The 57,144-nt window shown below is 66.5% G+C and carries 49 protein-coding genes and 1 tRNA gene (2 of these 50 cut by a window edge); 30 read left to right on the forward strand and 20 right to left on the reverse strand.

What is annotated here, in order from left to right; genetic code table 11:
- Both ACQKOE_RS09315 and ACQKOE_RS09320 read left to right on the forward strand, forming a co-directional pair.
- A protein-coding gene (locus ACQKOE_RS09315) for a cystathionine gamma-synthase family protein (RefSeq protein ID WP_427512539.1) crosses the window boundary here: on the forward strand, positions 1-754 show its 3' portion. It extends 539 nt beyond the left edge of the window; only the last 754 of its 1,293 coding nucleotides appear in the window; its start codon lies off the left edge, out of view; its stop codon occupies positions 752-754.
- Between the two features lie 101 nt (positions 755-855).
- Positions 856-1,359, forward strand: a complete 504-nt coding sequence (locus tag ACQKOE_RS09320) for a PaaI family thioesterase (RefSeq protein WP_427512540.1) — start codon at positions 856-858, stop codon at positions 1,357-1,359.
- 169 nt (positions 1,360-1,528) lie between these two features.
- On the opposite strand, the gene ACQKOE_RS09325 is transcribed toward ACQKOE_RS09320, so the two are convergent.
- A complete protein-coding gene (locus tag ACQKOE_RS09325; protein WP_374589825.1) occupies positions 1,529-2,062 on the reverse strand; it encodes a J domain-containing protein in 534 nt (177 codons plus the stop codon).
- A 125-nt stretch (positions 2,063-2,187) separates the two neighbouring features.
- On the opposite strand from ACQKOE_RS09325, the gene ACQKOE_RS09330 reads away from it, so the two are divergent.
- The 5 genes from ACQKOE_RS09330 (at position 2,188) to lptG (ending at position 6,235) form a co-directional block, all read left to right on the forward strand.
- On the forward strand, positions 2,188-2,364 hold the full coding sequence (locus ACQKOE_RS09330; RefSeq protein ID WP_374589824.1) for a hypothetical protein: 177 nt from the start codon (positions 2,188-2,190) through the stop codon (positions 2,362-2,364).
- A gap of 207 nt (positions 2,365-2,571) precedes the next feature.
- Entirely contained in the window at positions 2,572-3,300 is a 729-nt protein-coding gene (locus ACQKOE_RS09335; RefSeq protein ID WP_427512541.1) for a phasin family protein, read from the forward strand.
- Between the two features lie 153 nt (positions 3,301-3,453).
- Positions 3,454-3,828, forward strand: coding sequence for an ATP-dependent Clp protease adapter ClpS (gene clpS, locus ACQKOE_RS09340; protein ID WP_374588780.1), 375 nt, complete (start codon positions 3,454-3,456; stop codon positions 3,826-3,828).
- A 101-nt stretch (positions 3,829-3,929) separates the two neighbouring features.
- Positions 3,930-5,138 carry an LPS export ABC transporter permease LptF gene (lptF, locus tag ACQKOE_RS09345; protein WP_427512542.1) on the forward strand — a complete coding sequence of 403 codons (1,209 nt, stop codon included), beginning with the start codon at positions 3,930-3,932 and terminating at the stop codon, positions 5,136-5,138.
- Positions 5,138-6,235 (forward strand): LPS export ABC transporter permease LptG, encoded by a 1,098-nt coding sequence (gene lptG, locus ACQKOE_RS09350; RefSeq protein WP_427512543.1) that lies wholly within the window; start codon positions 5,138-5,140, stop codon positions 6,233-6,235. The genes lptF and lptG overlap by 1 nt, the downstream gene beginning before the upstream one ends.
- A 3-nt stretch (positions 6,236-6,238) precedes the next feature.
- Here the strand turns inward: lptG and ACQKOE_RS09355 are convergent, their stop codons facing one another.
- A complete protein-coding gene (locus ACQKOE_RS09355; RefSeq protein ID WP_427512544.1) occupies positions 6,239-7,297 on the reverse strand; it encodes a fatty acid desaturase family protein in 1,059 nt (352 codons plus the stop codon).
- 98 nt (positions 7,298-7,395) lie between these two features.
- On the opposite strand from ACQKOE_RS09355, the gene ACQKOE_RS09360 reads away from it, so the two are divergent.
- The gene (locus ACQKOE_RS09360) at positions 7,396-8,553 is read left to right on the forward strand and encodes an N-acetyltransferase (RefSeq protein WP_427512545.1); all 1,158 of its coding nucleotides are present in this window, start codon (positions 7,396-7,398) and stop codon (positions 8,551-8,553) included.
- 709 nt (positions 8,554-9,262) lie between these two features.
- On the opposite strand, the gene ACQKOE_RS09365 is transcribed toward ACQKOE_RS09360, so the two are convergent.
- Positions 9,263-10,585: a dicarboxylate/amino acid:cation symporter gene (locus tag ACQKOE_RS09365; protein WP_427512546.1), complete on the reverse strand. Its 1,323-nt coding sequence runs from the start codon at positions 10,583-10,585 to the stop codon at positions 9,263-9,265.
- A gap of 90 nt (positions 10,586-10,675) precedes the next feature.
- Between ACQKOE_RS09365 and glmM the strand changes: the two genes are divergently transcribed.
- Genes glmM through thiD form a run of 3 tightly spaced genes read left to right on the forward strand, consistent with a single transcriptional unit; the run spans position 10,676 to position 12,999 of the window.
- Positions 10,676-12,019, forward strand: a complete 1,344-nt coding sequence (gene glmM / locus ACQKOE_RS09370; protein WP_427512547.1) for a phosphoglucosamine mutase — start codon at positions 10,676-10,678, stop codon at positions 12,017-12,019.
- Positions 12,012-12,236 (forward strand): DUF1272 domain-containing protein, encoded by a 225-nt coding sequence (locus ACQKOE_RS09375; protein WP_374588788.1) that lies wholly within the window; start codon positions 12,012-12,014, stop codon positions 12,234-12,236. The genes glmM and ACQKOE_RS09375 overlap by 8 nt, the downstream gene beginning before the upstream one ends.
- Positions 12,237-12,246: 10 nt before the next feature.
- Positions 12,247-12,999 carry a bifunctional hydroxymethylpyrimidine kinase/phosphomethylpyrimidine kinase gene (gene thiD / locus ACQKOE_RS09380; RefSeq protein WP_427512548.1) on the forward strand — a complete coding sequence of 251 codons (753 nt, stop codon included), beginning with the start codon at positions 12,247-12,249 and terminating at the stop codon, positions 12,997-12,999.
- Here thiD and ACQKOE_RS09385 read toward each other — a convergent pair.
- A complete protein-coding gene (locus tag ACQKOE_RS09385) occupies positions 12,996-13,868 on the reverse strand; it encodes a TIGR00730 family Rossman fold protein (protein ID WP_427512549.1) in 873 nt (290 codons plus the stop codon). The two genes, thiD and ACQKOE_RS09385, sit on opposite strands and share 4 nt — an antisense overlap.
- Positions 13,869-13,973: 105 nt before the next feature.
- Positions 13,974-14,047 (reverse strand) — tRNA-Gln (locus tag ACQKOE_RS09390).
- A gap of 147 nt (positions 14,048-14,194) precedes the next feature.
- Here ACQKOE_RS09390 and ACQKOE_RS09395 point away from each other — a divergent pair.
- From ACQKOE_RS09395 to ACQKOE_RS09405, 3 genes are read left to right on the forward strand one after another with little or no spacing between them, the layout of a single operon-like run.
- The gene (locus ACQKOE_RS09395; RefSeq protein WP_427512550.1) at positions 14,195-15,385 is read left to right on the forward strand and encodes a Ppx/GppA phosphatase family protein; all 1,191 of its coding nucleotides are present in this window, start codon (positions 14,195-14,197) and stop codon (positions 15,383-15,385) included.
- Positions 15,382-16,041: an RlmE family RNA methyltransferase gene (locus ACQKOE_RS09400; RefSeq protein WP_374588796.1), complete on the forward strand. Its 660-nt coding sequence runs from the start codon at positions 15,382-15,384 to the stop codon at positions 16,039-16,041. The genes ACQKOE_RS09395 and ACQKOE_RS09400 overlap by 4 nt, the downstream gene beginning before the upstream one ends.
- 42 nt (positions 16,042-16,083) lie before the next feature.
- Positions 16,084-16,452, forward strand: a complete 369-nt coding sequence (locus ACQKOE_RS09405) for a DUF1622 domain-containing protein (RefSeq protein WP_427512551.1) — start codon at positions 16,084-16,086, stop codon at positions 16,450-16,452.
- An 82-nt stretch (positions 16,453-16,534) separates the two neighbouring features.
- Here ACQKOE_RS09405 and ACQKOE_RS09410 read toward each other — a convergent pair whose 3' ends face one another.
- Positions 16,535-17,422, reverse strand: a complete 888-nt coding sequence (locus ACQKOE_RS09410) for a c-type cytochrome (protein ID WP_427512552.1) — start codon at positions 17,420-17,422, stop codon at positions 16,535-16,537.
- Between the two features lie 162 nt (positions 17,423-17,584).
- Between ACQKOE_RS09410 and ACQKOE_RS09415 the strand changes: the two genes are divergently transcribed.
- Entirely contained in the window at positions 17,585-19,111 is a 1,527-nt protein-coding gene (locus tag ACQKOE_RS09415) for an acyl-CoA carboxylase subunit beta (RefSeq protein ID WP_427512553.1), read from the forward strand.
- 72 nt (positions 19,112-19,183) lie between these two features.
- Here the strand turns inward: ACQKOE_RS09415 and ACQKOE_RS09420 are convergent, their stop codons facing one another.
- Positions 19,184-31,627, reverse strand: coding sequence for a hypothetical protein (locus ACQKOE_RS09420; RefSeq protein ID WP_427512554.1), 12,444 nt, complete (start codon positions 31,625-31,627; stop codon positions 19,184-19,186).
- 379 nt (positions 31,628-32,006) lie between these two features.
- On the opposite strand from ACQKOE_RS09420, the gene ACQKOE_RS09425 reads away from it, so the two are divergent.
- From ACQKOE_RS09425 to ACQKOE_RS09470, 10 genes are all read left to right on the forward strand, one after another.
- The gene (locus tag ACQKOE_RS09425; RefSeq protein WP_427512555.1) at positions 32,007-33,044 is read left to right on the forward strand and encodes a substrate-binding domain-containing protein; all 1,038 of its coding nucleotides are present in this window, start codon (positions 32,007-32,009) and stop codon (positions 33,042-33,044) included.
- A gap of 7 nt (positions 33,045-33,051) precedes the next feature.
- Positions 33,052-34,431, forward strand: a complete 1,380-nt coding sequence (gene pstC, locus ACQKOE_RS09430; protein ID WP_427512556.1) for a phosphate ABC transporter permease subunit PstC — start codon at positions 33,052-33,054, stop codon at positions 34,429-34,431.
- Complete coding sequence (gene pstA / locus ACQKOE_RS09435; protein WP_427512557.1) at positions 34,424-35,317, forward strand: phosphate ABC transporter permease PstA; 894 nt, start codon at positions 34,424-34,426, stop codon at positions 35,315-35,317. The genes pstC and pstA overlap by 8 nt, the downstream gene beginning before the upstream one ends.
- Positions 35,318-35,321: 4 nt before the next feature.
- Positions 35,322-36,086: a phosphate ABC transporter ATP-binding protein PstB gene (pstB, locus tag ACQKOE_RS09440; protein WP_427512558.1), complete on the forward strand. Its 765-nt coding sequence runs from the start codon at positions 35,322-35,324 to the stop codon at positions 36,084-36,086.
- Positions 36,087-36,096: 10 nt separating this feature from the next.
- Positions 36,097-36,789, forward strand: coding sequence for a phosphate signaling complex protein PhoU (gene phoU / locus ACQKOE_RS09445; protein WP_427512559.1), 693 nt, complete (start codon positions 36,097-36,099; stop codon positions 36,787-36,789).
- Positions 36,789-37,478, forward strand: coding sequence for a phosphate regulon transcriptional regulator PhoB (gene phoB / locus ACQKOE_RS09450; protein ID WP_427512560.1), 690 nt, complete (start codon positions 36,789-36,791; stop codon positions 37,476-37,478). Before phoU ends, phoB begins: the two co-directional genes overlap by 1 nt.
- A gap of 46 nt (positions 37,479-37,524) precedes the next feature.
- Positions 37,525-38,058 carry a hypothetical protein gene (locus ACQKOE_RS09455; RefSeq protein ID WP_427512561.1) on the forward strand — a complete coding sequence of 178 codons (534 nt, stop codon included), beginning with the start codon at positions 37,525-37,527 and terminating at the stop codon, positions 38,056-38,058.
- A gap of 89 nt (positions 38,059-38,147) precedes the next feature.
- Complete coding sequence (locus ACQKOE_RS09460) at positions 38,148-38,603, forward strand: Dps family protein (RefSeq protein WP_374588814.1); 456 nt, start codon at positions 38,148-38,150, stop codon at positions 38,601-38,603.
- Positions 38,604-38,670: 67 nt separating this feature from the next.
- Positions 38,671-39,291 (forward strand): 6-phosphogluconolactonase, encoded by a 621-nt coding sequence (locus ACQKOE_RS09465; RefSeq protein WP_427512562.1) that lies wholly within the window; start codon positions 38,671-38,673, stop codon positions 39,289-39,291.
- Positions 39,279-39,758 (forward strand): NUDIX domain-containing protein, encoded by a 480-nt coding sequence (locus ACQKOE_RS09470; protein WP_427512563.1) that lies wholly within the window; start codon positions 39,279-39,281, stop codon positions 39,756-39,758. Before ACQKOE_RS09465 ends, ACQKOE_RS09470 begins: the two co-directional genes overlap by 13 nt.
- Before the next feature lie 6 nt (positions 39,759-39,764).
- On the opposite strand, the gene ACQKOE_RS09475 is transcribed toward ACQKOE_RS09470, so the two are convergent.
- Entirely contained in the window at positions 39,765-40,181 is a 417-nt protein-coding gene (locus ACQKOE_RS09475; RefSeq protein ID WP_427512564.1) for a hypothetical protein, read from the reverse strand.
- Between the two features lie 139 nt (positions 40,182-40,320).
- A complete protein-coding gene (dinB, locus tag ACQKOE_RS09480) occupies positions 40,321-41,448 on the reverse strand; it encodes a DNA polymerase IV (RefSeq protein WP_427512565.1) in 1,128 nt (375 codons plus the stop codon).
- An 87-nt stretch (positions 41,449-41,535) separates the two neighbouring features.
- On the opposite strand from dinB, the gene ACQKOE_RS09485 reads away from it, so the two are divergent.
- Entirely contained in the window at positions 41,536-42,804 is a 1,269-nt protein-coding gene (locus ACQKOE_RS09485; protein WP_427512566.1) for a multidrug effflux MFS transporter, read from the forward strand.
- A 5-nt stretch (positions 42,805-42,809) separates the two neighbouring features.
- Entirely contained in the window at positions 42,810-44,267 is a 1,458-nt protein-coding gene (locus ACQKOE_RS09490; RefSeq protein WP_427512567.1) for a glycerol-3-phosphate dehydrogenase, read from the forward strand.
- Here ACQKOE_RS09490 and ACQKOE_RS09495 read toward each other — a convergent pair whose 3' ends face one another.
- Genes ACQKOE_RS09495 through ACQKOE_RS09540 form a run of 10 tightly spaced genes read right to left on the reverse strand, consistent with a single transcriptional unit; the run spans position 44,268 to position 52,531 of the window.
- Complete coding sequence (locus ACQKOE_RS09495) at positions 44,268-45,254, reverse strand: sensor histidine kinase (protein WP_374588829.1); 987 nt, start codon at positions 45,252-45,254, stop codon at positions 44,268-44,270.
- Positions 45,255-45,297: 43 nt separating this feature from the next.
- Positions 45,298-46,071: an alpha/beta fold hydrolase gene (locus ACQKOE_RS09500; protein ID WP_427512568.1), complete on the reverse strand. Its 774-nt coding sequence runs from the start codon at positions 46,069-46,071 to the stop codon at positions 45,298-45,300.
- 9 nt (positions 46,072-46,080) lie between these two features.
- Entirely contained in the window at positions 46,081-46,743 is a 663-nt protein-coding gene (locus ACQKOE_RS09505) for a 3-oxoacid CoA-transferase subunit B (protein WP_427512569.1), read from the reverse strand.
- The gene (locus tag ACQKOE_RS09510) at positions 46,743-47,450 is read right to left on the reverse strand and encodes a CoA transferase subunit A (protein ID WP_374588835.1); all 708 of its coding nucleotides are present in this window, start codon (positions 47,448-47,450) and stop codon (positions 46,743-46,745) included. Before ACQKOE_RS09510 ends, ACQKOE_RS09505 begins: the two co-directional genes overlap by 1 nt.
- A 9-nt stretch (positions 47,451-47,459) precedes the next feature.
- The gene (gene benD / locus ACQKOE_RS09515; RefSeq protein WP_427512570.1) at positions 47,460-48,245 is read right to left on the reverse strand and encodes a benzoate diol dehydrogenase BenD; all 786 of its coding nucleotides are present in this window, start codon (positions 48,243-48,245) and stop codon (positions 47,460-47,462) included.
- 10 nt (positions 48,246-48,255) lie between these two features.
- The gene (gene benB, locus ACQKOE_RS09520; RefSeq protein WP_427512571.1) at positions 48,256-48,771 is read right to left on the reverse strand and encodes a benzoate 1,2-dioxygenase small subunit; all 516 of its coding nucleotides are present in this window, start codon (positions 48,769-48,771) and stop codon (positions 48,256-48,258) included.
- Positions 48,768-50,123, reverse strand: a complete 1,356-nt coding sequence (locus ACQKOE_RS09525) for a Rieske 2Fe-2S domain-containing protein (protein WP_427512572.1) — start codon at positions 50,121-50,123, stop codon at positions 48,768-48,770. Before ACQKOE_RS09525 ends, benB begins: the two co-directional genes overlap by 4 nt.
- 26 nt (positions 50,124-50,149) lie before the next feature.
- Positions 50,150-51,052, reverse strand: a complete 903-nt coding sequence (locus ACQKOE_RS09530) for a dioxygenase (protein ID WP_427512573.1) — start codon at positions 51,050-51,052, stop codon at positions 50,150-50,152.
- A gap of 29 nt (positions 51,053-51,081) precedes the next feature.
- Positions 51,082-51,372 carry a muconolactone Delta-isomerase gene (gene catC / locus ACQKOE_RS09535; RefSeq protein WP_427512574.1) on the reverse strand — a complete coding sequence of 97 codons (291 nt, stop codon included), beginning with the start codon at positions 51,370-51,372 and terminating at the stop codon, positions 51,082-51,084.
- Between the two features lies 1 nt (position 51,373).
- Positions 51,374-52,531: a muconate cycloisomerase family protein gene (locus ACQKOE_RS09540; RefSeq protein WP_427512575.1), complete on the reverse strand. Its 1,158-nt coding sequence runs from the start codon at positions 52,529-52,531 to the stop codon at positions 51,374-51,376.
- A 110-nt stretch (positions 52,532-52,641) separates the two neighbouring features.
- Between ACQKOE_RS09540 and ACQKOE_RS09545 the strand changes: the two genes are divergently transcribed.
- From ACQKOE_RS09545 to ACQKOE_RS09555, 3 genes are all read left to right on the forward strand, one after another.
- The gene (locus ACQKOE_RS09545) at positions 52,642-53,565 is read left to right on the forward strand and encodes a LysR family transcriptional regulator (protein WP_427512933.1); all 924 of its coding nucleotides are present in this window, start codon (positions 52,642-52,644) and stop codon (positions 53,563-53,565) included.
- Positions 53,566-53,713: 148 nt separating this feature from the next.
- Positions 53,714-55,015 (forward strand): MFS transporter, encoded by a 1,302-nt coding sequence (locus ACQKOE_RS09550; RefSeq protein ID WP_427512576.1) that lies wholly within the window; start codon positions 53,714-53,716, stop codon positions 55,013-55,015.
- A 137-nt stretch (positions 55,016-55,152) separates the two neighbouring features.
- On the forward strand, positions 55,153-56,568 hold the full coding sequence (locus ACQKOE_RS09555) for an alginate export family protein (RefSeq protein WP_427512577.1): 1,416 nt from the start codon (positions 55,153-55,155) through the stop codon (positions 56,566-56,568).
- A 25-nt stretch (positions 56,569-56,593) separates the two neighbouring features.
- Here the strand turns inward: ACQKOE_RS09555 and ACQKOE_RS09560 are convergent, their stop codons facing one another.
- Positions 56,594-57,144 carry the 3' portion of an HlyD family type I secretion periplasmic adaptor subunit gene (locus ACQKOE_RS09560; RefSeq protein WP_427512578.1) on the reverse strand. It continues 598 nt past the right edge of the window, so 551 of the gene's 1,149 nt are visible here — the last part of the coding sequence; its start codon lies off the right edge, out of view; the stop codon is at positions 56,594-56,596.

Below are 57,144 nucleotides of genomic sequence, written 5' to 3' on the forward strand. Positions count from 1 at the left end.
CAAGGTGGCCATGATCTATCTGGAAAGCCCCGGCAACCCGACCAATGCCCTGGTCGATGTCGAGGCGGTGCGCGCGGCGCGCGATGCGGCGCTGGGGACCGATTGCCCGATTGCCATCGACAATACCTTCCTTGGCCCGCTGTGGTCGCGCCCGCTGGATCACGGCGCGGACGTGGTGGTCTATTCGCTGACCAAATATGTCGGCGGGCATTCCGACCTGGTCGCGGGCAGCATTGCCGGGGCCCGGCGCTGGATCGATCCGGTGCGGATGCTGCGCAACACCATGGGCGGGATTGCCGACCCGCACACCGCCTGGATGCTGCTGCGCAGCCTGGAAACGGTCGAGCTGCGGATGAGCCGCGCGGGCGAGAACGCGGCCAAGGTCTGCGCCTGGCTGGCCCGGCACCCAAAGGTCGAAGGGCTGGGCTACCTGGGCATGATCGACGATCCGCGCCAGCAGGACATCTTTGACCGCCACTGCACCGGCGCGGGCAGCACTTTCAGCCTGTTCGTCAAGGGCGGAGAGGCGGAAAGCTTCCGCTTCCTCGACGCGCTCAAGATCGCCAAGCTGGCGGTCAGCCTGGGCGGAACGGAAACGCTGGCCAGCCATCCCGCCAGCATGACCCACCTGTCCGTGCCGGACGAGCGCAAGGCCATGCTGGGGATCACCGACAACCTGGTGCGCATTTCCATCGGGATCGAGAATGCGGACGACCTGATCGCCGACTTCGAACAGGCGTTCGCTGCGGTTTGATCGCTTCCCCGGCGGCGCGAGGGGCACGCTTAGGTGTTGCCCCTAGCGCCGCTTTCTGCTCTTGCCCCGGCTGAGTCTGGGAATATCGGGAGCAATGGGCCATGTCCGAAGAACCGCACGACAAGCTGCTGCCTGAAGGGCTGGAGGACGAACCCACCCGCGCGGGCCTGAAGAAGGTGACCGAGGGGCAGTGGGCCGGCTGGTATCACTACGAACCCTCCGACGCGTTCGAGGACTATGCCGGGCCGTTCTATTGCAAGCCCGAACGCAAGAAGATGATCTGCGGCTTCATGCCGGATGAGAAGAACTGCAATGCCGGGGGCAATATCCACGGCGGGTCGCTGATGACTTTCGCCGACTATGCCCTGTTCATGATCGCGGGCGGCATGAACAACGAAGTCCACGGCGTGACCGTGACCTGCAATTGCGAATTCGTGAACGCCGCCGTTCCGGGCAAGCTGCTGGTCGCGCGCGGGGAAGTGGTCCGTGCTGGCCTGTCGATGGTCTTCGTGCGCGGGATCATCTACGATTCCGAGGATGGCGACCGCCCGGTCCTGGCCTTCTCCGGTTCGATCAAACGCCTGCCTGCGCGGGACCGGGGCTGAGGATCAACCTTCGACCCGCCCGCTGTGCTTCGAGACAGGCCCTCAATCTGCGATTTCGGCCCTTCCTCAGCACGAACGGCTGAACGGCCATTGATCGCCACCACCCGTTCGCCCTGAGGAGCCTTGAAGCCGCAGGCTGAAAGGCGTCTCGAAGGGCCGGAACCGCAAACTACCCCCGCCACTCCCGCCGTTCTTCGGCGGCGCGCAGGACTTCGTAGGCGAGTTGCAGGGCCTGGAACGCTTTGGCGGCGTCCTCGTCGCCCGGGCGCACGTCGGGGTGGACCAGCTTGGCCTTGGTCCGCCAGGCCTTTTTCACCTCGTCAAAGTCCGCATCCGGGTCGAGGCCAAGTACTTCCAGCGCGCGCAACTCGTCACGGCTGCGGGTGCCATCGCCCGAGGTGGCCCAGCCGTAATGGGCGCTTTCCTTGAACCCCTCGCTTTGCTGGCGTTCCTCGTTCTCGCGCGCGGCGGCTTCCTCGGCATCGAGGCCCGCGAAGTAGTCCCACCCGGCATTATATTCAGCGGCATGCTTCTGGCAGAACATCCAGCGGTCCGGGCTGTTCGGGCTTTTCGGCGCGGGGCAATTCCCGGGTTCGTTGCAGCCGTGCCGGTCGCACAGGCGGACCTGCGCGGCTTCACGGCTGCCGCCGTAGCCACCCCAGCGGGGAAAGCCCCAATTGTTGGATCGCGTCGCTCGGCCCATGGCTTTCGCGATAGGCGCAAGGCCCCCGCTTTCGCAAGGCTGCAAAAGCATTGGCCAGCGTGTCCCAACTGACGTATTGAACGCTCCGTGGCGCGCAACCATATCGCGGCCAAAGGATTTCCTCGATGAGCAAGCAACTTGCCCTGTCGATTGCCGTATCGGTCCTGGCCATGGTCAGCTTCGTGCTGCTGGGCCAGCAGGCCGGCGTGCAGCTTGCCCGCGATGCCCGCGCGCAGATCCCGATGAGCGCCGACTTCGCGCCGATCCCCACCCTGCCGCGGTTCTTCCCGATTTCGAATTGAAGGTTCGACAAGCTCAGCCTGGGCGGGATTGAACGCCGGGTTGCGCCGCGCGCCTCTGCGTTCCCGGCGATCTCTGCGCGGACGATTCCGCGCCCATGTTGCACTGCACAAAAATCGCTTGACTTCGCAGGTGCAGCACCTATTTTGTGCACTGCAACATGAACCGTATAGGCGTGCCGCCTGCGGAACTTGTGAAGGAATGGAACGATGGCTCAAGCCAGTGAAGCCAAGATTGATGCCGCCAAGGCTGAAGCCGTGGCCGAAAAGGCCTATGCCGAAGCCGCTGCCGCCACTCCGGTGAAGGCAGACGAAAAGACCGAAGCTGCCCAGCCTGCTCCGGTCACCGCGAAGCGGGCGGCAAAGCCTGCCGCGAAGAAGACCGTGAAGAAGGCTGCTGCCGCCAAGCCGGTGGCGCCCAAGAAGATTGCCAAGCCGGCCGCGCGCAAGCCCGCCGCTGCCGCGCCCGCTCCCACTTTCAAGGATACCATCATGGCCAAGACCCAGAACGTGACCGAAGACTTCACCGCCAAGGTGAAGGAAGCGATGACCCAGGCGCAGGACCGCGCCAAGCAGGCTTTTGAAAAGAGCCAGGCCCTGGCCGGTGAAGCCGGTGAATTCACCAAGGGCAACGTCGAAGCCCTGGTCGAATCCGGCAAGGTGCTGGCCGCTGGCGTCCAGGACCTGGGCAAGGACTATGTGGCCGAAGCCAAGTCGGCTTTCGAAACCGTCCAGGCCGATTTCAAGGCCCTGGCTGCGGTGAAGAGCCCGGCTGACTTCTTCCAGCTGCAGGGTGAAATCCTGCGCCGCAACTTTGACGCTGCCGTCGTGACCGGTTCGAAGAATTCGGAAAAGATGGTCAAGATCGCCAACGAAGCTTTCGCGCCGATCCAGAACCGCGTCAGCCTGGCGATGGAAAAGGTCAAGCAGGCCGCCTGACGGCAGCCTACCCTCGCGGCCCGGCTCCTCCTCTCCAGGCCGGACCGCGAGACCTGATGCCAAAGGCCGGATGGCGCATTTCGCGTCGTCCGGCCTTTCGCTTTATCGCGTCGGCTCTTGTCCTTACCCCCCGCAATGCGATATTTGATGGCCATGCATTCATCCCCTGCCCTTGAACTGGATTTGATCCGCAGTGCCGACGATGCCGATGGCAGCGGCAATTCCGATGGCCAGGGGCAAATCGGCATTGCCACCAAGACTCGCGCCAAGCCGAAGAAGCCCAGCCAGTTCAAGGTGCTGATGCTGAACGACGATTACACGCCGATGGAATTCGTCGTCATGGTGCTGAAGCGGTTCTTCAACATGGACCTGGAACAGGCGACCCGGGTGATGCTGCACGTCCACCAGCGCGGCGTCGGCGTTTGCGGCATCTTCCCCTATGAAATCGCCGAAACCAAGGTGAACCAGGTGATGGATTTCGCCCGCCAGAACCAGCACCCGCTGCAATGCACGCTGGAAAAGGCCTGAGCTGAGCCGGCTGGGCGGCGCGTGCCCGCATTTGCGCTTTGCCGCCGCCTGCTTGCTGGCTATGGATCGGGCATGAGGCAATTCCGGGCACCAGGACCCCAGTGAAGGCGATCCCCGCCATCGACCGCTATATCTTCCGGCTGGTGCTTGGCCCCATGCTGGCGGTTTTCGTCGTGGCCGCGTCGCTGCTGGTGCTCGACAAGATGCTCAAGCTGTTCGAATTCGTCGGCAACGAGGGCGGGCCGATCTCGGTCGTGTTCCGCATGCTCGCGAACCTCATGCCGGAATATGCCAGCCTGGCGATCCCGCTGGGCCTGATGCTGGGCATCCTGATGGCCTTCCGCAAGCTTGCCACGACCAGCGAACTGGACGTAATGCGCGCCGTCGGCCTCAGCTACACCCGGCTGCTGCGGGTGCCTTATGCGATCACCATCGTGCTGGCCGCGCTGAACCTGCTGATCGTGGGCTATCTCCAGCCGCTGTCGCGGTACTGGTACGAACAGCTCGATTTCGAACTGCGCTCAGGTGCGCTGGGCGCTTCGATTAAGGTGGGCGAGTTTACCACGCTGCAAGACCGGGTCGCGCTGCGGATCGAGCAGAGCAAGGACAATGGCCGGCAGCTCAGCGGCATCTTCGCCCGCTTCTCCTCGCCCCAGGGCCAGGTGCTGACGATCTCCGCGCGCGAAGGGCAGTTCCTGGCGCTGAAGGGCAGCCCGGACACGATCATCCTGCGCCTGACCGATGGGCAGATCATCCAGGACGAACCCGGCGCCAGCCCCCGCGTGCTCAGCTTCTCGCGCCATGACCTGCCGATCGACCTGCCCGCGATCCAACGCTTCCGCGAACGCGGCGGGAAAGAGCGCGAATATATCCTGCCCGAACTGCTCCGCATCGGCTGGAGCGATGCGGCGACCCGGCAATTGCGCAACGAAACCAGGGCCAGCCTGAACTTTCGCCTGGTCGAAGTGGTGATGATGCTGCTGCTGCCGCTGCTGGCCGTGGCGCTGGCCGTTCCGCCGAAGCGGTCCACCTCGCCGCTGGGGGTGTTCGTGTCGATCGTGCTGGTTGTCGCCTATCACAAGGTCAACGAATACGGTCAGGCGGCCGGGGCGCAGGGCCGCTTCCCGCCAGAGCTGATCCTGTGGGGCCCGTTCGTGCTGTTCGCGGCGCTCATCCTGTGGATGTACTGGCGCGTCGCCTATGTCCCCGGCGGGCAGCCGATCGGCGCGCTTGAGAAGTTCTTTGGCACCCTGGGCAAGAAGATTACCAGCCTGTGGAAGCGCCGCCAGCGCAAGGCGAGGACCGCCTGATGTTTGCCGCCATGTTCCCTTCGCGCACCTTGACGCTGTACCTGGCGCGGCTGTTCATCACCCGCATCCTGGGCGTGCTGATCCTGCTGGTGCTGGTCCTGCAAATGCTGGACCTCCTTTCGGAAAGCGGCAATATCCTGGCGGTCCCGGGCAATGGGCAGGCGGAAATCCTGTACTACGTCTCGCTGCGCATCCCGCAGCTGATCGCGCGGTTCCTGCCCTATTCGGTGCTACTGGCGACGCTGTTCACGTTCTGGCCGCTCAACCAGAACAGCGAGGTGATCGCCATGCGCGCCGCCGGGCTTTCGGCGCACCAGGTGCTCGCCCCGATGCTGCTGACCGCCAGCCTGGTGTCGATGGCCAGCTTCGTTTTCAACGAAACCGTCGTGGCCAATTCCACCGGCACGCTGAAGCAGTGGAGCAGCCTGAAATATGCCCCGATCCCCAAGGATACGGGGATCAAGGCCAACGTCTACCTGCGCGACGGGACCGATATCCTGACCGCCAGCACCGTCACTGGCAGCGGTGACACGATCGTGATGCAGGGCGTCTCGTGGTATCGCCGCGATGCCGGCGGCATGGTGACGGAGCAGGTCCGCGCCGACCGCGCGACCTATGCCAATCCCGGCTGGCGGCTGGAGAATGCGCGCCGGTTCGACGTGCGGACCACGGTGCAGGAACCCGCCGGCAATCCGGTGATCGCGGCCGGAATCACGCCGATCCAGGTCACCATCGGCAAGGTCGATGCGGACGGGCAGAACATCTTTGAACTGCACCGCTCGATCCAGGCACTCAAGGCCGCGGGCCGCCGTACCAGCGAACTGGAAGGCAAGTGGTGGCACAAGTTCTCCGGCCCGCTCTCGGTCCTGCTGATGCCGCTGCTCGGGTCAGTCGCGGCGTTCGGCCTCGCCCGGTCGGGCAAGTTGCTGGTCCGCGCGATTGCCGGGATGGCGCTGGGCTTTGCCTATTTCGTGGTCGACAATGCCGCCCTGGCCATGGGCAATTTCGGCGGCTACCCGGCGCTGATCGCCGCCTGGGCACCGTTCCTGCTGTTCTACCTGGTGGGCGAGACCGTCCTGGTCCGAACCGAGGAATAGCGCCTAGCGCCGCACCATCGTGGAGCGCGCGATCTTGCCCAGCAGCGGCATGAAGCCGGTATAGCTCGCCCGTTCATAGGTCGAACCCGCACCCAGATGCGCGGTGATCCGGCGGTGCGCCTCACCCAGCGAGTGATAGGGCATCGAGGGCAGCAGATGGTGCAGCGCGTGATAGCGCAGGCCCACCGGTGCCCACAGCGGCGCCAGCAGTTCGGGCGGCGGCACATTGACCGAATCGAGGTACTGCGCCGTCACCGTCATCGCCTCGCCCTCGTTCTCCCACAGGTGGGCAACCAGCGTGCGGATCTGGTTGAGCACGGCCACGGCCGAGACCACTGCAATGGCGATCAGCAGCGGACGCCAGCCCCAGACCTGAGTGCTCGCCAGCAGAGCAAAGGACCAGGCGGTTGCCCCCAGCTCCTGCCACCAGACCATGCGGGCAAAGTCTCCTTCAGGCGGGCGGCGGCGAAAGTCGGGGTTGATCGACAGCGAGGAAGCGCGCTCCCACACCAGCTTGCGCAGCGGCGGGATCACCGCGCCCAGCGGCACCAGCACGGCGGACCGCAGCAGCAGGCCGAAGGGCAGGAGGATCGCCACGACGATGAACAGCGGCAGGCTCCACGGCTTCATCAGGGCAAGCGGCAGGTATTCCGGGTCCTCCGCCGTGCCATAGCGGGTGCGGGCGTGGTGCAGCGTGTGCACGCCTTCGTACATGAAGGACGGAGTCAGCATCGGGACACCGACCAGCAGGTTCCAGGCAAAGCGGAACCCGGGCAGCGCGTTCTTGTGGATATGGGTCAGCTCGTGGATGAACAGCAAGGCACGGTAGAGGGCGAACACGGCGATTACGCCCGCCACCCAGGCCTGCCAGCCTTGCAGCAGGATCGCACCGGCAATCCCGGCATAGCCCGCCGCCGCCGAAACCAGCATGTCCGGCCAGTAGATGCCCGGCCGGGCGGCGGAAATGTCGCGGGTCAGCTCAACCGCGGCGCGCAGCATGGCCATGTCGTCCGGAATCGCGGACTTGGGCTGGGCGGCAGAGATCTTTTCCTGAACAGTCATTTTCGCAATCTGATCCGTGTGAACGGCCCGGGGCCGATGGCTTGACAAGCGGTCCTAACCATAGACAGGTCGCATTGACCCTGAACAAAGGCAGCATCGTGGCAAAAAACGAGATAAATGTCGCACCCGTAACCGGCAAGGCCGACCTGAATGCTTTTATCGATCTGGCTTATCGGCTGGGTCGATCCGATCCCAACTGGGTCCCGCCGCTACGCAACGAAGTGGTCGAGTTGCTGACGGAAAGCAAGAACCCGTTCTTCGAACATGCCGATGTCCAGCTGTTCCTGGCCCGCCGGGGCGAGGCGGTCGTCGGACGCATTTCAGCCCATATCGACCATCTGGCAACCGCGATGGACCCGGTCCAGGGCATGGGTCCGGGCACCGGCAACTGGGGCCTGCTGGAGGCCGAGGACGAAGCAGTCGCCGCCGCCCTGATCGCGCGGGCCGAACAATGGCTGAAGGACAAGGGCATGACCCGCGTCCTTGCCCCGCTGTCGATGTCGGTGTGGGAAGAGCCGGGGCAGCTGACCAAGGGCTTTGACCACCCCCCGACCGTGATGATGGGTCACCAGCCGGAACGCTACCAGCATTATATCGAGGCGCAGGGCTATGCCCCGGCCAAGCTGCTGCGCACTTACGAACTGGACATTACCAAGCCCTTCCCGCCGCTGATCCAGCGGATCGTCCAGTCGGGCGAACGCAATGCCAAGATCCGCATCCGCAATGTCGACAAGTCGAAATTCGATGCCGAAGCCGGGATCATCCTGCACATCCTGAACGATGCCTGGTCGGAAAACTGGGGCTTCGTACCCTTTACCGACCGCGAGATCGCCTATGCCGGCAAGAAGTTCAAACCGATCGTCCGCGAAGACCTGATCATGATCGCCGAATACGAAGGCGAGCCGGTTGCCTTCATGATGACCCTGCCCGACCTCAACGAAAAGCTGAAGCCGATGGGCGGCACGCTGTGGCCCTTCAACTGGGCCAAGCTGCTGTGGTGGCTGCGCAAGCCCAAGTCGCGCACCATGCGGGTGCCGCTGATGGGCGTGCTGAAAAAGCACCAGGGCAGCCGCCTGGCCAGCCAGCTCGCCTTCATGATGATCGAGGCGATCCGCCGCAACGCCGTCGCCCATTACGGCGCGACCCGCGGGGAAATCGGCTGGGTGCTGGACGATAACCAGGGCATGAACGCCATTGCCGACGCCATCGATAGCCACGTGAACAAGGAATACACGATCTACGAAAAGTCGCTCTGACAGGGGCGAAGCGCCATGGCGCGAACACCCTTCGACAAGCTCAGGGTGAGCGGGGTTAGAGGATAGGCTACCTCCACCCCGCTCAGGCTGAGCCTGTCGAAGCCGGATTGGCCAGATGGGTTCACGCAGAGGCGCGGAGAAGAAAGGGGAGGCGCGAAGGGGGGCTGCGTCCAAGTTGACACAGTTGACACCCTGTCCACTTCTTCCAACATGCCGGAAGCAGCAGAAATGACGGGCTTCCCGCGTCTTTTCTTAAGAGTGTTCACGCGGGGAGAACAAAAAACAGAGCCTGCACGCAGGTCTTCCCTGCGCGGAATGGCAGCGTGAGAGATCGACAATTGCAAAGAACCGCCGCGAATTTAGCAGGCAGCGGCAGAGTAGGAAAACCGGGCGGGGCCTGATCCGCACGCCGCCGGATAATGGTTCGCGCGGAGGGCGCAGAGGCCGCAGAGATGCCAGAAACCCAAGCGTCCCCCCGTCATCCCGGCGAAGGCCGGGACCCAGTCCGGCCAGCAAGGTCGCCGCCACGCGGCGGCGTTCCTATGGGGGCTGGGCTCCGGCCTGCGCCGGAGTGACGGAGATTTGATCTCGGCGTCCTCTGCGCTCTCTGCGCGAAACTATTCCCGCCAAGGTCTGGCCATGACGCGACACCCTTCGACAAGCTCAGGGTGAGCGGGTTGGAGAGTAGCCCTCCGGTCAAACACCCCGCTCAGGCTGAGCTTGTCGAAGCCGGGTTGCCTGCCTCGCCCTCGCCCCCACCCTCTTCCGCCGTATGCCGGTCAACCGTGGCTGCCACCGCAACGTCCATCGTGACATTGCCGACCGTGCGCATGATGTCGGGCAGGACCTCTACCGCGACCAGCAGCGCGAGCGGGCCGATGGGGACGCCCATGGCAATGGCGATGGGGCCAATGGCCGTGACAAAGCTGATCGCGCCGGGCAGCGAGACGGAGCCGATGGTCGTTGCCAGTGCCACCAGCACCCCCGTGGCCAAGACTACAGGGGACAGCTCCACCCCGGTCAGCCGCGCGACGTAGATCGCCACGGCCAGGTTCATGGCCGGACCGGTCGCGCGGAACAGCGCCACCGCCAGCGGCAGGACGAATTCGCCGGTGGTTTCCTTGAGGCCCAGGCTGCGGCAGGCAGCGAGCATGGCGGGCAGGCTGGCGAGCGAGGACTGGGTTGAAATCGCCATGGCCTGGACCGGCAGGGCGGCGCGGAAGAACCGGCTGAACTGCTGCCGCGCCGCGAAGACCGCAACCACATAGGCGAGCAGCAGGACCACTCCGCCCATCGACGCGACCGTGACGATGTAATGCGCCAGGGCCCCCAGCGCGGCGATGCCGCTTTGCCCTGCGACCGACAGCGACAGGGCGAAGACGCCTACGGGCGCCAGCCACAGCACCCAGCCGATGATGATCAGCATGGTGCCGGTAATCGCTTCGAAGAAGGTGACCATCAGTTGCCGGTGCGTGGCCGGAAGCCGCACGATGGCCAGGGCCAGCAGGCTGAAAAAGACGATGATCGCGATCATTGCCGTCTCTGCCGCAGCGGCAAAGATGTTCGACGGGATCAGCGATTTCAGGAAGTCGGCAATCGTCGGGACCTCGCCCGCTTGCTCCGCGCTCAACCCCTGGCGCAGCGCCTCTGCCGCAGCGGGGGGAATGGGGAAGGCATCGAGCAGCGCCGGCATGGCAAAGGCCGTGAACACCGTTCCCGTGGTCAGGATCGCGGCGAACAGGGCCAGCGAGGTTCCTGCCACGCGCCCGGCGCTGGCCGCGGCCACGGTCTGGACTATGCCGATTACCAGCAGGGCAGCGACCAGCGGGACGATGGTCATTTGCAGGCCGCGCAGCCACAGCGTGCCGATCACGTCGGCAAAGGGCAGCAGGCGCTCTGCCAGGGCCGTTCCCTCCAGCGCGATGCCCAGGGCCAGGCCCGCGCCCAGCCCGCCCAGCGTCCAGCCGACCGGCACCCGCACGTCGGGAATGAAGCTGCTGGCGCGGCCGGCAGTGGTGGTTTCGGCGGTCATGGATGCTCCCCGGGGGTCGATTGATTGCGTGACTTTAGCGCCGCAAACCGACATAGCAATTTTTGAAGGTCTGGCTGCAAGAGAACACCGATGGCACGCAACTATTTCGGCACCGACGGCATTCGCGGGCTGACCAATTCCGGCGTCATGACCGCAGCGGTTGCAATGAAGGTCGGCCAGGCGGCAGGCACGCGTTTCCTGCGCGGCACGCACCGCCACCGGGTGGTGATCGGCAAGGATACGCGCCTGTCGGGCTATATGCTGGAAAACGCGCTGGTCGCCGGGTTCACCAGCGTGGGCATGGACGTTGTGCTGACCGGGCCGCTGCCCACTCCGGCGATTGCCATGCTGACCCGCGAACTGCGCGCCGACGTGGGGGTGATGATTTCCGCCAGCCACAACCCTTACGAGGACAATGGCATCAAGCTGTTCGGCCCGGACGGGTTCAAGCTGTCTGACGAGGACGAACTGGCGATCGAAAGGATGCTGGGCGAGGATCTGCCTCTGGCCCCCGCTGCCCAGATCGGCCGGGCTCGCCGGATCGAGGATGCGCGCGGGCGCTATATCCACGCGGTCAAGAAATCCCTGCCCGATGACGTGCGGCTGGACGGGCTGAAGATCGTGGTCGATTGCGCGAACGGCGCGGCCTATCACGTTGCGCCATCGGCCATGTGGGAACTGGGCGCGGAAGTGATCTCGGTCGGGGTCCAGCCCAATGGCATCAACATCAACGACAAGTGCGGATCGACGCACCTGGGCCTGATCAAGGAGACGGTCGTCGCCAGCGGGGCCGACATCGGCATCGCGCTGGACGGCGATGCGGACCGGCTGATCGTGGTCGATGAAAAGGGCCAGACGGTCGATGGCGACCAGATCATGGCGCTGATCGGCACCCAGCTTGCCGCGCGCGGCCAGTTGCACGGCGGCGGCGTGGTCGCCACGGTCATGTCGAACCTGGGGCTGGAGCGCTATCTCGCCAGCCAGGGCCTGACGCTGGAGCGGACCAAGGTGGGTGACCGCCACGTGCTGGAAAAGATGAAGGCCGATGGCTTCAACGTCGGCGGCGAGCAGAGCGGGCACATGATCCTGCTCGACCACGGCACCACGGGCGACGGCACGGTTGCCGCGCTGCAAGTGCTGGCGGCGCTGGTCAAGTCGGGCAAGCGGGCGAGCGAACTGCTCCACCTGTTCGATCCGGTGCCGCAATTGCTGAAAAACGTGCGCTTCGCCGGGGGCAAGCCGCTGGAGGACGCGCGGGTCAAGGCCGCGATTGCCGCTGCCGAAGCGGAACTGGAAGGCAAGGGCCGCCTGGTCATCCGCCCCTCCGGCACCGAGCCGGTGATCCGCGTCATGGCCGAAGGCGACGACGGGGCGCAGGTGGAGCGGCTGGTCGATGCGATCTGCGCCGCCGTGAAGGAAGCCGCCGATGCTTGAAATGCGCCCCGATTGCGAAAAGTGCGGCACGGACCTGCCCGCCGAACTGCCCGGCGCATTCATTTGCAGCTTTGAATGCACCTTCTGCACCGAATGCGCCGACGCGCTGGACGAGCGCTGCCCCAATTGCGGCGGCGAACTGCTCGACCGGCCCACGCGGGCCAAGAGCCTGCACGCGCAGCATCCCCCTTCGACCGTGCGCAAGTTCAAAGGCTGAACCGCAGGTAATGACCCAGCCACCCCGCATCCTCTCCATCGCCGGGTCCGACAGCTCGGGCGGCGCGGGCATTCAGGCGGACATCAAGACGATCACCGTGCTGGGCGGTTATGCGATGACCGCGATCACCGCGATCACCGCGCAGAACACGCTGGGCGTCACGGCGGTCGAAGTGCTGTCGCCGGACCTGATCGGCGCGCAGATCGACGCCTGTACCGGCGACATCGGAGTCGATGCAGTGAAGATCGGCATGCTTGGCTCGCCCGCCATCGCCCATGCCGTGGCGGAGCGGCTGGAGCGCCTGTCCGTGCCGATCGTGTTCGATCCGGTCATGGTCGCCACCAGCGGCGCGACTCTGGCCGATGCGGAGACCATCGCGGCCTTTGAGCGGCTGATGCACCTCGCCACCCTGTCCACGCCCAACGTGCCTGAACTGGCGGCGCTGGGCGGGCATGAGGGCATGGCGGCACGGGGCATTGCCTATCTGGCCAAGGGCGGCGATGCGGACGGCGATCAGGTTGAGGACGTGCTGGTCATTCCGGGCCAAGCGCCGCTGCACATGACGGCACAGCGCATTCACACCCGCCACACCCATGGCACCGGCTGCACCATGTCCAGCGCGATTGCGACCTGGCTGGCACGCGGGCTCGACCTGCCCGAAGCAGTGGAGCGCGCGCGGCGCTTCGTCCGCTCTGCCATCGCGGCAGCGCCCGGCTTTGGCGACGGCAGCGGCCCCTTGGGACACACTGCCGCGCAGGCTTAATCCAGGGCGTAGAAGTCCCGGATCACCTCCCAGGCCTCGTCCGCCGTTTCCACCCAGTGGAACAGCTTGAGATCGTCCGGGCTGATCACACCCTCCTCGGCCAGGGCCTCGAAATTGACGACCCGCGTCCAGAACTCCTTGCCGAACAGCAGGATCGGGATCGGCTTCATCTTGCCTGTCTGGATCAGGGTGAGCAGTTCGAAGAATTCGTCAAACGTCCCGAACCCGCCGGGGAAGACCGCAACAGCCCGCGCGCGGAGCAGGAAATGCATCTTGCGCAGGGCAAAGTAATGGAACTGGAAGGCCAGGCGCGGCGTCACATAGGCATTGGGCGCCTGTTCATGCGGCAGGACGATGTTCAGGCCGATGGTTTCCGCCCCGGCCTCAACCGCGCCGCGATTGGCCGCTTCCATGATCGAGGGACCGCCGCCGGAGCAGACGACGAACTGGCGCATCCCCTTTTCCACGATGCCCGCGCTCGACGCGATCTGGGCGAGCTTGCGCGCTTCCTCGTAATATTGCGCCTTGGCCGCCAGGCGTTCGGCCACGGCACGCTTTTCCTCGGTCACATTGGCGAGGAATTCATCGACCGCTTCGGGAGCGGGAATCCGGGCCGAGCCATAGCACACCAGGGTCGAGCCGATGTTCGCCTCGTCCAGCAGCATTTCGCATTTCAGCAGTTCCAGCTGAAAGCGGACCGGGCGCAGTTCCTGCCGCAGCAGGAAATCGGTGTCGCGAAAGGCCAGCTGATAGGCCGGGCTGCGCGTCTGCGGGGTGGAGTGGTCTTGCGATTCGACAAAGCCGGCTTCCTGCTCGGCCTTGTAGAAGCGGCGCCGGTGCAGCCGCTTTTCCTTTTCTTCTTCTGTCATTTCGTCCTTTTCGCCCGTCACGAGGCGACTGTCAAAGCCGCGCCCCGAAAACGCGAAACCCGGCGCTCAAAACGAGGCCGGGTGGTGATTGTTCCGGATGGAAAGTGGATGCCCCGCGAGGATTCGAACCTCGATAGACGGAATCAGAATCCGTAGTCTTGCCATTAGACGACGGGGCAACAGAGCCGGTGCCTCTAGTCGCGCGAATGGCCGCCGTCAAGCGCGCTGGAAGCGCAGCCCTTGCCCCCTGCGCCCGACCGGTCTAGCATCGCGTCAGGTGTGCGGCCCGATTGGCCGCGTGAAAACGATAACGAGTGATTTTGAACATGGCGGACTATTCTCCGCCGCCGCGTGGTAGGAACGGACAGAAAGTGAACGGACGGGCGGGGGCTGCGGCCCGCGATCGTGCGGCTGATCCGTCTCCGAACCGCCCCGGTGGCCCCGGCCGGCCCGAGCCTGCCTGGAAACAGGCCCAGCGCGGCGCCCCTTTTCAGCGCCAGGCATTCGCCGCAATCGACCTTGGCACCAACAATTGCCGCCTGCTGATCGCGCGTCCCCAGGCCGAGAACTTCGTCGTGGTCGATGCCTTCAGCCGCGTGGTCCGGCTGGGCGAAGGACTGGCCCAGACTGGCCGGCTGAGCGAGGCGGCGATGGACCGCGCGCTCACCGCGCTGCAAATCTGTGCCGACAAGCTGAAGCGCCGCAATGTCCACCTGGCCCGCTCGGTCGCGACCGAGGCCTGCCGACGCGCGGCCAACGGCGCCGAATTCATCGCCCGCGTGCGCGAGGAAACGGGCATCCTGCTCGACATCATCAGCGCCAAGGAAGAGGCGCGGCTGGCCGTCATGGGCTGCCACCTGCTGCTCGAATCGGGGCAGGGTCCGGCCATGGTGTTCGACATCGGCGGCGGCTCGACCGAACTGGTACTGGTCGAAACCCGGCCTGACGACGTGCCCTTGATCCACGACTGGCAAAGCGTGCCATGGGGCGTGGTGTCCCTGACCGAAAGCTGTGAGCACGAACCGGACGATCCGGTGGGCCGCGCGGTCCGCTATGAACGGATGAAGGAGCTGGTGCGCGACAGTCTCGCCCCCTTTGCCGAACGCGCGCTGGACTGGCTGGAGCGCGCCGCGCCCGACGAGCCGCTGCGCCTGCTGGGCACCAGCGGCACGGTCACGACCCTGGCTAGCTTGCATCTGGAACTGCCGCAGTATGATCGCAGCGCGGTCGACGGGCTGATCGTGCAGTCCGAGGCGATGCGCGCCCTGTGCGAATCGCTTTCGCGCATGACTCCGGCCGAGCGCCGCGCCCAGCCCTGCATCGGGCGAGAACGATCCGACCTGGTCGTGGCCGGCTGCGCGATCCTGGAGGCCATTCTGGACCTTTGGCCCGCCCAAAAGCTGGGCGTGGCCGACCGCGGCATCCGCGAAGGCATCCTGCGCGGCCTGATGGCCTCTGGCGACGCTGCGGAGCGCGCGCGCGCCACCTTGAGAGAAATGAAACGACAAGCATCATGAGCCGATCCGGAAAAGACCCGCACGAACGGCTCCGCACCGCCAAGAAGCGTTCGACCAGTTCGGCGCGCTGGCTGACGCGCCAGCTCAACGACCCCTATGTGAAGCAGGCCAAGGCCCAGGGCTGGCGCAGCCGCGCCGCCTTCAAGCTGATCGAGCTGGACGAGAAATACGGCCTGATCAAAGGGGCGCGGCGCGTGGTGGACCTGGGCATCGCGCCCGGCGGGTGGAGCCAGGTAGTCCGCAAGCAGAACCCCAAGGCGGCGGTGGTGGGCATCGACCTTTTGCCCACCGAGCCGCTGGAAGGCGTGACCATCTTCCAGATGGACTTCATGGCCGACGAAGCCCCGGCGGCCCTGACCGAGGCGCTGGACGGCCCGCCCGACCTGGTCATTTCGGACATGGCGGCGAACACCGTGGGCCACAAGCAGACCGACCATCTGCGCACCATGGGCCTGGTCGAAACCGCCGCGCACTTTGCGATCGAGAACCTCAGCCCCGGCGGTGCCTTCGTGGCCAAGGTGCTGGCGGGCGGGACCGACACGGACCTGCTGACCCTGCTGAAAAAGCACTTCACCAGCGTCAAGCACGCCAAGCCGCCCGCGAGCCGCAAGGATTCGTCGGAATGGTACGTGATCGCGCAAGGCTTCAAGGGATAGCCAAGCCCGGAACATAAGCCCCTGCGCGCAGTTGACACTGCGATGCTGGAAGAACTTGCCGTCAGTACCGCGCACAGCGTGACGCGGATCGTGGAGCTGACCGGGATCGGCATCATTGCCATCGGCGCATTTGCCACCCTTGCCGTGTTCCTGGCGCGGCTCGCGCGCGGGGTGCCCAGCAAGCAGGCGGTCAGCGAGGTTCGCTCCAGCCTGGGCCAGGCGATCCTGCTGGGCCTGGAATTCCTCGTTGCGGCGGACATCATCAATACGGTGGCCGTGCAGCCGACTCTGGGCAGCATCGCGGTCCTGGCCGGGATCGTGGCGATTCGGACCTTCCTCAGTTTCAGCCTGGAAACAGAGATCGAAGGACGCTGGCCATGGCAGCGCGGCAGCCGGCAGCGCGAGATCTAGCACTGCCTGGCCCCGCAATCTGCCCATGCGAAAAGGGCGGAGCCTTGCGGCCCCGCCCCTTTGTTTCGACTGAAGTCCGGCCTTACTTGGCGGTCTTCAGGTAAGCGATGATGTTGGCGCGTTCCTGGGCATCCGACAGGCCGGCGAAGCTCATCTTGGTGCCCGGTGCGAACTTGGCCGGATCGGTCAGCCATGCGTCCAGCGTGGCGTCGTCCCACTTGCCGCCCTTGGACTTCAGCGCGTCGGAGAAGGCATAGCCGCCACGGCCCTGGGCAACGCCTTCGCCGTATACACCAGCCAGATTCGGGCCGATGCCGTTGGCACCGCCCGCATTGATGGTGTGGCACGCGGCGCACTTGGCAAAGCTCTTCTGGCCCTTGGCCGCATCGCCGACCACGGCAGCGGCTGCGGGCGCAGCGCCAGCGGCGGGCGCTTCGGGAACGGCCGGAAGCGGCAGGTTCGAACCCTGGGCGTTCAGGTAAACCATCAGGTTCGCACGCTCCTGCCCATCGGACAGACCGGCGAAGCTCATCTTGGTGCCCGGAGCATGCGCCGCCGGGTTGGTCAGCCACGAATTCATCGCGGCCCAGTCCCACTTGCCGCCCTTGGCCTTGAGCGCATCCGAGAAGGCATAGCCGCCGCGGCCCTGGGCCACGGCTTCACCCATCACGGCATAGAGATTCGGACCGATGCCATTGGCGCCGCCCTGGTTGATCGTGTGGCACGCGGCGCACTTGGCGAAAACCTTTTCGCCCTTCGCCACGTCAGCCTTGGCCAGGAACGCCTCGAACGGGGTTTCAGCCGCGCCGCCTTCGCCTTCCTGGACAACACCAGCGATTTCATAGCCCATGGTTTCGGGCCGCTGTTCCTTGCCAGCGTGGAAATAGCGCGAGCTTACAGCCGAAAGGCTGAGCAGCACGACACCGGAAAACAGCGTCCATCCGGCAATGGTATTGAAACGGTCTGACATATGGTTGCCCCGTTGGGATTTCGCCTAGGAGATTTGCGGTCGCTCTAGTGTCGCGCCGCGCCGTGCGCAAGGGGCATTGCAGCGCCCCGAATTGCAGCCTAGCCAATGTCCCCATGTTTTCGCGGCTTCAGGCGGCGAGGCTGCGGAAAATTGGGAGGACGGATGACCTGGAAACCGGAAGTCGAGGAACTGCGCACGCGCCGCAAGCTGGCCGAGCAGATGGGCGGCGCGGAAAAGGTCGCCCGCCAGCATTCGCGCGGCAAGCTGGACGCCCGCGCCCGGATCAAGGGCCTGGTCGATCCTGGCTCGTTCCGCGAAATCGGCAAGATCGCGGGCAAGGGGCACTATGGCCCGGACGGCGAATTGCTCGATCTCTCCCCTTCCAACCTCGTTTTTGGCCGGGCCAATATCGAAAGCCGCCCGGTGGTCGCCTCAGCCGATGACTTCACCGTGCGCGGCGGCGCGGCGGATGCCGCGATTCACCGCAAGTTCGTACAGTGCGAGCAGATGGCCCATACGCTGAAGATCCCGCTGATCCGGATGATCGACGGCACCGGTGGGGGCGGATCGGTCAAGACGCTTGAGGACATTGGCGCGACCTATGTTCCGGCGACGCCCGGCTGGGGGGAGATCGTCAAGAACCTGGAAACCGTGCCGGTCGTGGCGCTCGCCCTGGGCCCGACGGCGGGGCTGGGCGCGGCGCGCGTGGTGGCCAGCCACTACTCGATCATGGTCAAGGGCCTGTCCCAGTTGTTCGCCGCCGGACCCGCCGTGGTCGAGGCGATCGGCGAGGCGAGCGACAAGGAAAGCCTGGGCGGCAGCGCGATCCATACCCGCAACGGCGTGGTCGACGAGGAGGTCGGCAGCGAGCAGGAAGCCTTTGCCCGTGCGCGCCGCTTCCTCTCCTACCTGCCCAGCCACGTCGGTCAGCACGCGCCGCGAATCGCCAATGCGGACCCGGTGGACCGGCGCGAGCAGAGCCTGATCGGCCTGGTCCCGCGCGAGGCCAAGCAGGTCTATTCGATGCGCCGCCTGCTCGATGCCGCGTTCGACAAGGGATCGGTGTTCGAAATGGGCCGCCTGTGGGGCCGCGCCGCGATCACCGCCTTTGCCCGGCTGGATGGCTGGCCCGTGGCCGTGGTCGCGTCAGACCCCAGCTTCCTGGGCGGATCGTGGGAGGCGAAAACCAGCGAAAAGGTGGAACGCTTCATCAAGCTGGCGGACCAGTTCCGCCTGCCGGTGGTCCACCTGGTCGACAATCCAGGCTTCATGATCGGGCTGGCCGCCGAAACCAGCGGGACGATCCGCTATGGCGTGAACGCGATGAACGCGATCTACAAGGCCAGCGTGCCGCTGTGCTGCGTGGTGATCCGCCGCGCCTATGGCATTGCCGGCAGCGCGATGAGCAATGCCGAAGCCTTCCAGTACCGCTTTGCCTGGCCCAGCGGCGACTGGGGCAGCCTGCCGATCGAGGGTGGGATCGAAGTGGCCTACAAAAGCGAGATCGAAGCGGCGGAAGACCCGCAGGCCCACCTTGAGGCGATTCGCGAGCGGCTCAACCGGGTGCGCAGCCCGTTCCGCACGGCGGAAAAGTTCGGGATCGAGGACATCATCGACCCGCGCGAAACCCGCCCCCTGCTCTGCGAATTCGCCGACCTTGCCTGGCGGGCGCTGGGGGCAAAGGACTAAGGCCCAGGCCGCCCCCTCTGCTTCCGAGCTTCGGCCCGAAGCGGAGGGGGCGGGTTCAGGCAGCGCTGCGGATCAGAACTTGATCTTCAGCTTGGCGCTGCCGGTCAGGGTCTTGTCGCGGTCCCCGCCCAGGTAATTGAGCCCGGCGCTGAGGCTGACGCGGTCGTGGTGCGACAGCACGAATTCGCCGCCGACCATCACCGCATTCTGGTTCAGGCCAAGCGTCAGCAGGGCCGGATCGGCCGCCGGATTTGCCCCGATGAAGCGATAGGGCATGGCCATGGTCTGCTCCAGCTGGAACATCCCGCCCACCGTCAGGCGGAATTCGGCATGGCTGGCGGCGCGGTCCTGCAAGGTGACGCCAGCGGTCAGGCGCGGATTGGCAGTCCACAGCCACTGGGTGTGCGCATCCGATTTCATGCCGAGCCCTTCCAGGCCCTTTTCCGCAAATTCCGCCTGGTGCAGCGCCGTACCGGTCAGCTCGAACGAGGGCTTGAGGAAGCCGCCGCCGAACTGGTGGGTATAGCTGCCGCCCAGTGCGAACTGGACATCGCTGGCCTTCGGCCTGGCCTGGACATTGGCAACCTGGAAGACGTTGGTCAGGCGCGTGCTGTGGAGCCACTGCCAGCCGGCGCTGATCGAGCCGGTCAGTTCGATGCCCGGCTGCGGACGCCAGGCCAGCATCCCGCCCAGGTGGAACGCATCGCCATTGCCCGTCGTCAGGGTGCCGTCCGTCACCGCGAACGAATCGATCCGGCGATAGCCCAGGCCCAGGCCCAGGATCAGGTCGCTGCCGATGTCGCCGCTGCTTCCCATGGCCATGGTGTAGCCCGTGGAATCCGCAGCATACTGGTCCGGCTTGGAAGCCTGATCGAACGAGGTGTGCTCAAAGCTGCTCCACCAGCCCCATTCGCCCTTGGTCGCCGTGCTGGATGCCGCCATGCTTCGACGGAAGCGATCCGCGCCGAGATAGTGGATCTTGTTGGCGGTCAGGTAGGCTTCCGGGCTGATCTGCGTCATCAGATCGGTGAAGATGCCTTCTTCACCCGCCTTCAGGTTGGCAAGCCAGCCAGTCAGTCGGCCGATGCCGCCCGAACCACCCGCCTCGATGGCAGAGTTCATGTGCTTGCCGATCGCCTGGCCATTGGGGGTCAGGTAGGACTGATCGAAATGGCTCGTGAAATCCAGTTCGATCCCGCGCGACGTCGCCAGGATGCGATAGTCCATGGCCAGCGTATCGGTGACTTCCAGGCCCAGATCGCGCGCAGTGCCGCCCGGTCCGGTCGAAACCAGAACATAGGAATCGGCATTTTCCAGCCAGGTCATCGTCACGTCCATCGTGCCATCGACGATGGCACTCCCGCTCGCGCGGATCTGGTCCGACGCATAGGGGCCGAAGGCGACGTCGAAGACCATGTGCCCGCTGGCCGACTGGATGAAGTCCCCTGCCAGGTTGGTCTGGGTGATGACCCGCGAGCCAAACAGCAGGTTATCCCGCGCCGGAGCCACGCCGTCGACATTGGCGAATTGCTCGCCCGCCGCCAGGTTGAGCGGCAGGAGCGGGGCGCTGAGCCCCATGAACAGCACGCCTTCGTTGCGGAACTCACCGATGGCTGCGGGATCGGTGCGAAGCTGGATATCCGAAGCGGCGACGAAGCTTGCGCCTTCACGGTTGAGCAGCCGGTTGTTGCCCCCGCCCAGCAGCACGTTCCCGAACAGGCGCCCGGTATTCTCCAGCGTGTCGTTGCCGGTGCTGCCGGATGCCGCCAGCTGCGAAACGGCGGACAGCGACTTGCTGCTGAGAATGTGGTTGTCCGCGCCGCCGTCCAGCACGATCCCGGCGCCGGTGCCGCTGCCGCCCCGCACGTCTCCCGATACGGTGACCGTGATATTGCCCCCTGCATCGCCGCTGCTTTGGGCAAAGACCGCAGTGGCATCCAGGGCCGTGGCCATGACCGCCCCGCCAAGCAGCAGGTTGATCGCGGCGCCATTGCCCGTTCCGCCTGCGCTGCCGGCGAAGAGACCTTCGACATAACCGCCACCGCCGCCAAGCGACTGGGCAATTACCCCGCGCGATCCTTCACCATCGACAAGGATGTTGCCGGTCTGGGCAAAGCTGATGGCCCCGCCATTGCCGGTGCCGCCGCTCCGAAGGGCGAGTCCGCCGAGGTTGCCGCCGAAGACCGCACCGCCGCCGCCGCCGATCGATTGCAGCATCACGCCGTGCGAACGCAGGCCCAAGGTCGAGATCAGGCCATTGTTGGTAACCGCAATCGCCCCGCCATCCCCGGTCGCGCCGTTTGCGCCGCCGATGGTGATGGAACTGGCCCCGATATCGGCCAGGCGGACATTGCCGCCGCCCGCGCCGATCGACTGGACCAGCAGGCCGGAGCTGAAATCACCGAAGGTCCCGATGCCGCCGCTGTAGGTGCCCGTAACCGCACCGCCGCCAAGGCCCGAGCCGCCGTTTGCGCCCAGGGTCAGCTCGGCGATGGCGCCAAGCGGCAGGCCAGCGCTGACATGGGCGCCCAGAGTGCCCCCGCCGCCACCGATCGATTGCAACATCGCACCGGGGGCAATGTCGCCCGTGGTAACGATGCTGCCGCTCTGCACGACAATGACGGCACCGCCGGCAGAATCGGTCGTGTTGGTAGCGCCCAGCGTGGCGATGATCTGACCGGGGCTGGCCAGCGTGGTGTCGATAGCCAGAACGTCACGGCCCCCGCCACCGCCGACCGACTGGTAGAACTGGCCGGGTGTGTCGGTGCCATTGGTCAGGATCTGCCCGGCCAGGTTGACACTGATGGCGCCGCCGCCGTTGCCGGTCCCTCCGCTTCCGCCGAGGTCCACGATGATATTGGACAGCAGGCCGTCCACCGAAACCGCTTGCGGTGCCAGGGCCATCGCGCTCTGCCCGCTGCGCCCACTGCGCTGCGCGGTGTTCTGCGCGACCGGCACGAACTTGAGGTTGAGATAGGCGGTACCGCCGCCGCCGCCGATGGACTGGACGCCGGAACCGCTGCCTCCCGCACCGGCAACCGCCTGGTTGCCGACGGCATTGATCGTCACTGCTGCCGACTTGGCGCCGCTGGTGTCCTTGCCGCCCAGCTTGGCCGCAATGGTGGAGCGCAGTTCGCCTGCCGGGTCCAGCGGGGTTCCGACCAGGTCGGTGATGCCGGACAGGTCGAAGGTCAGCGAGCCGCCGCCGCCGTTGATGCTGGCCGCCGAAATCGCTTGCGAATTGCGGCCCATCACGGTGATCGATCCGGTGTGGTTGACCGTGACGGAACCACCCTCGCCGCCGCTGCCGCCGCCTACTGCGCCCAGCACGCCGTTGAACAGGTTGCCGGCCAGACCGGACTTGCTGGTGCCGAGCATCAGCCCGACATTGGCATCGCCGCCGCCGCCGCCGACCGACTGGGCGCGGATGCCGTCTGCGCGGTCACCCAGGGTAACGATCGAGCCGGTGTTGTTGACCGTCACCGCTCCGGCATTGGCTCCGTCGCCGCCCAGTCCGCCAACCGCGAACACGTGGGTGTTCTTGCTGGCTGCTCCGGAAATCACGCCGGCCAGGGCCATGCCGCCGGTGCCGCCGCCGCCGCCGATCGACTGGGCAAAGATGCCATGCGCGTCCTTGCCGCTGGTGGTGATCGTCCCGGCGTTGCTGACCGTCACGTTTCCGGCCGAATTGCCGGAACCGCCCTTCCCGCCCAGGCTGAGGCCCAGGATCATGCTCTCTTCGCTGGCTGCCAGCCCGGTCGCGGAAATGACCGAGGAACCGCGCCCGCCGCCCCCGCCGATCGACTGGGCAAGAATGCCATAGCCGCTGTCGCCGAAGGTGCGGATCGTGCCGGTCGCGCTGTTCGTGACCGTGACATTGCCGCCCGTGCCGCCGGTGCCCCCGGCCCCGCCGACGTTCAACTTGAACTGCTGGGTCGACTTGCCACCGGTTCCGCCCAGCAACAGGTCCAGCACCACGCCGCCGCTGCCGCCGCCGCCGCCAATGCTGGTCGCAACGATCCCGGCCGCTTCGCTGCCTCCGGTCTGGATTACGCCATTGTTGGTAACGGCAACCGTCCCGGCCGCTCCGCCGATTCCGCCCGAGCCGCCGATGTTGATATCAACCCCGGTGCTCTGCCCGCTGCCCTGGAGACGGGCATTGATCACGGCGCCGCCGCTGCCGCCGCCGCCGCCGATGCTTTCGGCGCGGATACCGTAGGAACGCTTGCCCAGGGTGACGATCTGGCCGTTGTTGGTGGCCGTGACATTGCCGGAAACCGCACCGGTTCCGCCCTTGCCGCCGACCGCCACGTTCACCGTGGTCTGGTCCGTGCCGGACTTCACCCCGCCAACCTGGAAGCCGATCACGCTGACCATGCCGCCAATGCCGCCGCCGCCGCCGATGGACTGGGCGAGGATCGCTTCGGCATCGTCGCCCCGGGTGGTGATGCCCGCGCCGTTGGTCACGCCGACCGTGCCAGAGGCCGCGCCGCTGCCGCCGGCACCGCCCAGCGAGAGGCCCACCTGGGTCGCCGCGCGGAAGGCAATGGCAGTCGCGCTGCCGCCAACCCCGCCGCCGCCGCCGATGGACTGCGCCAGGATGCCGCGTGCATTGGCGCCGACCGTGTTGATCGTGGCCAGGTTCCCGACTGAGACATTGCCGGAAACCGCGCCGGTGCCGCCTTCGATGCCGACCGCCATGCTCATTCCGTGCGAGCCGCTGCTGTCGTCCGTTGTGGACATGCTGACCGAAGTGGCCGAGCTGGTGCCGCCGCCGCCGCCCACGGATTGCGCGAGGATTGCCGTGGCACCCTGCCCCATGGTGGTGATCGTGCCTGCGGCATTGACGCCCACGTTGCCGCCCTGGCCGCCAGCGCCGCCCTTGCGGCCGATCGAGACGCCCACCGAGTTGTCGGAAAGCAGGCTGAGCGCCATGGTCATCTTGGTGTCGCCACCGCCGCCGCCGATTGACTGGGCGCGGATGCCGACGGAATCCTTGCCCCCGGTCCACAGGTCGCCCGTGTGATTGACCGCCACGTCACCAGCCGCGCTGCCGTCGGCAGGGTCGCCGCCGATGGCCAGCGACATGGCATTGGCCTTGCGGAACAGGCCCAGGCCAAGGCTGTAGTTGGCGCTGCCGCCGCCGCCGCCGATCGACTGCGCAGTGATGCCATCGGACCGGTCGCCTTCGGTCGCGATGTTCCCGGCATGGCGGACGGATACGTCATCGCCAGTGCCCGATGCTCCGCCGCTGCCACCCACGACGATGTTCGCCGCAAGGTTCTTTTCCCCTTCGGGCGGCGAAGTAACGCCGGAAAGCGCAAAGCCCAGGGTCATTCCGGCCATGCCGCCGCCGCCGCCGATCGACTGGGCGACCAGGCCGGAGGCATTGTCACCCCGGGTCCAGATCGTTGCAGGCGCCGCAGTCTCGCCGCCGCTGCCGCCCGGCGCATAGCCGCGCACCACGCTCACCGTGGAGGCATTGCCCGCCGCGCCGCCGCTGCCGCCGATCCCGATGGCCGCCGTGCTGCCCAGGGGCGCAACCGCCAGAGTTCCGTTGAGCCCGCCGATGCCGCCCCCGCCGCCGACCGACTGGGCAAGAATGCCCGCCGTCGCTGACGAAGGCCCTTCCAGCGTTTTCAGTCCCAGCATCTGCAGGATCGACGAAACCGTGCTGGGCAGGTTTTCCGGCGGGTTCAGCTGATCAGCCGGGGTGTTTCTGTTCACTTCGATCAGGCCGCGGCTGCTGACCGCCACGCTGCCCGCATGAGCCCCGCTGCCGCCATTGCCGCCCACGCCGACCGCGATGGCCATGCCGGTCTTCTGGTTCGATGCCGTGGCCGAGCCGGACACGTTGATCCCGCCCATGCCGCCGCCGCCGCCGATGGACTGCGCCAGAATACCGACAGTGCTGCCGCCTTCCACGCCAATGCGGCCGGCCTGGTCGACCGTCACATTGCCGCTGATATTGCCCGCACCGCCAAAGCCGCCAATGCCCAGGGTCAGGGTTGGCAGGCCCGCGTCCTTGGTCAGGGTGATCCCGCCCGAGACGTTGATCCCGCCGAGACCGCCCCCGCCGCCAAGCGATTGGGCGACGATACCGGCCGAGCCTGCGCCAGCCGCGAACACGTCGGAACGCACGGTTGCACTGACTGCGCTTGCCGTTCCGCCTGCGCCGCCAAAGCCGCCAATGCCCAGGGCCAGGTTGCCGTCCATGGAGATTCCGCCGGACACATTGATCCCGCCGGCTCCGCCGCTGCCGCCAATCGACTGGGCCAGGAAGGCGGAATTGCCATTGCCATTGGCGACCAGCAGGCCTTGCGTGCCGTTCTCGCCGATGGAGCTGGCCGTGACCGTGCCGGCATTGCCGCCGCCGCCGCCGAAACCGCCGATGCCGATCGCCGCGCTGGCGGAATCGCCACCGGACGGGTTGGTCAGGGCAATGCCCGCGCTGACGTTGAGGCCGCCATTGCCGCCGCCGCCACCGATCGATTGCGCGACCAGGCCGTTGCCGCCCACGCCGTTTCCGGTGGCAAAGCCGGGCAGGCCAGCCCCGCGCGAGGCAAGACCGGTCGTGCCGCTGGTCACGATGCTGCCGGCCAGGGCAAGCGAGACATTGCCGGCATTCCCGCCGTCACCCCCGAAGCCGCCGAGGCCGAGCGAGACTGCGCCGCCCTGCTTGGCGCCAATGGCCAGGCTGCCGCTGATGTTCATGCCGCCATTGCCGCCGCCGCCGCCGACCGATTGCGCGACCACGCCGTTCGAACCGCCCAGAGTGGTGAAGGTATTGCCGGTGCGGACCAGGTTGACGCTGGCCGCATTGCCCCCGCCGCCGCCAAAGCCGCCGACGCCAATCGAAATCGCCCCGGCCATGTCGCCCGACAGGCCGACCGATCCGGCAATCGACATTCCGCCGTTACCGCCGCCGCCACCCAGCGACTGCGCGAGGACGCCGGTCGAGTTGAACCCCTTGGTCAGGACCTGGCCGCTGACGTCGGCGGTCACGGCTGCCGCATTGCCGCCGCCGCCGCCAAAGCCGCCCAGGCCAAGGCTGAGCGCACCGCCGGCCTTGCTTGATCCCGATACGCTGCCGGCAATGGCCATGCCGCCATTGCCGCCGCCGCCGCCCAGCGACTGGGCCAGGATCGCCGTGCTGCCCAAGCCTTCGGTCAGGGTATCGCCAGAGCGGGTAAGCGAGACGGTCCCGGCATGGCCGCCGTTACCGCCAAAGCCGCCCATGCCCAGGCCCACGGCGCCCGATCCATTGCCCGCGAACGAGGCTCCGCCCGCGATGCTGAACCCGCCAGCGCCGCCGCCGCCGCCGATCGACTGGGCCTGGACCGCCGTGCTGAAACTGCCCGACGTGCTGCCGCTGCCGGTTACCGTGGCAACGACGTTCCCGGCATTGCCGCCCGCACCGCCAAAGCCGCCCAGGCCTACGCCCACGGCCCCGCTGCCGGTGCTGGCCCCGGAAACCGCGCCTGCCACGCTGAAGCCGCCAGCCCCGCCGCCGCCGCCAATCGACTGGACCGAGATGGCATCGGAGAAAATACCGCGCGTTGCAAAGTTTCCGCTGAAGACAAGCGAAGCGTTCGCGCCCGCGCCGCCGCTGCCGCCGAAACCGCCCAGGCCCACGCCAACCGCGCCGCTGCCGCTGCTTGCGCCCGAGATCGATCCGCCGACCGTGAAGCCCCCGGCACCGCCGCCCCCGCCCAGCGACTGGACCAGCAGACCGCGGCTGAGCGCGCCGCTGGTTCCAACGTCGCCCGTGACAGTGGCCATGGCATTCGATGCACTGCCGCCCGCACCGCCGAAGCCGCCGATGCCGACACCAACCGCCCCGCTACCCGTGCCCGAGCCCGAAAAAGCCCCGCCTACGCTGAACCCGCCGGCACCGCCGCCGCCGCCCAGCGACTGGACCACGATCCCGTCGCTGCCCCGGCCCAGAGTGACCGTGCTGCCGGTCAGGGTCAGGCTGGCTTCGGCGGAAGTGCCGCCTTCACCGCCGAAACCGCCGATCCCCGCACCGACCGCGCCGCTGCCGGTCCCGGATGCGGACAAGGCTGCGCCCACGGCGAAGCCGCCCGCGCCGCCGCCACCACCAGCCGACTGGACCAGCAGGCCGCGGCTCAGATCGCCTCCAGTGCCGATGTTGCCCGTGATCGTTGCCGTCGCATTGGCCGCCGCGCCGCCAGCGCCGCCAAAACCGCCGACCCCGACGCCCACTGCACCGCTGCCCGTTCCCGCACCGGACAGGGCTCCACCGACCGTGAAGCCGCCGGCACCGCCACCGCCGCCGAGCGATTGCACGGTGATCGCGTCGCTCAAGCGGCCAAGCGTCACCGTATTGCCGGCCAGCGTCAGTTGTGCCTGTCCGGCCAGGCCGCCATCGCCGCCGAAACCGCCGACGCCCAGACCGACGCCGCCGCTACCCGTACCCGCACCCGAAAGGGCGCCGCCGACCGAGAAACCGCCCGCGCCGCCGCCGCCGCCTGCCGACTGGACCAGAATGGCCCGGCTCAATTCTCCGGTAGAGCTGACATCGCCGGTGATCGTGGCCTTCGCCAGTCCCGCGCTGCCGCCCGATCCGCCCAGGCCGCCGATGCCCAGGCCCACGGCACCGCTGCCCGCCCCGGCACCCGACAGGGCCCCGCCGACGGTGAAGCCGCCCGCACCGCCGCCGCCACCCAGCGACTGGACCGTGATCGCGTCGCTGAGACGGCCCACCGTGGCCGTATTGCCGGTCAGGGTAAGCTCGGCCCGCGCCGCATTGCCGCCGCCGCCGGCAAACCCGCCGATGCCGACGCCAACAGCGCCCGCGCCGGTGCTTGCCCCGGCCAGGGCTCCGCTGACCGAAAATCCGCCTGCACCGCCCCCGCCGCCAAGCGACTGAACGACGATGGCCGATGAATTGCTGCCCCGGGTGCCGGTATCGCCGCTTCGCGTCAGCTGCGCGACCGCGGCGTTTCCGGCGCTGCCCCCGGACCCGCCGAAACCGACCGTCACTGCCCCGGAGCCGCCGCCCGAAGCAGCCAGTCCGCCCGCAATGCTGAACCCGCCAGAGCCGCCGCCGCCGCCGACCGACTGGACGATGGCGCCCGTGGACTGCGCTCCCCTGGTCGTCACCAGGCCAGTGACCGTGCCGGTTGCATCACCGGCCGAACCGCCGCCGCCGCCGGAACCGCCGAAGCCGACTGATGCCGCAAAAGCTGCCGTGCCGCCCGCGCTGAGGCTGCCCGCAATGTTGAAGCCGCCTGCGCCGCCCCCGCCGCCCAGCGACTGGATTGCAACGCCAGTGGACTGATCGCCTTCGGTCGAGGCTCCTGCCGTTACCGTGCCCGTAACCGTGCCGCCCGCACCGCCGCCGCCGCCAGCACCGCCAAAGCCGATCGCCGCCGCACCGCCCACGCCGACCGTGGCATTGACTGCGCCGGACACATTGAAGCCGCCAGCGCCGCCGCCGCCGCCCACGCTCTGGATCGTCACCCCGTTGGAGCGATTGCCCACGGTTGCCGCCGAACCGACCGTGCCGGTTACGGTGCCCCCGGCGCCGCCATTGCCGCCGGTTCCGCCAAAGCCGACCGCTGCGCTTACTCCGCCAAACTTTGACGCGTCCATCGCGGCGGCAATGTTAAATCCGCCGCTGCCGCCACCACCGCCCAGCGATTGCACGACAGCACCGCCCGCATCGTGGCCGGAGGTGCGGATCTGCCCGAGGAAATTGCCCAGGACCGTGCCGCCCGAACCGCCCAGTCCGCCCTGACCGCCAAAGCCTGCGGCCACGCTGACCGTCGCAAGCCCGCCCGAACCGGCTACTGAAACGGACATCCCGCCATTGCCGCCGCCGCCGCCGACCGACTGGGCGGTAAAGCCCGTGCTGAAGTCACCCTGGGTCGCGATGGTTCCGCCGGTGTTGGCAGAGACGTTGCCGCCGACGCCTCCATTCCCCCCAGACCCGCCGATGCCGAGCGAGAATGCAGCTCCGGAGGTCAGCTGGACCGCAACGGCCAGACCGCCGTTGCCGCCGCCGCCGCCAACCGACTGGGCCAGGATGCCATGGGCGTTCGCCCCTGCCGTTGTTACACTGACATCGCCCGCCAGGTTGACCAGGCCGCCGCTCCCGCCAGCGCCGCCCGTTCCGCCGATTGCGAAGCTGCCACCGGCCCCGACGCTGAGGCCCGCAGCCGCGGCGAAACCGCCGTTGCCGCCGCCGCCGCCAACCGATTGGGCGAGGACGCCGTGGGCCCCGCGCCCGGCAGTGGAAATCGAGGGATTGGCCGTCGTCGGCCCCAATGGGCCATTGATCGTCGCAGGCTGGAAATTCAGCGTTACGTTGCCGCCGGCACCGCCGCCGCTGCCGCTGCCGCCCAGCGCGACACCCACGAAGCTGCCGACCGTGATCGCACCCCCGGCACTGCCGCCGCCGCCACCGACCGATTGTGCCTGGATGCCGATTGCTTCCGCACCCGCAGTCGAGATGAAACCACTGTGCGTGACGTTGACGGTCCCGCCAGTGCCCGCACCGCTGCCGCTGCCGCCGATCGACACCAGCAGCGATCCGGCGCTGCCGCCAGAGCCGCCGCCGCCACCAACGGACTGCGCGAAGATACCCTTGGCCAGATCACCCTGCGTGGTGATCGAACCGGCATTGCTGACCGAGACAATCCCGCCAGAACCACCGGCGCTACCGGTTCCGCCCACACTGGCCAGGCCGATGCCAACACTGCCAGAGCCGCCACCGCCGCCGATGGTCTGCGCAAAGATCCCGGTTGAACCGGCGCCGCTGGTCTGAATCGAGCCTGCCGCCTGCTGGGCAATGGTGACATTGCCGCCGTTGCCGCCCGTGCCGCTGCTGGAACCGAGCGCGACCACGCCAAAGGAGCCGCCAGCGGAACCGCCTCCACCGCCAACCGACTGCGCGAACAGGCCACGCGAATCCTGCCCGCGCGTGATGATCGAGCCGCCGCTGTTGATCGACACCTGCGAGGCAGAACCACCGCCTGTCCCGGACGTGCCAAGCGCGACAAGTCCACCGGAAATGCCGCCGCTACCGCCGCCGCCGCCGATCGATTGTGCCACCACGCCATCGGCCCAATTGCCGCGCGTTTCGACCAGGGCACCCGCATCGACTGTGATCGAGGCGCTTCCGGCACTGCCGCCGGAGCCGCCAGCGGATCCGAAGGTGACAATGGCAACGTCAGTCCCGCCATTGCCGCCGCCGCCGCCGACCGATTGCGCGACCAGGCCGGAGGAGAAATTCCCGCTGGTGCGCGTGACCGAGGAAGACGTCGCGGTCAGCGAAACATTGCCGCCGTTCCCGCCGGGTCCGCCACTGCTTCCCAGCGGCAGAGTGAGAATGCTGGAACCGGCATTGCCGCCGGTTCCGCCGATGGATTGGGCCAGGACGCCATAGGCAAAGCTTCCGCTGGTCTGCACGGTGCCGCCGTGCGTGACCGAGACCGACCCGCCGTTGCCGCCATAGGAACCGCCGCCCCCGCTGCTGACCGACACATAGCTGGACCCGCCGGAACCGCCGCTTCCCCCGACAGACTGGGCCAGGATACCAGCGGCATTGTTGCCGGTGGTGTTGATGATGGCCTGGCTGCTCAGCGTGACAGTTCCGCCCTGGCTGGCTTCGCCGCCGGAACCGCCGCCACCGGTCGTGGCATAACCGCTTCCGCCCGAACCGCCGGTCCCGGCGGCGCTTTGTGCAAAGATGCCATAGACCTGGTTGCCCGAGGTGCTGATGGTGACGCCCGAACCAACCGTAAGATTGACGGTTCCACCCGCTCCGGCGGCACCGCCCGGTTTGCCGCCGCCAGCAAGGTTGAGATAGGAACTGCCGCCGTCGCCACCGTCGCCTCCGATACTCGCAACATAGATTCCGGCAGGGGAATTGGGCACGGCCGTGATGGACAGCGGACCGACAACAACCTTGTCGATCGTCGGACCGGTCGCGCCGTCGCCGCCCGAAGTCGCCGGAACGAAGATGGCCCCGTCGCGGCCATTCCCGCCGTCGCCGCCCTTCTTGACCTCGTAGATCGTGTTCTCGCTTCCCGAGGGCGGAGTGAAGGGAATGGTGTTTGCGCCGGAACCGCTGGAGCCATCGCCCGAAAGCGGCTGCGCGGTTGCAACAACCTGGCTGGTGTTCGTGGTCAGGTTCTTGAGCGTAACGGCCGTGACAACATCGACAGTGCCGACCTTGGTGGTCGTGATGGCAGTCACTTCAAAAGTATAGCTGGTCCCGCCCCCGCTGATCGTGAACCGGTCGCCCACCGTCTGGGCCAGCAGGATCACCCAGCCAGCATCCGTGGCGACCGAGGCCGGAGCGATGACCTGGGTAACCGTTTCGACCGAGCCAGTGATCGGATTGTAGACCTTGTCGCCCGGCTGCAGCGTCGGAATCGCGGCTTGCGCTGCCGGTGCGACCAGGGCCGAGGCGACACCCAGGCCCATGAAACCAACCACGGCAGGCGCCATCGACCGTGCAACGTCCACCAGAAGGCGGTGGCGCATCAGCGTTGACCAACGCCCCGGACCGGAATGTCCGGTTGCTCCCTGGCTCTTCGACACTACGGATTCGAGACAACGCACAGCCATGAAAAACCCCCGGGAAACTGCCACTGGTCGAGACTTCCCGCAGGCGCAGAGCGGCGAGCTTGAAGGAACCGACTCAAGTTAACCTGATTTAAATAGGTGTTTTTGCTGTGTCCTGGCAATCACCTGATTCGATAGAACAATTCTGACCTTTCCCCGGCGGGCCCGCTCCGAAGGGTGGCGGAAAGCCCGCGTCGGGATCCTGTCACAATCGCGACAAGTGGCTGTTCGCCTTTGTGTCACATAAGTGTCATAGAGATTGCCTAACTGGCGTCCGACTCATTGATACGAGGCTGCCATGACCCGTTTTAAGACCCTTGCTTTTGCTGCGATCTCTTCCGTCGCCCTTGCTGCCTGCGGTGGCGGCTCTTCGGGCGCCAGCCGCGATGCGGCCTGGGCCGTCGGTTCATCGACGATTTATCCCTTTGCCGCTGCCGTGGCCGAAGAAGTCGCCAAGGGCGGCGTCAAGGCTCCCAAGGTCGAACAGAACGGTTCGGGCGCGGGCATCAAGATGTTCTGCGAAGGCGTCGGTGCGAAGTTCCCGGACATTGCCAACGCCTCGCGCCGGATCAAGAAGTCGGAATTCGAAACCTGCCAGAAGAACGGCGTGAAGGACATTGCCGAAATCCAGGTCGGCCTGGACGGCATCGCCTTTGCCGAAGGCAAGAGCGGCCCCGGCATCGCCCTGACCCCGGTTGACGTCTACAAGGCGCTGGCCGCCAATCCGTTCGGCAAGCCGAACACGGCCAAGACCTGGAAGGACGTGAACCCGGCCCTCCCGGCACTGCCGATCCTGGTTTACGGTCCGCCGACGACCAGCGGCACCCGCGATGCTCTGGCCGAACTGATCCTGGCCAAGGGCTGCGACACCGATCCGGCGATGAAGGCGCTGAAGGAAAAGGATGCCGACGCGCACAAGAAGGTCTGCACCGAAGTCCGTGAAGACGGCGCCTATGTCGACTCGGGCGAAGAAGACAACCTGATCGTCCAGAAGCTGGCCGAAAACCCGAATGCCATCGGCGTGTTCGGCTTCTCGTTCCTGGAAGAGAACATGGACAAGCTGAAGGGCATCACCATGGGCGGGGTCCAGCCGACCTATGCCTCGATCTCCGACTTCAGCTATCCGGGCGCGCGCCCGCTCTACATCTACGTCAAGATGGCGCACCTGAACTCGGTTCCGGGCCTGAAGGAATTCATCGCGACCTGGGCCAAGGTCTGGGGGCCGGACGGCCTGCTGAAGAGCAAGGGCATGGTCATTTCGCCGGATGACGTCCGCGCGAAGAACGCCCTGATCGCCGCCAATCCGGTGGCGATGGACGCCTCGACGCTCAAGTAAGGCAGCAATGTCCCCTGCACTTGTCTTGCTGGTGTTGATTGCGCTTGGCGGCGCTGCGTGGTTCACCGCGCGCCGCCGGGCGCAAGCGCTTTACACCGGGCGCGGTTCGCTGAAAGCGATGCCGAATTACCACGGGCTGCACATGGCGCTGTGGGTGGTCCTGCCGGCCTTGATCGGCTGGGCGATCTGGAACGCGATTGCGCCGGGCCTGGTCTATGGGGCGATCCTGGCTCATCCGGCGGCGCAGCTGCTGCCCGCGATGGACATGGAGCGCGACGCGATCATCAGCGAAGCGCTGGCCGCGGCCCGCAACAACGGCTTTGGCGCGTTCCGCCCCGAAGCGGCTGCACTGACCGGCCCGGTCGCGGAGATTCTCGCGCGGTTCAGCTGGATCGGTGCGGGTCTGACCCTGGTACTGGCCCTGGCGGGCGGTGCTTTCGGCTATACCCGCGTGACCAAGGACTTCCCGGCGCGGACCAAAGTTGAGCGCGGCGTGCTGGGTCTGCTGCTGGCGGCATCCTGCGTCGCGATTGTCACCACGCTGGGCATCATCGGCTCGCTGGTGTTCGAAGCCTTCATCTTCTTCACCCACGTCAGCCCGATCGACTTCCTGTTCGGGACCAACTGGAACCCCGATCCCTTCGCGCCGATCAATGCCGAACTGGGCAAAAAGCTGGGCGCGGTTCCGCTTTTCTGGGGCACTCTGTTCATCGGTGCGATCATTGCCATGATCGTGGCTGTCCCGCTGGGCCTGATGAGCGCGATCTACCTGACGCAATATGCCTCGGCCGGTTTCCGCCGCTGGGTCAAGCCCGCGCTGGAGATCCTGGCCGGCGTGCCGACGGTCGTTTACGGCTATTTCGCCGCCCTGACCGTGGCGCCGCTGGTACGCGATTTCGCGGCCGCCATCGGCATTCCCAATCCCACCACCGAATCCGCCCTGGCGGCGGGCCTGGTGATGGGGGTGATGATCATTCCCTTCGTCTCCTCGATGGCCGACGATTCCATCGCCGCCGTGCCGCAGGCCATGCGCGACGGCAGCCTGGCCATGGGCGCCACCAAGTCGGAAACCATCCGCAAGGTGCTGATCCCGGCGGCCCTGCCCGGCATCGTCGCCGGGGTGATGCTGGCGATCAGCCGCGCCATCGGCGAAACCATGATCGTCTACATGGCGGCCGGTGCGGCTGCGCGCCTGTCGGCCAATCCGTTCGATTCGATGACCACGGTGACGTACCAGATCGCCCGCCTGCTGACCGGCGACGGCGACTTTGCCCACCCGGCCACGCTGTCGGCCTTTGCCCTGGGCCTGGTCCTGTTCGTGGTCACGCTTGCTCTCAACATCGTTGCCCTGCGCGTCGTGAAGCGCTTCCGGGAGGCTTATGAGTAATCCTGCATCCCAGTGGCAGTCGCCCGAAATGGCAAAGCGCCTGGCGCGGCGCTATGCGGCAGAGCGGCGCTTTCGCCTGATGGGCGTGACCGCGATTGGCGTGTCGCTGGCCTTTCTCGCGTTCCTGCTGTTCACCATGCTGAAGAACGGCATGGGCGGCATCGACTGGGCTTTCCTGACCGGTTCGGATTCCACCGACGCCGCCAATGCCGGCATCTGGAGCTCGTTCAAGGGCTCGCTGCTGACCATGGGGGTCACGCTGGTCCTCTCGTTCCCGCTGGGCGTGCTGGCCGCGATCTGGCTGGAGGAATTCGCGCCGCGTTCGCGCTGGGTGGAATGGATCGAAGTGTCGATCAACAACCTGGCTGCCGTGCCCTCGATCATCTTCGGCCTGCTGGGCCTGGCGATCTTCATCCAGCTGTTCGGAATGCCGCGGTCCTCGCCGCTGGTCGGCGGCATGACCCTGGCGCTGATGACCATGCCGGTGATCGTGATTGCCGCGCGCAACGCGATCCAGGCCGTCCCGCCCTCGATCCGCGACGCCGCTCTGGCTGTCGGCGCAAGCCCGGTCCAGGCGACCTTCCACCACGTCCTGCCGCTGGCGCTGCCGGGTATCCTGACCGGTACGATCATTGGCATGGCGCGCGCCCTGGGCGAAACCGCGCCGCTGCTGATCATCGGCATGCGCATGTTCGCTGCCAATCCGCCGCAGGGCATTACCGACAGCTCCACCGTGCTGCCGATGCAGATCTTCCTGTGGTCGGGCGAAATCGACCGCGCCTTTGTCCAGAACACCTCGGCGGCGATCATTGCGCTGCTTGTCTTCCTCCTCGCCATGAACGGCCTCGCAATCTACCTGCGCGCCCGTTTCGAGACCCGCTGGTAATCCCATGACCGAAACGAACCGAATCTCCGCCCGCAACGTCAACGTGTTCTACGGGGCGAAACAGGCCATCGACGATGTCTCGATCGACATTCCGTCGGACTATGTCACGGCCTTCATCGGCCCGTCGGGCTGCGGCAAGTCGACCTTCCTGCGCACGCTCAACCGGATGAACGACACGATCCCGGGTTGCCGCGTCGAAGGGGAAATCACGCTCGACGGTGAGGACATCTATGGCCAGTCGATGGACGTGGTGCAGCTGCGCGCCCGTGTCGGCATGGTGTTCCAGAAGCCCAACCCGTTCCCCAAGTCGATTTATGAAAACGTCGCCTATGGCCCGCGCATCCACGGCCTGGCCAATGGCAAGGCGGAAATGGACGCGATCGTCGAAAAGTCGCTGCGCCGCGCCGGTCTGTGGGACGAAGTGAAGGACCGCCTCGGCGATGCCGGCACCGCGCTGTCCGGCGGCCAGCAGCAGCGCCTGTGCATTGCCCGCGCCATCGCGGTCAGCCCCGAAGTGATCCTGATGGACGAGCCGTGCTCGGCCCTTGACCCGATTGCAACGGCCCGGATCGAGGAACTGATCGACGATCTGCGCGGGCGCTATGCCATCGTCATCGTCACCCACTCGATGCAGCAGGCGGCGCGCGTTTCGCAGCGCACGGCCTTCTTCCACCTCGGCAAGGTTGTCGAATACGGCCCGACCGAACAGATATTTACCAATCCGCGCGAAGAGCGCACCAAGGATTACATTACCGGACGTTACGGGTAAGGAACGAGCGATGGCCGAGCATACAGTCAAGGCATTCGATACCGAGATCGGCCAGCTTCGCGGGCTGATCGCGGAGATGGGTGGCCTCGCCGAAGTGATGATCCGCGATGCGGTCGACGCGCTTGCCCGGCGTGACGAGGCGGCGGCGGGTCTGGTGGTCGATACCGACAAGAAGCTGGACGCGCTGGAGGCCGAGGTTGACCGGCTGGCCGTGCGGGTGATTGCGCTCCGCGCCCCGATGGCGGACGACCTGCGCGACGTGATCGCGGCGCTCAAGATTTCCGGCGTGATCGAGCGGATCGGCGACTATGCCAAGAACATCGCCAAGCGCGTGGGCGATATCGAGGGCCGCTCGAAACTGGGGCCGCTGACCCTGATCCCCGCCATGGCCGAGATTGCCCAGGGCATGGTCCGCGACGTGCTCAACGCTTATGGCGCGCGCGATGCGGAACTGGCGGTGGAAGTGATCCACCGCGATGAAAAGCTCGACAATTTCTACGACAGCCTGTTCCGCAACCTGGTCGCTCACATGATGGAAAACCCGGCGACGATCAGCTCTGCCGCGCAGCTGCTGTTCGTGGCCCGTAATCTGGAGCGGGTCGGCGACCACGCCACCAATGTCGCCGAAATGGTCTATTTCGCGGCGACCGGCCTCTACTATTCCGAGCGGGAACTGCCCGGCGGGCAAGACAAGGTGATCTGATGCAGCCTTCGGTGCTCATCGTCGAGGACGACACGGCGCTGTCCGAACTGCTGCAATGGCACTTCAATTCCGAAGGCTATGACGTGCGCGCCACTGCCGATGGCGAGGACGCGCTGATCATGGTGCGCGAGGACTTGCCGGACCTGATCGTGCTCGACTGGATGATCGAATCCCTGTCCGGGGTGGAGGTCTGCCGCCAGCTGCGCAAGGCCAAGGACAGCGCCCGCGTGCCGATCATGATGCTGACCGCGCGGGGCGAGGAAGAGGACAAGATCCGCGGCCTGAAGACCGGCGCGGACGATTACCTGACCAAGCCGTTCTCGCCGCGCGAACTGCTCGCCCGGGCCGAGGCGCTGCTGCGCCGCAGCCGCCCCGCGCTGGCCGGGGAAATGCTGGCCTTTGCCGATCTGGAACTGGACCCGGCGGCGCACCGCGTGAAGCGCGGCGGTGAAGTCCTGCACCTTGGCCCGACCGAGTTCCGCCTGCTGCGCCACTTCATGGAAAAGCCGCGCCGCGTCCATTCGCGCCAGCAGCTGATCGACGCGGTCTGGGGCATGGACAAGGAAATCGACGAGCGCACGGTGGACGTTCACATCCGCCGCCTGCGCCAGGCGATCGAGCGGCCCGGCGGGACGGAGCTGATCCGCACGGTCCGCTCTGCTGGCTATTCGATGGACGACGCGGCCTGAAGGCCAGGGCTTGACCTGACCCGCCCGCCGCCGCAGCAGCGTGGCGATGTTGGCTTTCGCAACCGCTTTTGTCGCCGCCCTCTTGCTGGGCCTGGGCGCGCGCGACCAGATGCTGGTTGCGGGGCTGTCCCTGCGGCTCGGCAAGCGGCTTAGCCTGCTGATTATCGCACTGATGGCCTCGGCACTGACTTCGGCGCTTGCGGTCTGGGGCGGAGAGACGCTGGCTCCGCATGCGCCGCCTTTACTAGCCGGACTTGCCCTGCTGCTTGCCGGCCTGGAGATGATCCTGCGGCGGCCCGGTCCGGTGCCGGTGGAGCCGACCCGGTCGCTCGGCGCCATGGGCCTGGCCTTTGCGCTCGTGCAGATTTTCGACGCGGTCCGGATCGTCCTGTTCGGGCTGACCTTGGCGGCGGTGCTCCCCGGTGCGGCCATGTTCGGCGTGGTGGCTGGCGCGCTCGCTTCGGTAGGGCTGGGGTGGAGCAGTGGCAGCCGTCTGCTCTCTTTCCCGCTGCTCCGTTTGCGCCGGATTGCAGGCATCCTGCTTGGGGTGGGGGGAACCTTGGCGCTGATCCTGCGTTAATCGCTCTTGACGATCATTGTGAGCATTTCAATCGTCTGGAACGATTAGAGGTGCTGCGGTAAACCAAGGCCAACAAGGGAGACACCCCAATGACCAAGACCAATGCCCAGGCCGCGCTGACCGACAGTCTGAACCGGCTGCTGGCCGATTGCTTTGCGCTCTATCTCAAGACCAAGAACTTCCACTGGCACGTGCGCGGGCCGCAGTTCCGCGACCTGCACCTGCTGTTCGATGAACAAGCGGCGGAAATCTTCGCCCTGACCGATCTGGTGGCGGAACGCGTGCGCAAGAACGGTGCGGCGACGCTCACCTCGATCGGTGCGATTGCCGCGCAGAGCCGGATTGCCGACCAGGATGATGCCACGCTTTCGGCGGACAAGATGATTGCCGAACTGGCCGAGGACAACCGCACCCTGATCGCCGCGCTGCGCGAGGCCAAGGCCGCTGCGGGGGCCGCTGGCGACAATGCCACCGAAGGGGCGGCGGACGACTGGACCGACCAGGCCGAGCAGCGTGTGTGGTTCCTTACCTCGCTTCTCGCATAGCCCCCCTTTTTCGCATAGCATTGCACAGCCGTTCCGCCCGCGCGGCGCACCTGCTATCGCGCGGGGCATGAACACGGCTGACATCATCCCCGGCGCAAGCGACGCGCAGATCGCCACCTGGCTCCAGACGCGGCTGGGCGAAGCCCTTGGCGCCGCGAACGGAGAGGTGGCCATTACGATACCCGGCGGGTCCACCCCGTTCCCGATCCTGGCCGAACTGGCGCGCCTGGGCCTCGACTGGAGCCGCATCGCCGTCTGGCCGGGGGATGACCGGGTCGTGCCGGAAGATCATCCGGCCAGCAACGTCGGGCGCATTCGCGCGGCGCTGGAACCGCTGGGCGCCCGCGTCGTCGCGCTGGAGGAAGGGCTGGCCCCGCCGCACTTTGCCCTGGCCTGGCTGGGCATGGGCACGGACGGGCATATCGCCTCGCTGTTTCCCAATACCGATCCGCAGGCAGACGATCCGCAGCCCCTGCGCCGCCTGGTGCCCGATCCCCTGCCGCCCGAAGCGCCTTTCGCGCGGCTCAGCCTGACCATGCCCGCCCTGCTGGACAGCGATGCCCTGGTCTTCGTGATCCGGGGCGCGGAAAAGCAGGCCCTGTTCGAAGCGGCGCTGGCGGGCGAGCACGATTTGCCGGTTGCGCGGCTGCTGCACGCGGCGCATCAACCGGTGACATGCTTCACCTGATCCCACCCTCCCTTCACCGGACTGGCCTGCGGTTCGCACACGCCATACGCAAGCGGTGGTGGCGGCTGGCCAAAGTGCGCCTGAATGGCTGCCGGGTCCTGGCTTTCGACGCAGAGGGGCGGCTGCTGCTGATCCGCCATTCCTATGGCACCGGCAACTGGATGCTCCCCGGTGGCGGCATTGCCCGCCGCGAAAAACCGGTCGCCGCCGCAATGCGCGAACTGCGCGAGGAAACGGGCTGCGTGCTGGAGCGCCCCTTCGTCCATTCCGTGGCCGAGGAACCGCTGCATGGCACCGTCAACCGGGTCCACGTGATTGCCGGACTGGCCACGGGAGAGCCGCGCGCCGATGGGCGTGAAGTGATCGAGCTGGGATTCTTCGCCCGCGACGCCCTGCCGCAGCGGCTTTCGCCCGCACTGGCCGGGCAAATGGACGAACTGTTCGAAGCCTTCGGCCGGATTGCCTGACCGGGTTCAGGACTTCTGGGCTTCCTGAACCGCGGCAAAGGCGGCCTTGCCCAGGTCGGTGCAGGTGCCGAAATCCTTGCCGAGCAATTCTTCGGCAGCCCCTTCCTTTTCCAGCGACTGGGCCATGGCGCCGCTCTGGGCGAACACGTCCTGCTGGACCTGGCCGGGGTCCTTTTCCGCCATGGCCGCCGCCACGACGGTCAGCGCGGCGGCCTGCGCCACATAGGTTTCGGCCTGGGCCTTGACCGCCGCCTCATCCTTGTCCGGCCCGGCGCTGAGCACCTGGCCGAGCAGCATGTTGAGCGCCGCGCAGTGCGTCAGGCGGGGATAGGACATGTCCTCATCCTGCTCCTGCGCTGATGCCGCGCCGGACAGGTTCATGGAAATCAGCGCCGCAAGGACGGCCAGTGCGCGAAGCTTCATTTTAGCAAGTCCCTTGCCCACGGATGGAGGTCATCGCCTCTGTTGCCGGGACTTGCCCAAGCGGCCAGGACTAGAACCGATCTGCCGGTGAATTTCGACCAAGCGGCGCGCCTTGTCCATCCCATTTGCGCGGGCCTTGTCAGAACGGCAGCTCTGCCTGCCCTTTCGAGGCCGTGACGGGAGCGGGCGGCTCATCCTCTTCCAGCGCCGAAAGCGTGAGGCCGACCAGGCGCACCGGCTGGGCCAGGGGCAGCACTTCGCCCAGCAATTCGTGCCCGATCCGGGCAAGTTCCGCTTCGCTGGCAATCGCTGCGGGCAGGCTGCGCGAACGGGTGAGATTGGTGAAGTCCTTGTGCTTCAGCTTCAGCGTCACGGTCCGGCCCCTGGCCTCGGCGCGGGTGATCCGTGCCCAGGCGAGCGCAATGATCCGTTCCAGCACTTCGCGCAGGGCCGCGCCGGATGAAATGTCGCGGTCCAGGGTTCGCTCGGCCCCGACCGACTTGCGCGGGCGGTTTGCCTTGACCCGGCGCAGGTCGATCCCCCGCGCAGCGCGGTAAAGGTAATCCGCCTGGCTGCCAAAGTGCTGGCGCAGGAAGTGGATGTCGCAGGCGGCAAGGTCCGCGCCCGTCTCGATCCCCAGGCTGGCCATCTTTTCCGCACCGCGCGGCCCGATCCCGAAGAAGCGCCGCACCGGCAGGGCCGCGACAAAGGCCGCGCCTTCGCCCGGACGGATGACGCAGAGGCCGTCGGGCTTGTTCTGGTCGCTTGCCAGCTTGGCTAGGAACTTGTTGTACGAGACACCCGCGCTCGCCGTCAGCCCGGTTTCCTGCTTGATCCGGTTGCGGATCAATTCCGCGATGCGCGTGGCCGAACCGATCCCGCGCAGATCCTCGGTCACGTCCAGGAAGGCCTCGTCGAGGCTGAGCGGTTCGACCAGCGGGGTATAGTCCAGGAAGATGTCGCGGATCTGGTGCGAAATCGCGGTATAGACCGGAAAGCGCGGCGGACGGAAAATCAGCTGCGGGCACAGCCGCTTGGCCGTGACCGAGGGCATGGCCGAACGGCAGCCGAACTTGCGCGCTTCATAGGAACAGGTGGTCAGCACCCCGCGCGGCCCGTCGCCGCCCACCGCCAGGGGCTTGCCCCGCAGGCTGGGATCGTCGCGCTGTTCCACGCTGGCGTAAAAGGCATCCATGTCGACATGGATGATCTTGCGCAGGCCGGTGGCGCCATCGGCCTCGTCGTCGGGTACGGACAGGTCATCCATCGCTCCCTTCTACGCGCCGGGCCATGCATACGAAAAGAGCCTTGAAGAGGGCTGGCCATGCCGCGCTGGAAAGGCCATTGCGCCACTGTGCCTGCAAACCCTTCCGCATCGACGCCCCGGCACATCGGGGAACGCGAATTCATTGCCCTGATGGCGATGATGATGGCGCTGCAAGCGCTGGGGATCGACGCGATGCTGCCGGCCCTGGGCGAAATCGCCCGCGATCTGGCGGTGGCCGATCCCAACCAGCGCCAGTTGGTCGTGGGCGTGTTCCTGTTCGCGGCGGGATTCGGTTCGCTGCTCCCGGGATCGCTGGCCGACCGCTATGGCCGCCGCCCGGTCCTGCTGACCTGCTTTGCCGCTTATATCGTCATGGCGATCGGCTGTGCGCTGGTCAGCAGCTTTACCATGCTGCTGGTGCTGCGGGCGCTGATGGCCATTGCCAGCGCGGGCCTGGCAGTCCTGCCCAGCGCGATCATCCGCGACCGCTTTGGCGGCGACCGCATGGCGCGGATGATGTCCACGATCATCGTGGTCTTCATGTTCGTGCCGATGATCGCCCCCAGTTTCGGCCAGGCCGTGTTGCTGGTCGCCAGCTGGCGCTGGATCTTTGGCGGGATGGCCGCGATGGGCCTGGTGGTCGGCGCCTGGATGTACTGGCGGCTGCCGGAAACGCTCAATCCCGAATACCGCCAGCCGATCGCCCTGGGCAGCATTGCCCGCAACATGTGGGACACGGCCAAGGATCGCACGGCATTTGGCTATGCCATGGGCGGGGCCATGCTGACCGCCGCGATGTTCGGCTATATCAATTCCTCGCAGCAACTGATTGCCGAGCATTTCGGCGCAGGGGACAAGTTCCCGCTGATCTTCGCGCTGATATCGGCGGGAATGGCCGTGGCCAACTTTTCCAATTCGCGGATCGTGGAGCGGTTCGGCGCGCGCCGGGTCAGCCATGCCGCGCTGCTGGCCTTCATCGCGCTCAGCGCGGTCCAGGTCTGGCAGGCGTTCCAGCCCGGGGAGACGCTGTGGCAATTCGTGCCGCTCATGGCCGCGAACATCTGCCTGCTGGGCTTTATCGGAGCCAATTTCGGCTCCATCGCCCTGCAACCTTTCGCGCGGTTTGCCGGAGCGGCCAGCTCGTTCCAGTCGTTCCTGCGCATGGCGGTTGGCGCCTTGCTGGGCGGGCTGATCGGGCAGGCCTTCGATGGCAGCCCGCGCCCGCTGGTTTTCGCCTTTCTGGCAACGGGGCTTATCGCCTTGATCCTGGTGCTTTATAGTGAACGAGGCCGCCTGTTCCGCCGCCTGATCCCTCCCGGTCAGGCACGGCCGGTGGCCGAACCTGGGGTGCATTGAAACCGATGAGCGAAGTGTTCGATCTGGCCGTGATCGGCGGCGGCGTAAACGGAGCGGGGATTGCTCGCGATGCAGCGGGGCGCGGCGCCAAGGTGCTGCTGCTGGAAGGCGGGGACCTGGCCCAGGGGACCAGTTCCGCCTCGACCAAGCTGATCCACGGCGGGCTGCGCTATCTGGAGCATTACGAATTCGCGCTGGTGCGGGAATCGCTGGCGGAGCGGGAAGCGCTGTGGCGAATCGCGCCGCACATCATCCACCCGATGCGCTTCGTGCTGCCCTATGTCGAAGGGCTCCGCCCGCGCTGGCTGCTGCGGCTGGGCCTGTTCCTTTACGACCACATCGGCGGGCGCAAGCGGCTTCCTGCCACCCGCACGGTCGACCTGCGGCGGCACAAGGCGGGCGGACCGCTGAAGGGCGGTTTCTCGACCGGCTTCGAATATTCCGATGGCTGGGTCGACGATGCGCGGCTGGTCGTGCTCAATGCCAAGGACGCGGCAGAGCGCGGCGCGGCCGTGCACACCCGCACCCGCGTCACGTCCGCGCGGCGTGAGGACGGCCTGTGGCGGATCGAGGCGGGGAACGAGATTTTCCACGCCCGCGCCCTGGTCAACGCCGCCGGACCGCGCGTGCTGGAAGTGGAGCGGATCGCCGGGGACGCGCCTGAATATGCAATGCGGCTGGTGCGCGGCAGCCATATCGTCGTGCCGCGCCTGTTCGATCACGACTATGCCTATTTCTTCCAGCTGCCCGATGGCCGCATCTTCTTCGCGATCCCCTATGAGCGGCACTATACCCTGATCGGGACGACCGACGTCGATCACGATTCCTCGCTCGACAAGGTGGAGGCCAGCGCCGAGGAAATCGCCTATCTGTGCGACGGAGCGAGCCGCTATTTTTCCAAGACCGTTACGCCCGCAGACGTGGTCTGGACCTATTCCGGCGTGCGCCCGCTGGTCAGCGACAACAGCGGCAAGCCGGAAGAGGCGACGCGCGGTTACCGGCTGGAATTGTCCGGGGCCGGGGAAGGAGCACCGCTGCTCTCGGTCTATGGCGGCAAGATCACCACCTATCGCCACCTGGCGGAGGAAGCGGTGGACCTGATGGCAGCGCGCCTGCCGGCGCTGTCAGGCAAGGCCTGGACGCGCAAGGAAGCGCTGCCGGGCGGCGACTTCGCGATTGACGGCCTGCCCGCCCTGATCGCCAGCCTGCGCCAGGAATTCCCCTTCCTGTCCGCCGACGATGCCGACCGGATCGCCCGCGCCTATGGCACCCGCGCGCGCGCCTGGCTCAGCCAGCCGCAGGGCCGCGATTTCGGCGGCGGCCTCAGCCAGGCCGAAGTCGATTACCTGGTCGCGCAGGAATGGGCGAAGACCGCCGAAGACGTGCTGTGGCGGCGGACCAAGCTGGGCCTGCGCCTCAACGCGCAGGAGCAGGCGGCGCTGGCAGAATACCTGGGCGGCTGATCAACCAGCCAGCAAGGGCAGGATGATCGAGGCGGTCGTTCCCTGCCCCGGAAAACTGGAGATGTCGAACCGGCCGCGGTGCCGTTCGACGATGTGCTTCACGATGGCCAGGCCCAGGCCGGTCCCACCTGCGGCGCGGCTGCGCCCGGTGTCGGCGCGATAGAACCGCTCGGTCAGGCGCGGCAGGTGTTCGGGCGGAATGCCCTCACCCTCGTCATGCACGGTGATCGCCACGCGGCCCGTCGGCGTCGTTTCCAGCGAGACTTGCACCGGCGCATCGGACTTGCCGTATTTCAGCGCATTGTCGATCAGGTTGCGCAGGACCTGGGCGAGCTGCCCCCGGTCGCCCGCCACCATGGCGCGCTGGGCATTGCTGGCCAGAACCACCTCGCCCCGTTCGCGCACTTCGCCGATGGCTTCCTTGGCCAGGGCGACCATGTCGACAGGATCGGTCGGGGCATCGTGCTTCACCGCCTCGATCCGCGACAGGCTCATCAGGTCCTCGACCAGGGCACGCATCCGCTGCGCCTCGTGCCGGATGATGCCCAGAAAGCGCTTGCGGGTCGCTTCGTCGCCGCCTGCCTTGGGATCTTCCAGAGTTTCGACATAGCCCAGGATCGCGGCGAGCGGCGTGCGCAGTTCGTGGCTGGCATTGGCGACGAAATCGGCATGGGCGCGGGCCACGCTGACGCGGACCGACAGGTCCTCCAGCAGGACCAGCCGCTTGTCCTCGTCAAGCCTTTGGCATGTCAACTGCCAGCGGCTGCCGGGGACCGAAAGCCCGTCGATCCGGATCGGAACCCCTGCCGGGGCCAGCACCTCGGCCAGCGCCTTGGGATCGCGGATGGCGATGCGCACGTTCTCGCCCACCACATGCGCGCCGAGCAATTCGCGCGCGGCGGCATTGGCGAACGTGACCTGCCCCTGATCGACCAGCAAAGCCGGGGACGGAACATGTTCGAGCAAGGCCTGGCCGGAACGAGTCATGTCCCAGGAATAGCCGAACCCGTCCACGCAACAACCCCGAAACTTAAGCAGGCGTGCAGAACGAGATAAGTCCGTCGGCCAGCGGCTTGGCTGCTTCCAGCGGGGCAAGGTGTCCCGCATCCAAATCGAGGTGCGCCGCGCCCGGAATGGCGCTGAGCAGGTGCTCGCCGTGTCCCGTGAAGGGCGTCGAGGCATCGCGGCTGCCGGTGACGACCAGCGTGAGGCAGGCAATCGCAGTTATGCGCGAGATCAGGTTCATGTCGCGGATCGCCGCCGCGCAGCCGTTATAGCCCGCCGGGTCCATGGAAAGCAGCTGGCGGCGCACCGTTTCGCGGATGGCCGGTTCGGCCAGGTCAGAGAGGAAGCGGCCCATGGCAAGGTCGGCAATCCCGCCCATGCCCTTGGCCTTGATCGTGGCGATGCGGTCGTTCCATGCCGCCGCGTCCATCGTAGCCGAGGTGCAGACCAGGGCAAGCCGCTCCACCCGCTGCGGCGCGCGCAGGGCGGCTTCCATCGCGATCATCCCGCCCAGCGAAACGCCCGCCACGGCAAATCTGTCCAGCCCCGCCGCCGTGGCGACGGACAGCACGTCGTCAGCCAGCTGGGCCAGCGACCAGTCGCCCGGATAGGCGGTGGACGCGCCGTGCCCGCGCGTGTCGATCCGCAGCAGGGCGAACCGGTCCCGCAGGAACGGCAAGACCGGCTCCCACAGGTCCATGTCGGTGCCGATGCTGTTCAACAGCACCAGCCCCGGCGCCTGGTCACGGCCTTCGCGTTTCCAGTAAAGCTGCGCATCGTAGAACGCGGTGAAGGGCATGGAACTGCCTCAGGCCGCGACTGGCAGCGAAAGCGGCGCGCCGGTCTTGGCGACGACTTCGGCTTCGCTCACGCCGGGGGCGCGCTCCACCAGGGTCAGGCCGCCGTTCACCCGGTCGACCGCAATCACGGCAAGGTCGGTGATGATCAGGTCGACGCAGGCCTTGCCGGTCAGCGGCAGGGAGCATTCGGGCAGGATCTTGGGGCTGCCGTCCTTGGCCACGTGATCCATGACCACGACGACGCGCTTCACGCCCGCGACCAGGTCCATCGCGCCGCCCATGCCCTTCACCATCTTGCCCGGAATGGTCCAGTTGGCGAGGTCGCCGCGCGCCGATACTTCCATCGCGCCCAGCACGGCCATGTCGATATGGCCGCCGCGGATCATCGCAAAGCTGTCTGCCGAGGAGAAGAAGCTGCTCGTCGGCAGAGCGGTGATCGTCTGCTTGCCAGCATTGATCAGGTCGGGATCGACTTCATCGTCATAGGGGAACGGCCCGATGCCCAGCATCCCGTTTTCGCTTTGCAACGTCACGTTGATCCCGGCGGGAACGTGGTTCGCCACCAGGGTCGGAATGCCGATGCCCAGGTTGACGTAAAATCCGTCGCGCAGTTCGCGGGCCGCGCGGGCGGCCATTTCATCACGGGTCCAGCCCTTGGTTGCGGAATCCATCAGACGGCCTCCCTTTCGCGCACGGTGCGCTTTTCGATGCGCTTTTCGTTGATGGTGGAAAGCACCACCCGGTCGACATAGATGCCGGGGGTGTGGATGCAGTCGGGATCGAAAGTGCCGGCGGGCACGATCTCTTCGACTTCGGCCACGGTGACCTTGCCCGCCGTCGCCATGTTCGGGTTGAAGTTGCGGGCGGTCTTGCGGAACATCAGGTTTCCTTCCTCGTCCGCGCGCCAGGCCTTGATGATCGAGAGGTCCGCCCGCAGCCAGGTTTCGCGGACATATTCCTCGCCCTCGAACACTTCGACCGGCTTGCCTTCGGCGACGACCGTGCCGACCCCGGTCTTGGTATAGAAGGCCGGGATGCCCGCGCCGCCCGCGCGGATGCGCTCGGCCAGGGTGCCCTGGGGATTGAGTTCCAGTTCCAGCTCGCCGGACAGGTACTGCGTTTCGAACAGCTTGTTCTCACCCACGTAGGACGAGATCATCTTGCGGATCTGGCGGCTTTCCAGCAGCATCCACAGGCCGAAGCCATCGGCCCCGGCATTGTTCGAAATGACCGTCAGGTCGCGCACGCCAGAGGCGCGGATTTCCGGGATCAGGCTTTCCGGATTGCCCGACAGGCCGAAACCGCCCGACATGATGGTCATGCCATCGCGGAGCAGGCCGTCCAGCGCGGCGGCGGGGGTAGCGTAAATCTTGCTCATGTCTTGTCCTTAACCAAGGTCGCCGCCGGCGACGGGCAGGATGGAACCGGTGACGTAGCTGGCCTCGTCCGAAGCCAGGAACAGGATCGGGGCGATCTGTTCGTCCAGCGTGGCATAGCGCCGCATGAAGGCCGACGAGGTGACCTGCGCCACGGCTTCGGCCATCCAGGCCTGTTCCTGCGCATTGTCGCCCGCTGCATTGCGCGGCACCCGGCGCGGGGGGGCTTCAGTGCCGCCGGGGGCTGTGGCGACTACCCGAATGCCGGCTTCGGCATATTCCATGGCAAGCGACTGGGTCAGGGCGTTGATCCCACCCTTCGCCGCGGAATAGGGTACGCGCCGGATGCCGCGCGTCGCGTTGGACGATACGTTGACGATCGTCCCGCGAGCTTGCTTGATCATGGCGGGCAGGACTGCGTGGCAGCAGTACAGGGTGGGCATCAGCGAGCGGCGGATTTCCGCGTCGATCTGGTCCGGCTCGAATTCGGCAAAGGGCCGCATCCGGATAGCGCCGCCGACATTGTTGACCAGCACGTCGATCCGCCCGAAGGCTTCCACCGCCGCCGTCATGGCCTGGACCGCGCCGGCGTGGGTTTCCAGGTCGCACTGGACCGAAATGGCGGCGGCGCCCGCAGCGCGGATCGCCGCTTCGGTTTCCGTCACGATCTCCGCCCGGTCGACCAGCACCAGGCTGGCCCCTTCGGCGGCGGCGCGGCTGGCCACGCCCGCCCCGATGCCCTGCGCGGCACCGGTAACGACCATGACCTTGCCCGCGAACCTGTCTGCAAAGACCACTGGCCCGCCCCTACACGTGGTAGATGTCGATGACCTGATGGATGTAGTCATCCTTCAGGACGATCTTCTTGCGCGCGATCAGCGGCGCAGGACCGGACGTGTCCAGCGTCAGGAACGTGGTTCCAAAGAACTGCGCGGTCTGCTGGTAGCGGTGGCTCAGCGTGTGCCAGTTGTAGCGCACTTCCACCGCATTCCCGTTCTGCTCCAGCACTTCGACATTGCTGATGAAGTGCGCGGTGCGCGGTTCGGGCGTGCTGGCGGTCGAACGTTCGGTGTTCAGGCGATAGACCCGGTCCTCCAGCCCCTTGCGGTTGGCATAGTAGATCAGCGAGATCTGGCTGTGCGGATCGGTGGTCAGCTCGTCGTCGTCGGTCCAGGCCGGCATCCAGTATTCGGCGTTTTCGGCATAGCATTGCAGCCATTCGTCAAACCGGCGATCGTCCAGCAGCCGCGCTTCGCGGTAGAGGAACTGGCAGATTTCCTGGTGCGACAGGGTGGTCCGCTCGAGGGTCTGGGTCGCGCTCATTCTGCTGCCTCCAGTTGTGCGGCTTCGCCCGGCTCGCTGGCCAGGGCTTCCAGCATGGTCTGCGCCCAGTATTCGTGCTGGCGGACGAACAGGCCTTCGTCCTCGCTGCGGGTGCTGGACAGCAGCGGGTTCATGCCCATGGCCTTGGCATTGTCGTCCGGCCCGGCGATCCAGCGGGTCGCCCCGCGGCTGAGATCGTTCCACAGCTCGCCGCCGCCCTTGAAGGCCGACTGGCAGCTGGCGAACTCTTCCAGGTCGTCCGGCGTGCCCATGCCGCTGACGTTGAAGAAGTCCTCGTACTGGCGGATACGGTGGGCGCGGTCCTCGGCGCTTTCGCCCTTGGGGGCAAAGCAGTAGATGGTGATTTCGGTCGTTTCGACGTCGATCGGGCGCACCACGCGGATCTGGGTGGAGAACTGGTCCATCAGGAACACGTTAGGATAGAGCGCCAGGTTGCGGGTCTGGCCCAGGATGAACCCGGCCTTGTCCGCACCCAGGCGGGCTTCCAGCGCTTCCTTCTGGTTCCAGATCGGGCGGACTTCCGGGTTCAGCACCTGGGTCCACAGCAGCATGTGGCCATGTTCAAAGCCATAGACGCCGCTGGCCGGGGCCTTGGACCAGCCGTTCGCGTCCACGGCCTTGGTCCCGCCTTCGGCGCGGCGGTTCATGGTCGACTGGTAGTTTTCGTGGACCGAGCTGACGTGATAGCCGTCGCACCCGTTCTCCATCTGCATCTTCCAGTTGCCGTTGAAGGTATAGCTGGAATTGCCGGTCAGCACTTCCAGGCCTTCGGGCGCCTGGTCGACGATCTGGTCGATGATTACGCGGGTTTCACCCAGATGCTCGGCCAGCGGCTTCACATCGGGGTTGAGCGAGCCGAACACGAAACCGCGATAGCTTTCCACCCGCACGCGGGTCAGGTCATGCGACCCTTCGTGGTTGAAGCTGTCGGGATAGGCACCGCTGGCGGCATCCTTGGCGCGCAGCAGGCTGCCGTCGGTCTTGAAGCTCCAGCCGTGGAACGGGCAGACGAACAAGGGCTGATTGCCCCGCTTGCGGCGGCACAGCTTGGCACCGCGATGCGCGCAGGCATTGACCACGCAGTTGATTTCGCCGTCCTTGCCCCGGCTGAGGATCACGGACGTGCGTCCGATCCAGGCCGTGAAATAGTCGTTCTTGTTGGCGAACTGGCTTTCGTGGGCAAGGTAGACCCAGTTCTTGCCGAAGATGTGCTTCATCTCCAGCTCGAACAGGTCGGGATCGGTGAACACGTCGCGGCGGCAGCGGAACTGGCCGCTTTCCGGATCTTCGACCACTGCGGTCGCGACGCGCTGCATCAGTTGTTCAATCATTGTTCGTTCTCCCCGAATGCGCCTGGTCAGGCGGCAGCAGCCTCGGTGCGGACCCGGGCGGAGAAGCCTTCGTCGCTCTTGCCGGCAGCACGCTGCAGCTGGAAATCGAAGGCGATGTCGGCGCGGTCGCCCTGGCGGGTCGGAACCGGCAGCAGGCCTTCGCGGGTGCCGAATGCGAAGTCGTCCTTGGCAAACGGATCGTCACCGAAGTTGATCTGGGTGGTCAGGGTGCGATAGCCCGGCGCTTCGATGAAGAAGTGGACGTGGGCCGGACGATTGCCGTGGCGGCCCAGCGCCTTCATCAGCACGTCGGTCGCGCCTTCCGGCGGGCAGGAATAGCCGCTCGGCATCTTGGAGTGGAAGGAATAGCGGCCATCGGCGCCCAGCTTGATCCGGCGGCGGTTGTTGAACGGGGTCTGCTCGCGGGTCGGATCGAAGTGCGAATACCAGCCCTTCGAGTCGGCGTGCCAGACGTGCAGGATCGCGTCCTTGACCGGCTCGCCGTCCGGGCCAGTGACAGTGCCGTGCATGTACAGGGTCGGCGCGTCCTCGTCGGGATCGCTGGTCAGGTTGGCCTCGCCTTCGACCAGCGGGGCGCCGGCGACGTAGAGCGGGCCTTCGATGGTGCGCGGGGTGCCGCCGGTCAGGCCGGCTTCGGCGTCCTTGGCGTCCATGTAAAGGTCAAGGAAGTGCTCCAGACCAATGCCCGGCATGATCAGGCCCAGCTCGTCCGCGCCCTTGATCAGGTAATTGGTCGCCTGCCAGAATTCGTCTTCGGAAATGTCGTGCTTGACGATCAGGACCATCAGGCTTTCGATCAGGTCGCGGGTGATCGCCTTGAGACGCTGGTTGCCGCCTGCGACGTCAACGCCCGCGGCGCGGTCGAGCAGGTGCTGGACTTCGGCGGTTTTGACAAAACTGGTATCCATGAAACTCTCTCCCTAATTCTGGACGGCGATCAGCGATCGTCGGTGTGGACGGATGAAGGATGGCGGCACAGCGGGGTCACCTTCATGGTCATGAAGGGGTACAGCGGCAGTGCCATCAGGGTATCGTGAAGCGCGGCATTGCTTTCGACGTCGAAGATCGAGACGTTCGAATAGAGCCCGACCTTGCGCCAGATATGGCGCCAGGTGCCCAGGGCCTGCAATTTCTGGAAATAGGCCTTTTCGGCAGCCTTGATCCGGGCGGCTTCCTCTGGATCGAAGTCCAGCGGAATGTTGACGTCCATTTCGACCATGAACAGCATATCAGGCTCCTGCGCTGACGGGGTGGACGGAAGGGGCGGTGCGGTCGCGGCGGAAACGGGCGAGCTTGTCCTCGTCCAGCGTTACGCCCAGGCCCGGCCCGGTGGGCACGGTCAGCGAGAAATCGGCATAGTGCAGCGGCTCGGCGAGCACTTCCTCGGTCTGGAGCAGCGGCCCGAACAGTTCGGTACCCCAGGCCAGGTTCGGCAGAGTGGCGAACACCTGCGCCGAAGCCGCCGTGCCGATCCCGCCTTCCAGCATGGTCCCGCCATAGAGGCCGATCCCCGCGGCCTGACCGATGGCTGCCACTTCCGCGGTAGCGAACAAGCCCCCGGACTGCGCGATCTTGAGCGCGAAAACCCCCGCCCCGCCTGCAGCCGCGAGGCGCAGGGCAGAGCGAGGGCCGTGGAGAGCTTCATCCGCCATCAGGGGAACCGTTTGAGCCTGGGAAAGCCGCGCCATGGCGGCAATGTCGTCACCGGCGATGGGCTGTTCGACCAGGTCGCAGCCGACATCGTGCAGCATGGCCATGCCCAGCTTGGCCTGGTCCTCGCTCCAGTTCTGGTTGACGTCGACCCGGATCGAGGCGCGGCCGGCCAGCGCCTTGCAGATCGCGCCGACATGGGCGACGTCATCGCGCACGGCGCGCTTGCCGATCTTGAGCTTGAAGATGTTATGGCGCCGCAGGGCGAGCATTTCCTCGCCCTCGGCAATGTCGCGCGCCGTGTCGCCGCTGGCCAGGGTCCAGGCGACGGGCAGGCTTTCGCGCACCCGGCCACCGCCGATCAGTTCCGAAGCGGGGACGCCCAGCCGCTTGCCCGCCATGTCGAGCAGGGCGGATTCGACCGCGCACTTGGCAAAATGGTTGTCGCGGACATTGCGTGCGATCTTGGCCATGGTCGCGCCGACCTGGCTCAGGTCGCAGGTTTCCAGGATCGGGACGATATAGGTGTCGATCGCCGACTTGATGCTTTCCGGGCTTTCCGGACCATAGCTGAGGCCGCCGATGGTGGTCCCTTCGCCGATGCCCTGGACGCCATCGGCGTCGGTCAGGCGGACGATCACCATGGTCTGCGCGTGCATGGTCGCCATGGCCAGCACGTGCGGGCGAATCGTCGGTACATCGACAATGAAGGTATCGGCGTGGCTTAGCGAAGCCATTGCTGCCTCTCTCCTGTAAAACTTGGCTCTGACGGTGAAATTTGCATCCGGCGCGGGATTGGCGCAAAGACCAATGTGGTAAGCAGGCGATACCGACGGAGTATGACGTGATCGAATTGCGGCTCTTGCGCTATTTCGTGGCCGTGGCCGAAGCCGGCAATTTCAACCGCGCGGCAGAGCGGTTGCACATCGCGCAGCCCCCCCTTTCCCGGGCAATCCAGCATCTTGAGGCCCATGTCGGCGCGCCGCTGCTCGACCGGGCGAGCCGTCCGCTCAAGCTGACCCCGCCGGGACAGCTGCTCTATGCCCAGGCCCTGCAACTGCTGGCGCGGGTGGAAGACGTCGAAACCATGGTGAAGGCCGCGGCGACCAGCCAGCGGCGGCGATTCGTCATCGGCTTCGTCGCCTCGACCATCTATGCCCGCCTGCCCGAACTGATCCGCGAATTCCGCAAGGAAGCGCCCGACGTCGAACTGTCGCTGGTGGAAAGCCCGACGCTGGATCAGCTCGCCGCGCTTAAGGAAGGACGGATCGACGTCGGCTTCGGGCGTATCCGGTTTGACGATCCCGCCGTGCGCCGGATCATCCTGCGCCGGGAAAAGCTGATCGCCGCCTTTCCCGCCGATCACCCGCTGGCCCAGCTGGACGGCCCGGTATCGCTGCACGACATGGCGGAGGAGCCACAGATCGTCTATCCGCGCACGCCCCGGCCCAGCTATGCCGACCAGGTCATCTCGCTGTTCCGCGACCATGCCATCGAACCGCGCATCGTGCACGAGGCGCGCGAACTGCAGATTGCCATCGGCCTGGTCGCCGCGCAGGAGGGTATCGCCATCGTCCCGGAATCGGTGCGCCGCGCGCGCAGCCATGACGTTGCCTTCCGCGAGCTGGTCGAGGCGGCCTCATCGCCCATCATCATGAGCCACCGCCCCGGCGACACCTCGCCCGAACTGGCGCTGATGGCGCGGATCATTGCGCGCAAATATGCCGACTGGAACTACACGGTTCCGGCCGCCCTGCTGGAAGAGCAATAGGGCGCGCCGCAGCCTGATACCGCTTCGGTATGGTGACGGGACTTAATTGATATTTGGCCAATGCGAACGATTCGCACACCCTAAAGCGAAGAACATCAACGCTTTGGGGGAGAACCAAGCCGTGCAAACTATTGACGTTAGCCGATTAGTGGACGAGGCCAAGGTTGGCCCGTTCCATACCATGATCATCGCCATCTGCGCCATTCTGCTCATCGTCGACGGGTACGACGTGTTCATTTACGGCGTCGTCCTGCCCGAACTGATGAAGCAATGGCAGCTGACCGCGCCGCAGGCCGGTTCGTTGGCGAGCTGGGCCCTGTTCGGCATGATGGGCGGCGCCCTGCTGTTCGGTCCGCTGGGCGACCGGATCGGGCGCAAGCGCACCATTGCGCTGTGCTTTGGCCTGTTCAGCGTTTCGACCTTCTGCAACGGCTTTGCCGCAACGCCGACCGAATTCGGGATCTTCCGCTTCCTGGCGGGCCTGGGTTGCGGCGGCCTGATGCCCAATGCCGTCGCCCTGACCAATGAATATGCGCCCAAGCGGCTGCGCTCCACGCTCGTCGCGGTCATGTTCAGCGGCTATGCCGTGGGCGGCATGGTCGCCGCCGGGATCGGCATCTTCATGCTGCCGCGCTTTGGCTGGCACGCCATGTTCTTTGCCGCTGCCGCGCCGCTCATCCTGCTGCCGCTGCTGCTGCGCGCCCTGCCCGAATCGGTCGGCTTCCTGATCCGCAGCGGCCGCGAAGAGCAGGCCCGCGCCGTGCTGACCCGCCTTGTTCCGGGCAACGCGCCCACCACCGGCAAGCTGGTTTACCAGAACGCGGGCAGCACCAGCGCCTCGGTCGCCGAACTGTTCCGCCACAACCGCACGCTGGGCACGCTCGCCATGTGGCTGTGCTTCTTCTGCTGCCTGCTGATGGTCTATGCCCTGGGTTCGTGGCTGCCGCAGCTGATGCGCAGCGCCGGATACAGCCTGGGCTCCAGCCTGTCGTTCCTGCTCGCGCTGAACTTCGGCGGGATGCTCGGCGCGATCTGCGGCGGCCGCATTGCCGACCGCTTCGGCCTGCCCCGCGTGGTCATCGCCTATTTCGCGCTGGGTGCCCTGTGCATTGCCCTGCTGGGCACGAACCCCGCGATGCCGGTGCTCTACCTGCTGATCTTCATCGCCGGTGCTGGCACCACGGGTACGCAAATCCTGCTCTATGCGTCGGTTGCAGAGTTTTACAACCTGTCGGTCCGCTCCACCGGCCTGGGCTGGGCATCGGGCATGGGCCGGGTCGGCGCGATCGTCGGCCCGATGCTGGGCGGATTGCTGATGGCGGCCAAGCTGCCGATGGCGATGAACTTCGTCGCCTTCGCCATTCCCGGCGTGATTGCAGTCCTGGCAACCCTGGTCTTCATCATCGCCAGCCGCCAGCAGTCCGCACGGCCGGAACTCGCCGTAGCCTAAAAACCAAGGGGAAGGTCGGCGCTGGCCGGACCTTCCCCGCCCTTTCCAACCCATCCTTTTGAACGCGACCGCGCGCGGTGCCGCCGCCGGCCCGCCGCGCTGCGCCTTGCCTCTGCGCCATTCCCACGGAGACTTCCATGTTCGTCCTGCTCGCCCCCGCCCTTGCCGCCTTGCCGCTAGAGGCTCAGGCCGCCCCCGCTGCCGCCACCACGCCGGTCGTGGCTGCTCCAGCGGCTCCGGCTGCCAAGCCAGCGCCGCAACCCGCCTTTCGCCCGATCAACCACGACGAGGACTATGCGACGTTCCGCGATCAGCGCGACGCCAACACCTGGACGCGGCTGAAATACATTCCCATCGCCGGGGACAGCTATGCCACCCTGGGCGGCGAGCTGCGGCTGCGGCCCGAACTGCGGCTGGGTGAGCGCTTTGGTCGCGGCCCCCAGGACAAAGGCGGCGATTTCCAGCTGCGCAGCCGCCTGTGGGGCGATGTCCATGTCGCGGGTGCGCTGCGCCTGTTCGTCGATCTGGAACATGCCACCAGCAACGATCTCGATTCGGTGATTGCCCCGATCGAGCAGGGCCGGCTGGACTTCCACCAGGCCTTTGCCGAACTGCGCCTGCCGGTGGGCAAGGGCAAGATCGTGGCGCGCGTCGGCCGTCAGGAAGTCGGCATCGGCAACCAGACCCTGTTCGACATGCGCGAAGGCGCGAACACCCGCCGCTCGTTCGACGTGGCACGCGTCATGGTCCAGGCGGGCCGGTGGGACGGCGGCGTTCTGGCCGGTAATGCCGTGCTGGAAAAGGTCGGCAGCTTTGACGACGGCACCAACCACAATTTTGACCTGGCCGCCGCGCACCTGGGCCGCAACTTCGGCTCGGGCGCGAATACGGGCCGGGTCGAGACGCTGTTCCTGCGCACCGACCGCGCCAGCCTGGCCTTCGACACCGCCCCCGCCGCGCGCGACCAGCGCCGCTCCCTTGCGCTGCGCTATGCGGGCAAGGCCAAGGCGTGGAGCCTGGACCTGGAAGGCATCCGCCAGTGGGGCCGGTTCGGCCAGCGCGAGATTGACGCCTGGTACGTCACCACCACCCTCGCCCATGCGTGGCAGCAGGGGTGGAAGCCGCGCCTTGCGCTGCGCGTGGACGTGGCATCGGGCGACAAGAACCCTGCCGACGGCAAGGCCGGAACCTATTTCTCCGCCTTTGCCCGCCCGCTGACCTACAACGGCGATCTGGGCGCGCAGAACATGACCGTGGTGCAGCCGATGCTCAGCCTGCAACCGGCAAAGAAGCTCACCATCGACCTCACTGCTGCGGGGCTGTGGCGCACTTCGACCGGCGACGGGGTCTATTCGCTGGGCGGCCAGGTCCTGCGCCGCGCGGCGGAAAGCGACCAGCACTTCTTCGGCAAGCGCGCGACCATTGCCGCGCGCTATACGGTCAATCCGTTCACCACCCTGGGCTTTTACCTCAACGTCACCAAGGTGGCCGAAGACCTGCCCCCGAGCCAGGACCTGCGCTACGCTGCGACCTACCTGACCTTCCGCTTCTGATCCTGTCCGCCCCGGCAGGCGCTTGCTACTTTTCCTGCAACGCCTGCGAGGTAGTCTTGAGGATCGGCTTCATCAGATAGTCGAACACGGTGGAACGGCCGGTGATGATTTCAGCCGTGGCGGTCATCCCCGGCTGCAGGGCGACCACTTCGCCGGGGCTGCGCGGCCGCAGGGCAGAGGCATCGACCGCCACGCGGACGCGGTAGTAAGAGCGCGGCCCCTGCGCGGTCTGGTCGCTGAGCGTGTCCGCGCTGACATAGGTCACGCGTCCCTTGCCGGTGCCATAGATCGAGGAATCATAGGCGTCGAAACGCACCTCGGCATTCTGGCCGGCCCGGACAAAGGCAATGTCGGCGGGCAGGACCTTGGCCTCGACCACCAGGTCCTCGTCCTCGGGCACGATGCTCAGCACCGTGTCGCCCGGCTTGAGCACGCCGCCCACCGTATTGACCGACACCGCCACCACAACGCCAGCGGTGGGCGCGCGCATCACCGCATTGCGCAGGGCGGACTGGCGCTGGGTGAGGGTCTTTTCCGCCGATGAAAGCTGTTCCTCGGCCTCGGCATATTCGGCCT

This window comes from Novosphingobium sp. NPDC080210 (assembly GCF_050281025.1).
In the GTDB taxonomy this organism is placed as follows: Bacteria; Pseudomonadota; Alphaproteobacteria; order Sphingomonadales; family Sphingomonadaceae; genus Novosphingobium.

Excerpts from the sequence above, each read along its gene's own strand:
- ACQKOE_RS09495 (WP_374588829.1), bottom strand. The coding sequence starts at position 45,254 with ATGACTCGTTCCGGCCAGGCCTTGCTCGAACATGTTCCGTCCCCGGCT.
- ACQKOE_RS09420 (WP_427512554.1), bottom strand. The coding sequence starts at position 31,627 with ATGCGCCACCGCCTTCTGGTGGACGTTGCACGGTCGATGGCGCCTGCC.
- ACQKOE_RS09490 (WP_427512567.1), top strand. The coding sequence starts at position 42,810 with ATGAGCGAAGTGTTCGATCTGGCCGTGATCGGCGGCGGCGTAAACGGA.
- ACQKOE_RS09405 (WP_427512551.1), top strand. The coding sequence starts at position 16,084 with ATGCTGGAAGAACTTGCCGTCAGTACCGCGCACAGCGTGACGCGGATC.
- lptG (WP_427512543.1), top strand. The coding sequence starts at position 5,138 with ATGTTTGCCGCCATGTTCCCTTCGCGCACCTTGACGCTGTACCTGGCG.
- thiD (WP_427512548.1), top strand. The coding sequence starts at position 12,247 with ATGACCCAGCCACCCCGCATCCTCTCCATCGCCGGGTCCGACAGCTCG.
- ACQKOE_RS09470 (WP_427512563.1), top strand. The coding sequence starts at position 39,279 with ATGCTTCACCTGATCCCACCCTCCCTTCACCGGACTGGCCTGCGGTTC.
- clpS (WP_374588780.1), top strand. The coding sequence starts at position 3,454 with ATGCATTCATCCCCTGCCCTTGAACTGGATTTGATCCGCAGTGCCGAC.
- ACQKOE_RS09410 (WP_427512552.1), bottom strand. The coding sequence starts at position 17,422 with ATGTCAGACCGTTTCAATACCATTGCCGGATGGACGCTGTTTTCCGGT.
- ACQKOE_RS09510 (WP_374588835.1), bottom strand. The coding sequence starts at position 47,450 with ATGAGCAAGATTTACGCTACCCCCGCCGCCGCGCTGGACGGCCTGCTC.
- ACQKOE_RS09355 (WP_427512544.1), bottom strand. The coding sequence starts at position 7,297 with ATGACTGTTCAGGAAAAGATCTCTGCCGCCCAGCCCAAGTCCGCGATT.
- catC (WP_427512574.1), bottom strand. The coding sequence starts at position 51,372 with ATGCTGTTCATGGTCGAAATGGACGTCAACATTCCGCTGGACTTCGAT.
- pstA (WP_427512557.1), top strand. The coding sequence starts at position 34,424 with ATGAGTAATCCTGCATCCCAGTGGCAGTCGCCCGAAATGGCAAAGCGC.
- ACQKOE_RS09330 (WP_374589824.1), top strand. The coding sequence starts at position 2,188 with ATGAGCAAGCAACTTGCCCTGTCGATTGCCGTATCGGTCCTGGCCATG.
- ACQKOE_RS09400 (WP_374588796.1), top strand. The coding sequence starts at position 15,382 with ATGAGCCGATCCGGAAAAGACCCGCACGAACGGCTCCGCACCGCCAAG.
- ACQKOE_RS09525 (WP_427512572.1), bottom strand. The coding sequence starts at position 50,123 with ATGATTGAACAACTGATGCAGCGCGTCGCGACCGCAGTGGTCGAAGAT.
- ACQKOE_RS09395 (WP_427512550.1), top strand. The coding sequence starts at position 14,195 with ATGGCGGACTATTCTCCGCCGCCGCGTGGTAGGAACGGACAGAAAGTG.
- ACQKOE_RS09505 (WP_427512569.1), bottom strand. The coding sequence starts at position 46,743 with ATGGATTCCGCAACCAAGGGCTGGACCCGTGATGAAATGGCCGCCCGC.
- ACQKOE_RS09385 (WP_427512549.1), bottom strand. The coding sequence starts at position 13,868 with ATGACAGAAGAAGAAAAGGAAAAGCGGCTGCACCGGCGCCGCTTCTAC.
- ACQKOE_RS09475 (WP_427512564.1), bottom strand. The coding sequence starts at position 40,181 with ATGAAGCTTCGCGCACTGGCCGTCCTTGCGGCGCTGATTTCCATGAAC.
- glmM (WP_427512547.1), top strand. The coding sequence starts at position 10,676 with ATGGCACGCAACTATTTCGGCACCGACGGCATTCGCGGGCTGACCAAT.
- benB (WP_427512571.1), bottom strand. The coding sequence starts at position 48,771 with ATGAGCGCGACCCAGACCCTCGAGCGGACCACCCTGTCGCACCAGGAA.
- ACQKOE_RS09415 (WP_427512553.1), top strand. The coding sequence starts at position 17,585 with ATGACCTGGAAACCGGAAGTCGAGGAACTGCGCACGCGCCGCAAGCTG.
- ACQKOE_RS09460 (WP_374588814.1), top strand. The coding sequence starts at position 38,148 with ATGACCAAGACCAATGCCCAGGCCGCGCTGACCGACAGTCTGAACCGG.
- ACQKOE_RS09465 (WP_427512562.1), top strand. The coding sequence starts at position 38,671 with ATGAACACGGCTGACATCATCCCCGGCGCAAGCGACGCGCAGATCGCC.
- ACQKOE_RS09540 (WP_427512575.1), bottom strand. The coding sequence starts at position 52,531 with ATGGCTTCGCTAAGCCACGCCGATACCTTCATTGTCGATGTACCGACG.
- ACQKOE_RS09335 (WP_427512541.1), top strand. The coding sequence starts at position 2,572 with ATGGCTCAAGCCAGTGAAGCCAAGATTGATGCCGCCAAGGCTGAAGCC.
- pstB (WP_427512558.1), top strand. The coding sequence starts at position 35,322 with ATGACCGAAACGAACCGAATCTCCGCCCGCAACGTCAACGTGTTCTAC.
- ACQKOE_RS09455 (WP_427512561.1), top strand. The coding sequence starts at position 37,525 with ATGTTGGCTTTCGCAACCGCTTTTGTCGCCGCCCTCTTGCTGGGCCTG.
- ACQKOE_RS09325 (WP_374589825.1), bottom strand. The coding sequence starts at position 2,062 with ATGGGCCGAGCGACGCGATCCAACAATTGGGGCTTTCCCCGCTGGGGT.
- ACQKOE_RS09530 (WP_427512573.1), bottom strand. The coding sequence starts at position 51,052 with ATGGATACCAGTTTTGTCAAAACCGCCGAAGTCCAGCACCTGCTCGAC.
- ACQKOE_RS09320 (WP_427512540.1), top strand. The coding sequence starts at position 856 with ATGTCCGAAGAACCGCACGACAAGCTGCTGCCTGAAGGGCTGGAGGAC.
- ACQKOE_RS09500 (WP_427512568.1), bottom strand. The coding sequence starts at position 46,071 with ATGCCCTTCACCGCGTTCTACGATGCGCAGCTTTACTGGAAACGCGAA.
- ACQKOE_RS09425 (WP_427512555.1), top strand. The coding sequence starts at position 32,007 with ATGACCCGTTTTAAGACCCTTGCTTTTGCTGCGATCTCTTCCGTCGCC.
- phoU (WP_427512559.1), top strand. The coding sequence starts at position 36,097 with ATGGCCGAGCATACAGTCAAGGCATTCGATACCGAGATCGGCCAGCTT.
- dinB (WP_427512565.1), bottom strand. The coding sequence starts at position 41,448 with ATGGATGACCTGTCCGTACCCGACGACGAGGCCGATGGCGCCACCGGC.
- ACQKOE_RS09365 (WP_427512546.1), bottom strand. The coding sequence starts at position 10,585 with ATGACCGCCGAAACCACCACTGCCGGCCGCGCCAGCAGCTTCATTCCC.
- ACQKOE_RS09555 (WP_427512577.1), top strand. The coding sequence starts at position 55,153 with ATGTTCGTCCTGCTCGCCCCCGCCCTTGCCGCCTTGCCGCTAGAGGCT.
- ACQKOE_RS09375 (WP_374588788.1), top strand. The coding sequence starts at position 12,012 with ATGCTTGAAATGCGCCCCGATTGCGAAAAGTGCGGCACGGACCTGCCC.
- phoB (WP_427512560.1), top strand. The coding sequence starts at position 36,789 with ATGCAGCCTTCGGTGCTCATCGTCGAGGACGACACGGCGCTGTCCGAA.
- pstC (WP_427512556.1), top strand. The coding sequence starts at position 33,052 with ATGTCCCCTGCACTTGTCTTGCTGGTGTTGATTGCGCTTGGCGGCGCT.